Source organism: Rhizobium sp. NZLR8 (assembly GCF_019685025.1).
Lineage (GTDB): Bacteria > Pseudomonadota > Alphaproteobacteria > Rhizobiales > Rhizobiaceae > Rhizobium.
The window spans coordinates 55,563-113,233 of sequence record NZ_JABDVY010000018.1; the positions used below are offsets into that span (position 1 = coordinate 55,563).

A 57,671-nucleotide genomic window follows, 5' to 3' on the forward strand; every position below is an offset into this window, starting at 1 on the left:
ATATAGGTAATTGTCACCATGACAAATTGGCTTCCCGATCTCTCCCGCGGTTCCGGTCCGGTCTATCTCCGGCTTGCCGACAGCATCGAAACTGCCATCGCCAGCGGCGCCCTGCCCGCCGGCAGCAAATTGCCGCCGCAACGCAACCTCGCTTACGATATCGGGGTGACCATCGGCACGATCGGCCGCGCCTATGCATTGGTGCACGAGCGCGGCCTGGTCGCAGGCGAGGTCGGGCGCGGCACTTATGTGCTGAACCGTTCAGAAACCCAGCCTGGGGAACAGACCGACCCGCTGACTGTCTCGCTTGGCGGCACCCGCGTCCAGGACGCGCCTGCAGACAAGATCCGCTTTGATACCACTGCCGCCCCGGACCTTGGCCAGGGAAAGATCATATCCGGCATCCTCGCCGAAATCGGTGAGCAGCATCTCGCCGAGATTTCATCCTATTCCCGCACTTTTCCGCGCAACTGGTTTGAAGCCGGCCGCCTCTGGCTTGCCCGCGGCGGCTGGACGCCGGAGGCCGAAAACATCGTGCCGACACTCGGCGCTCATGCGGCGGCGATCGCCGTCATCGCCGCCGTCTCGGCGCCGGGCGACAAGATCGTCTTTGAGGATCTCACTTACACCCAGGTCAGCCGCAGCGCCCGCCTTCTCGGCCGCCGCACGCTGACTGTCGAGTCCGATGAACTCGGCGTGATCCCGGACGATTTCGAGCGGCTCTGCCAGCAGCAGCATCCGAAGATCGCCTTCCTGATGCCGACCGTCCACAATCCCACCGTGGCGATCATGCCCTACGAGCGGCGCGCGGCAATCGCCGCAATCGCCAGGAAACACGGCGTTTGGCTGATCGAAGACGATCTCTACGGCGGCATGGCCGACGATGAGACGCCACTGCTCGCCTCGCTTGCCCCCGATCGAACGTTCCTCGTCAACGGCTTGTCGAAATCGGTGGCCGCTGGTGTGCGCGGCGGCTGGGTCGCATGCCCGCCACATTTTGCCCAGCGCATCCGGGTGACGCACAAGATGATCACCGGTGGTCTGCCCTTCATCCTGGCGGAGACCTGCGCGCGCCTCGTTGAAAGCGGTATCGCCCACGAGATCCGCAAGCAGAGCGTCGAGGAACTCTCCCGGCGCGTCCGGCTTGCCCGGGAGCAATTGCAGGGCTTCGATTTCACGTCGCACCTGCACGCGCCCTTCCTCTGGCTGAAATTGCCGGAGCCCTGGATGTCGGGCACCTTCAAGAATGCCGCCTTCCGAGACGGCGTGCTCGTCGACGACGAGGACGAGTTCAAGGCAGCCCGCGGGGAGAAATCCTATCATCGCGTTCGCATCGGTTTTTCCTCGCCGAAGACGGGGCAGGAACTGATCTCCGGCCTGATGATCCTGCGCCGGCTGCTGGAAAATGGCGGTTCCGCCTATGACGGTGAAATATGACGTGTTGCAGATACACGTCATAATTTAGAAAAACGCCAGAGCCTGTTCACAGCGCTTCACTGACTCAACCTCCATGTTACCTCTTTGTTATTCGCGCCTAACGCGAATCAAAGGACAGGATATGAGGGTCGGCTTCGGAAGAATCGCGTTGGTTTTTTGAGTGCCGCGTCAGCAGCAGCGGTAACCCGAACCTTGATGGCAGGTTCGGCAAATGCCGGCGAGCAGATATTCGATGAACTGCGTTTTGGGGTTTCGACCTCGGTGCAATCGGGCCATTCCAGGGAAGACGGCGTCTTTCCTGAGATTACCGCTCTCTTCGATCCTTTCGGATCTGACACGGCCGTCGGCTGGCAGCAGCAGTTGTTACACCCCCGTGTCCATCTCGGCACCTCGATCGGCACGTCGGGCGAGGTCCCCCAATTCTTCATAGGTTTCGCCTGGACGGTCAATTTCAACGAGAAGCTCTTTGCCGAAGCCGGCTTCGGCGGCGTTATCCATACGGCGATCTCAAGGGCAATGGCGATGGCCCGGAACTCGGCTGTCGCGTTCTGTTCCGCGAATATGCCGGCGCCGGCTACCGTTTCAATCCTCACTGGAACCTGATGGCCCAGATCGCCCACTCCTCGCATGCCAATCTCTGCGACGGCCCGAACGACGGCGTGACACGCGCCGGCCTGCAGGTCGGCTACAAGTTCTGACTGGTTTGACCCCTTGTGGGAAAAGCCTGCCCGCCCTCTGTTGACGGCAAGCTTTTTTCTGTCGCGCGTCGCCGCTACATAAGCTAAAGACAGCGCAAAACGCGCCAGGGACTTTCCGCTCATGACCATTCCAAACACCATGCCGATCACGCCGGAACTCATTGCAAGCCATGGCCTGAAACCGGACGAGTACCAGCGCATTCTCGATCTGATCGGCCGCGAACCGACTTTTACCGAACTCGGTATCTTCTCGGCCATGTGGAATGAGCACTGCTCCTACAAATCCTCGAAGAAGTGGCTGCGCACGTTGCCGACCACGGGGCCGCGCGTCATCCAGGGCCCGGGCGAAAATGCCGGCGTGGTCGATATCGATGATGGCGATTGCGTCGTCTTCAAGATGGAGAGCCACAACCACCCCTCCTATATCGAACCCTATCAGGGGGCCGCGACCGGCGTTGGCGGCATCCTGCGCGACGTCTTCACCATGGGTGCGCGCCCGATCGCCGCCATGAACGCGTTGCGCTTCGGCGAGCCGGATCACCCGAAGACCCGCCATCTGGTCTCCGGCGTCGTCTCCGGCGTCGGCGGCTACGGCAATTCCTTCGGCGTGCCGACCGTCGGCGGCGAAGTCGAGTTCGATGCCCGCTATAACGGTAACATCCTCGTCAACGCCTTTGCCGCCGGCATCGCCAAATCCAACGCCATTTTCCTGTCCGAGGCCAAGGGCGTCGGCCTTCCGGTCGTCTATCTCGGCGCCAAGACCGGCCGCGACGGCGTCGGCGGCGCGACGATGGCATCGGCCGAATTCGACGAATCGATCGAGGAAAAGCGCCCGACCGTTCAGGTCGGCGACCCCTTCACCGAAAAGTGCCTGCTCGAAGCCTGCCTTGAGCTGATGCAGACCGGCGCGGTCATCGCCATCCAGGACATGGGTGCGGCCGGCCTCACCTGCTCAGCCGTCGAAATGGGCGCCAAGGGCGATCTCGGCATCCTGCTCGAGCTCGACAAGGTGCCGGTGCGCGAAGAGATGATGACCGCCTACGAGATGATGCTGTCGGAAAGCCAGGAGCGCATGCTCATGGTGCTACAGCCGGAGAAGGAAGCGGAAGCCAAGGCGATCTTTGTCAAATGGGGCCTCGACTTTGCCATCGTCGGTAAAACGACAGACGACCTGCGCTTCCGCGTCATGCATCAGGGCGAGGAAGTCGCCAATCTGCCGATCAAGGATCTCGGCGACCAGGCGCCGGAATATGACCGCCCCTGGCGCGAATCCGGCAAGCAGGCTCCCCTGCCCGCTAATCTCGTCGCAGCCCCTGAGGATTACGGCCAGGCGCTGCTCCAGCTTGTCGGCTCCGCCAATCAGTCGAGCCGCCGCTGGGTCTACGAGCAGTACGACACGCTGATCCAGGGCAATTCGCTGCAGCTTCCGGGCGGCGATGCCGGTGTCGTGCGCGTCGACGGCCACCCGAGCAAGGCGCTCGCCTTCTCCTCCGACGTCACCCCGCGTTATGTCGAGGCCGACCCCTTCGAAGGCGGCAAGCAGGCAGTCGCCGAGTGCTGGCGCAACATCACCGCGACGGGTGCCGAGCCGCTCGCCGCCACCGACAATCTCAATTTTGGCAACCCCGAAAAGCCCGAAATCATGGGCCAGTTCGTCGAAGCGGTGAAGGGCATTGGCGAAGCCTGCCGCGCGCTCGACTTCCCGATCGTCTCAGGTAACGTCTCGCTCTACAACGAGACCAACGGCGTCGCCATCCTGCCGACCCCGACAATTGCGGGCGTCGGCCTGCTGCCGGATTGGCGCCAGATGACCCGCATCGGCTCCGCCAATGACGGCGACAAGGTGATCATGATCGGCGTCGACGGCAGCCATCTCGGCCAGTCGGTCTACCTCCGCGATGTGCTCACCAGCCACGAAGGTCCGGCACCCGAAGTGGATCTGTTTGCCGAGCGGCGCAACGGCGATTTTGTCCGCTCCGTCATCCGCAACGGCCAGGCGACCGCCTGCCACGATATTTCGTCGGGCGGCCTTGCTGTGGCGCTCGCCGAAATGGCCATGGCATCGAACAAGGGCCTGATGATCGATCTCGACGAAGGCAAAGGCGCGCCGCATGCGCTGCTCTTCGGCGAAGACCAGGCTCGCTACATCTTGACGGTGCCTGCCGACGTGGCAAATTTCGTCTGCGCCAATGCAGAAGGCGCCGGCGTTCCTTTCCGCCGCCTCGGCACGGTCGGCGGGACGGCACTCGTCGTCGGCGATCTGATCGCGCTGCCGATTCAGCAATTGCGCGATGCCCATGAATCGTGGTTCCCTGATTTCATGGAAGGCCGCGGCGAACTCGCCGCGGAATGATGCGCAAGGAGTAACGATCATGGCCATGAAACCCGGCGATATCGAAGACATGATCAAGGCTGGGATTCCCGGTGCCAAGGTGACGATCCGCGATCTGGCGGGCGACGGCGATCATTACGCCGCCGAAGTCGTCGCCGAAGTCTTCCGCGGCAAGAGCCGCGTGCAGCAGCACCAGATGGTCTACGAGGCGCTGAAGGGCAATATGGGCGGCGTGTTGCACGCGCTGGCGCTGCAGACCTCCGCGCCGGAATAGGCTCGTCCTGTGGATAAACGACGCCTGGCGCTTGGGTCTAACCCCTAACTTAAATGTGGCATCCAAGTAGATATTAATGCCGAATCCCGTGCGGCATGAACGTTTCGCGTGGTTTATCTTGCTGGAAAAATCTTCATGAAGCACTCTGCGCACTCACCCGTCGCGGAATGCTTGTTTTCGCGACGTCGCAAAATCCAGTCGCAAAACTGCCGCCTTAATTGGAAATTTTGCTACGCCTGTCTTGAATATCACCGGCTAAATAGCTCTCCAGCCCATCCAGCAGCGCTCTCCAGCCGTGTTCTCGCCCTTCAGCGCCGTCGCTCGGCGGGATGACGCATAACTGTTCCACGTAAGTCAGCTTCGTCCCGCCGCCATGGTCGGAGAACAGCACGGTCGCCAGCGACACCGTATGGATACGACCATTGAGGGCCATCGAATAGGCAAACACAATCCTCTTGGATTCCTTGATCTCGAAATAGTGCGTCTGGTTGGTGTGGGTTCCCATGTCCGTGACAAAGCTGCTGCGCTCGGCTCCTCCCTCGCGAAAGTCGCATTCCGCCAGTCCTTCACCGAACCATGCTTTCTTCTTTTCGGGAATCGCCCACGCCGCCCAGACGTGATCCACGCAATTGGAAAAACCGCGTTCGATGGTAATCGATCTGTGCTCTTGTTCTGTTTTTGTCACTTTACTGCTCCTGATTTAGGAAGTTGCCAAGTCTGTCGAAACGTTCCTCAAGCCGGGCGCGGTGTTGACGGACCCAATGTTCCACCCGCATCAGCGAGTCTGGTACGAGGCTAACCGTTCTCACTCGCCCGGATTTGCTTGACGCGATGACGCCCGCGTTTTCGAGTACGCGGAGGTGCTTCAGGAACGAGGGGCCTGCCATATCGAACGGCCGCGACAGATCGGTCACCGAGGCAGGTCCATCCAAGAGCCTTTCGACGACTGCGAGCCGGGTCGGGTCGGACAAAGCCCCGAAAATCTTCGGGAAGCTCACTTCATAGGTATCCATATGGCTATCTTTACGGAGAGCTGATGGATCGGTCAAGATAGATATCCATACGGCTACCTTTTTTTGACTGGGCACGCGCTTTGAGCAAGGGGTATGAAGCTTGTTCGCACTTGTTTGTCGCAAGATTTCTAACTTCCGCGACAAACGGCCGGCACTGAACTTTCCTGTCAATGTCGCAAGAAACCGCTCGCAAAAGTGGGAGTTTCGCGACAGGGATTTGCGACGGGGTTGGGGCGCTCAGCCGGGCATTCGCTTTTCATCGGGGCTGGCGAAGACCGATGCCGGCATCGGCCCTGATGTCATCAGCGTGAAATCGAAGGGCGCCTTCAGGTCCGGCCCGAGCACATATTGCCGGTGGACGCGCAGCTGGTCCTTGCGGATCTTGCGATAGTGTTTGCGCGTCAGCATCTGCTTGACGCGGATCAGGATCATTTTTGCCTCAGGTGCATCCCCATGGCCACACACGGAAACGACGGGCACCTTGTAGAAATTGATCGAGTCCGTCAGACACTGCACGTCGAGCCAGGAAATGTCCTCGCACCGGGCAATCAGCCCGACGCGGGCACGCAGCTGCGTTGCCGATGACAGCAGCGCGCATTGCAGGATGGCGCTGCCGAGGGTCGCAAACACCACGCGCTTGCCCTTGAAGATCTCCGGCTCCCTTTCCAGCAATATGCCGATGACATGGGCGGCGACGTTCGACCCCATGCTGTGCGAGGAGATCACATATTCGTCCGCCTCTTGCGCCAGCGCCTTGCGCACGGCAGCCGCCCGGTCTTCCAGCCAGTCGTTGAAATCCGTCCGGTCCATGCGGCCGAGCGCCACCGCCATTTTCCAATCGGCAAACAGATGCAGCGTATGGAAGCGTTCGGAAAACGGCAGGAAGGCGAAGATGAAGAAGCAGAGCGCGAGCGGCCCGCTCCACAGCATGTGCCACGGCGAAAAGCCGAGACCATAGGGCAGCACAGCGATTTGCACCGTCAGCGCAATCGCCAGCGCCGTCAGCATGAACGGAAAGAGGAAGAATAGGCCGAAGCGCCAGGCATGGCGGAAATATCCCCGCATGCCGCCTTCCAATATGATCTGGGCGCAACTGCGGAAACCCGTAATGATCTGGCTCAGCGTATTGCCGCCGCGCAGCCGGCTTACCAGCGCGTCGTGATCGACCATGTGGATCCAGCTCTTCGTCTGCCAGCCAGGAGAACCAGTGCCTGCCTCGGGCGCCGTGCCGGCTGCCTCAGGCGCCGCGTCAGCGGCTGCCTCGGGCGCCGCGTCAGCGGCTGCCCCGCTGCCCGTCGTAACCTCGAAACTGAGGGGATCGCTTCCCGCTGCGGGCGCCCCCACCTCAACTGAATAGCCCCAGACGGCAGCACTCTGCTTGGCAGAACGTTCGTAACGCGCCCTGTGGGCGGCGCCGTCAAGCGGCTCAAATCCGGCGAAGTGTAGGACGACCCGCTTTTCAATCAGTTTCATTCCACCTTCCGGCCGGGCGAATGGCCGGCATGTTGCTTGTGATCCTCGCTGCTTTGCCGCTGATATCGGCAAAAAAGCAGCTCCGGCCTCGAAGCCGTCTTGCTAACGGAACTCTTCCGGAATTCAATAGCACCCATGTCGTTTCCACCACGAACGGAGGGGTTTTGTGGCCGATCTCGTCAAAGAATTGATATCAGGCGTCGTCGATAGCGTGCTGAAGGAAATCCTCAAGAAAACCACCGGCCGCGCCACGACGAAGCGCAAGAAGAGTAAAACGCGCGGCGCGTCGACGACGGCTGCAGCGCGCAAGCCAGCCTCGACCGCCCGCAAGACGGCGACGACACGCAAGCCCGCCCGCAAACAGGTGAGCAAGCGCCGCACTGCCGCCGGCCGCAGCCGCCAGCGCAGCAGCTAATGCATGTTGCCCGGAAGTGTGCAGCGGTTCCGGGATAACGACATGCATAAAAACAAAGGACTAAAGCGCGTCGCATGAATCAAGTTTGATGCGACGTGCTTTAGTGCCCGGTGCCTTCGCGGGCACCGATCTTGCAGATTTTTTTGGGGGGGCCTGAGCCAGTGAAACGTATTTTGAAAATTGTCCTCGCGGCCGTTGTCGCGATCTGTCTCATCGCCGTCGCCGGCGTCTACGCCCTGTCGGAGATGCGCCTTTCCAGAACCTACGATATCGCGGCCTCCGATTTTGCCGTCAAGACGACGCTGTCCCCGGAAGAGGCCGAACGCCGCGCCCGCACGCTGATGTGCGGCGGCTGCCATCACGATGCCGGCAACGTGCTGATCGACGAGCCCGGCGTCGGTCGCATCGTCGCGCCGAACCTGACCCGCCTAGTGCCCATGTACAGCGATGCCGAGCTCGTGCGTCTCATTCGCCACGGCGTCAAGAAGGACGGCACCGGCGTCTTGATCATGCCGGCTGGTAATTTCGCCAATATTACTGACGACGACATGGCAGCACTTATCGCCTGGCTTCGCACCCTGAAGCAACTTCCCGACGCCGTGGCGGGAGGAATACAATGGGGGCCGCTCGGCCGAGTGGGCCTGGCGCTCGATAAGATCCCCTTCGAGGCAGATCTGGTGCTTGCCGTCATCGCCCCCGCCGCCACGCGCCCGGCCGATATCGGTGAATATGCCTTTAGGACCGATTGCAGCCACTGCCACAATCTCGATACGGCGAAACAGTCCGAAGCCTTTCTTGCCCCGGCGCTGAAGCCCCTGGCACAATCCTATTCGGCTGCCGATTTCAAGAACCTGCTGCGCACCGGAAAGGGTGTCGGAGGCCGTGACCTCGGCGTGATGACCCAGGTTTCGCAGTGGGATTTCAAATATTTCACCGATACTGAAATCGAACAGATTCAGGCTTATCTCACCCACCAACCGTAACGTGCCAGCAACAGCCCCGGAGAGGCCTGCGATAATTGGTCTTTTTTTGGTTTGGGCGGCTGGAATTCCTGCTGCCGCATGCTATCTAAAGACAACGATTGAAACGGCGGGCCTTTAACCCGCCTGTTGAAAGGATTTGGTTCTATGAGCGGCATTAACGAATTCATCGCCAACGAAATCAAGAGCAACGACGTCGTCCTCTTCATGAAGGGCACGCCGCAGTTTCCGCAGTGCGGTTTCTCCGGGCAGGTCGTGCAGATGCTCGATTACATCGGCGTCGACTACAAAGGCGTCAACGTGCTCGCCGATTCGGAGATCCGCCAAGGTATCAAGGAATATTCCAACTGGCCGACGATCCCGCAGCTTTACATAAAGGGTGAGTTCGTCGGCGGCTGTGACATCGTCCGGGAAATGTTCCAGGCCGGTGAGTTGCAGCAGCATCTCCAGGAAAACGGCATCACCGTGCGCGGCGCCGCCTGATCGGTCACCGGGCGTCCGCCCGGTTTCCAAATCTGTAATCTTGAGTCCGAGGCGCTGCGGCTAGCAGCGCCTTAGCCTGTTTATGGGAATTTCATTGTGACAGATTCATCACAAGCCGTGTCCGCGGGCCGCCTGCCCATGGGCAAGCGAGAATTTATCGCGCTCGCCGCCTTCCTGATGGCCGTCAACTCTCTGGCGATCGATATCATGCTGCCGGCCTTGCAGCAGATCGGCGCGAGCCTCGGCGTCGAGAGCGAAAATCATCGCCAATTCGTCGTCTCCACCTATCTGCTCGGTTTCGGCTGTGCCCAGCTGTTCTACGGGCCGCTGTCTGACCGTTTCGGCCGCCGTACGCCGCTCTTGATCGGTCTCGTCATCTACATTCTCTCCGCCATCAGTATCGTCTTCGTCCCCACCTTCGCCGGCTTGCTCGCCCTGCGCTTTGTCCAGGGCGTCGGTTCGGCGGCAACCCGCGTCATCACAGTCTCCATTGTCCGCGATATCTATGGCGGCCGGCAGATGGCCGAAGTCATGTCGCTGATCATGATGGTCTTCATGATCGTGCCGGTGATTGCGCCCGGCACCGGCCAGATCGTCATGTTCTTCGGCAACTGGCATCTGATCTTCCTCTTCATCGCCGCCATGGCGACTGGTATCGCCGTCTGGGCCTATCTCCGTCTGCCGGAAACCCTGCACCCCACCAATGTCCGCCCCTTCACCGCCCGCTCGATCTTCGGCGCCTTCAAGCTGGTGCTGACCAATCGCACGGCGCTTTGCTACACCATCGCCAGCACCTTCATCTTCGGCGCGCTGTTCGGCTTCATCAATTCCGCCCAGCAAGTCTATGTCGGCATTTACGATCTCGGCGTCTATTTCCCCTTCGCCTTCGCCGGCGTGGCGATCTTCATGTCGCTGTCGTCCTTCTTCAATTCGCGCTTCGTCGGCAAACTCGGCATGCGCCGCCTGTCGCACGGCTCGCTCATCGGCTTCATCGCCATCAACACCATCTGGCTGATCGTCCAGATGGTGAGTTCCGAGCCGATGCCCTTTGCTCTGTTCATCTCCTTCTTCGGCCTTGCCATGTTCCAGTTCGGCTGGATCGGCTCGAACTTCAATTCGCTCGCCATGGAGCCGCTCGGCCACGTCGCCGGCACCGCCTCCTCCGTGCTCGGTTTCATGAGCACGGTCGGCGGCGCCCTGATCGGTGCCGGCATCGGTCAGGCCTTCGACGGCACCGCATTGCCGATGGTCGCGGGTTACTTTTTCGTGTCGATCATCGGCCTCGTCTTCGTGCTGATCGCCGAGAAGGGCCGCCTCTTCCAACAGCAGAACCCGGCCGTCTGAACGGCCGGCCTCCTCCGCATCCGGGATTTCACCACATGACGCTGCCGCATAAGCCGCACCAGGAAAACCAGGGCTCCCGCCGCATCGGGATGGGCTTTGGCGAATTCGTGGTCACCATCGCCCTCATGACCGCCAGCGTCGCCATGGCGATCGACAGCATGCTGCCGGCATTGCCCAATATCGGCCATTCCCTCGGCGTCACCAATCCCAACGACGCGCAGCTGATCATCGGCGTGTTCTTCCTGGGCTTCGGCGTCTCGCAGATATTCTTCGGCAGCCTTTCGGATACGTTCGGCCGCCGAAACATCCTGCTCGGCGGCCTGGTTTGCTACGTCTTCGGAATGCTGGCCGCCGCAGCGACAGGCAGCTTCGAAATGCTGCTCATCATGCGTTTCGTCCAGGGTATCGGCGGTGCGGCCGTGCGCATCACCACCATGGCCATGGTGCGCGACTGCTTCGGCGGCCGCGAGATGGCCCGTGTCATGTCCTATGTGATGATCGTCTTCATGATCGTGCCGATCGTTGCCCCATCCGTCGGCCAACTCATCATCCTCTACGCCAATTGGCACTGGATCTTCATCCTGCTCGGCATCATCGCCATGATCCTGTTCGTCTGGGCTTTTCTGCGGCTGAAAGAATCGCTGCCGCCGGAAGAGCGGTTGCCGCTGTCGGTTGGCTCTGTCGTCGACGGCTTCAAGACCGTGCTCACCAACCGCATCACCTGCGGCTACATGATCGGTCTCACCATGTTTACCGGCGTCATCAGCGCTTACGTGATCTCGGTGCAGCAGGTGTTCGGCGAGGTTTATGGCCTTGGCGACTGGCTGCCAATTGCTTTTGCCGCGACCGCCGGCGGCATCGCTGTGGCCAATTTCGCCAACGGATTCTTCGTCCGCAAATTCGGCATGCGCCGCATCTCGCACGCCGCCCTGCTGATCTTCACGGCGCTCTCGGCCGCAGGCTTCTTCTATTCGCTGGCCGGCAAGCCGGATTTCGCCATCGCCTACGGCATCTTTACTATCGTGCTGATGATGTTTGCCGTGATCGCCACCAATTTCACCGCCATCAGCCTCGAGCCGATGGGCAATCTCGCCGGCACCGCCACCGCGATCACTGGCTTCGTCTCGACGACAGCAGGCGCCATCCTCGGCGGCCTGGTCGGCCAGATGTTCAACGGCACGGTGCAACCGCTCTTCGGCGGCTTCGCGCTCTTTGGCGCAGTCACGATCGCGGCCACGCTCTGGGCGGAGAACGGCAAACTCTTCACGCATCCTGGAGATAGCCCGCAGCTGGATCCAGGTGCTGCCCACTTCTGACACCGAAAACGATTGGCGGCAGTGCGCGAAGGCATCCCAGTGAACGACCGAATTCTGATCAGGCCCTACACGCCAGGCGACGTGGACGCTACAATTGACATTTTCCTGCGCGCCATTCGAGAAGTCTCGTCGAAGGACTATTCACCGGCTGAGATCGAGGCCTGGGCAAAGGTGGAAGACTGCAGCCGATGGGCGGAGCGAAGGATCAGCAGGCCTGCCTGGATCGCGGAATTTGACGGAAAGCCGGCAGGATTTTCGGATCTGACTGGCGACGGCTGCCTGGACATGATGTTCGTGCACCCCGACTTTCAGGGGCTCGGCTTTGGCCGAATCTACACCGAAGCCAGCCGAACGGCCAGACCGTTCTTCGAGCGCAAAGGCTTCTGGGTGGTTACAAAGCAGATCGTCGCGAAACGCGGCCAAAGCCTGGAGAACTTCCTCATGGAGAAGCTCTATGGATAATTTTCGGCAAGTAGAACGAATGCCGCAGCGGACATTTCATGCCTTCAGACGGTGAACACCTCACGCCGCAGCACCTCCCACGAGGCCTTGTCAGGGCCAATCAGCAGCCCACCGTCAAGATGATGCGGCAGGTAGGGCGAGCCGTCGAGACGCGCCGCATGGGCACCTGCCTCCTGCGAGATCAGCGTGCCGGCCAGGTGATCCCAGGGCATCAGCTTGTTGTACATCAGGTAATGCACATGGCCGCCGGCAAAGGTGCGGTATTCGTGAGCGGCACAGCGGTAATTGGTGAGGAAGCGCACCTTGGCGAGATTGCCGAGCACCTCGGCCCGCTTCTCCTGCGGCAGGTAACCGGTCGAGGCCATGCCGACCATCTGCTCCAGCGCGACAGGCTCGGCCACGCGCAGCCGCTGCGCCTCGCCATCCGGTCGGCGCAGCCAGGCGCCGCCGCCCTTTTCCGCCATCACCCAGTCGTCGCCCATCGGATCGTAGATGATGCCGGCAATGGTCTCGCCGCCTGATATGACCGCGGCCATGACGCCGAAGGCCGGGATGCCGGAGGCGAAATTGAACGTGCCGTCGACCGGATCGACGACGATCGCCAGATCAGCATCGGCAAGCCTGCCGAGCAGCGCCGGGTCGGCCGCGACCGATTCCTCGCCGACGAACAGCGCGTCCGGCCAGAGCTGTGCGGCTTCCGACTTGATCATCCGCTCGGCCTGCTCGTCGGCCTCGGTGACGAGATCGGTCGCCTCGCTCTTGGCGCGCACCTCATCCTGACGGAGCCGGCGGAAGCGCGGCAGGATTTCTGCTTTCGCCGCACGGCGCAGCAGGTCGGCAAGAACGGTCACGTCGACAGTCACAGTCATGTCAAATCCTTTCGGTCCGGCTTTTTAGGAAGGGCCTTAGATCAGTTGCCGATGATCTCGCGCCGGATCAGCTGCCAGCTGTCCTTATCGGGTGCAGAAATGATGCCGCCTGTCGTCTCGCCGGGGCGATAGGGCGTGCCGTCGAATTTCGCCGTATGGCCGCCGGCCTCCTGATGCGCAAGCACGCCGGCCAGGTGATCCCAGGGCATCAGCTTTGCATGGCCGATGAAATGCAGCTTGCCGGAGGCGACCATCCAATATTCGTAGGCCGAGCAGTTGAAGGCGAAGGTCATCCTGATCTTTGCCATGTTGGCGGAGATGCGCGAGCGATCCGGGTCGTCCATATGGCCCCACGAGATGCCGCCGACCATCTGGTTCAAGGCGGCAGACTCAGCCACCCTCAGTCTGCTCGATTGGCCATCCTGCCGCGTCAGGAAGGTGCCGGCGCCCTTGATCGCCGTCACGGTGTCGCCGAGAACGGGATCATGAATGATGCCGGCGACCGTCTCACCCTTTACGGTGACCGCCAGCATCGTCCCGAACACCGGAAGCCCGGCGGCGAAATTAAAGGTGCCGTCGACAGGGTCGATAACGAAGGCAAGTTCGGCATCGGCAAGTGCCGGCACGACGGACCGGTCAGCGTCATAGGCTTCCTCACCGACGATGAGCGCTGCGGGAAAGCGCTCTTTCAGCGCCGCGGTAATCCTGTGTTCGGCAAGCAGGTCCGCCTGCGTCACCAGATCGGTTGCCGAGGTCTTTTCCGAAACATCGTCAGCACCGAGATTGCGGAAACGCGGCATGATTTCTGCACGCGCAGCCTCCCTGACACAATCGCCGAGAAAGAGAATATCCTGATCTGAAATGGTCATGCGAAATCCTGTACTTCATCCAATAGCCAGTCTGCATAGCCGGCCGTTCATAAAGGATCGGTGACACCACTTCATAATTCCTCAAATCGGAACCGATTTAAGGAATTATGCAGCAATTCAAAGTGTTACAGCGTCCCCTTGCGCGTCTGAAAAGACGCGCGACGCTGTAAGGGCGGAAAAGTCGAAGAGTTTTGGATCGAGCAGGTGCGACGGGTTCACATATGAAAGCGCCCGCAGCATCGTATCCTTACGCCCCGGCATGCGCCGCTCGATATCGGCGAGCATATCCTTCATCGCATTGCGCTGCAGCCCGTCCTGCGAACCGCAGAGATCGCAGGGAATGATCGGAAACTGCATGGCGGCGGCAAATTTCGCGAGGTCGTCCTCGGCGGCATAGGCGAGCGGCCGAAGCACCATCAGATCGCCTTCATCGTTCAGAAGCTTCGCCGGCATAGAGGCAAGCCGTCCACCGTGGAAGAAGTTCATGAAGAAGGTTTCGAGAATGTCCTCGCGATGGTGGCCGAGCACCAATGCGTCGCAGCCCTCTTCGCGCGCGACGCGATAAAGATTGCCGCGGCGCAGCCGCGAACAGAGCGAGCAATAGGTCGCCCCTTCCGGCACCTTCTCCTTCACGATCGAATAGGTATCCCGATACTCGATCCGATGCCGCACGCCGATTTTGGTCAGATAATCCGGCAATACATGTTTTGGAAAGTTCGGCTGCCCCTGGTCGAGATTGCAGGCAATGAGCTCGACCGGCAGCAGGCCGCGCCACTTGAGATCAAGCAGTAGCGCCAGCAGACCGTAGGAGTCCTTGCCGCCGGAAAGGCCGACCAGCCAGCGTCTCTGCCCATTCAGCATATCGAAATCGTCGAAGGCCTGGCGCACCTGCCTGAGCAGCCGCTTGCGCAGCTTGTTGAAGGAGACCGAGCGCGGCGCATCGGCAAAAAGCGCATGGCCGACGCCGCCGTCGGCTTCGCCGCTTTCCAGATCATCCGCAATATTGGCTGCGATATTCATTGCGTCGTCCTATCGAGATCTGTCTGCCTTAGCAGAAACGAGTTCGGTAACACAGCGTCAATCGCCGAAAACCGACCAGCCGGTGCGCGCCGCGAGCATTTCCAGCGCCACGGCGCCGAGCTGCGAATTGCCGACCTTGTTTAGCCCCGGCGACCAGACCGCGATCGAGGCAATGCCCGGCGCCACCGCGAAGATGCCGCCGCCGACGCCGCTCTTTCCGGGCAGGCCGACATGATAGGCAAAGTCGCCAGAGCCATCGTAATGGCCGCAGGTCAGCATCAGCGCATTGATACGCCGTGCCCGCTTCGGCGAGACCACCGAGTGGCCGGTCACCGGATTGCTGCCGCGCGCCGCCAGGAACAGGCCGGCGCGGGCCAGCTGCTCGCAGCTCATCGACAGGGCGCATTGATGGAAATAGACGCCGAGCACATGGTCGACGGGATGGTCGAGATTGCGGTAGGCGCGCATGAAGTTGGCAAGCGCGACATTGCGATACCCCGTCTGCGTTTCCGAGCGGGCCACCCTGTCGTCGATGCTGATCGACTCGTCATCGGCGAGATAACGCACGAAGCGCAGCAACTCGCCGATTGCCTCGCGCGGCGCATGGCCGGCCATGACGACGTCGCTGACGGCGATCGCGCCGGCATTGATGAAGGGATTGCGCGGGATGCCGCCCTCGTGCTCGAGCTGGACGATCGAGTTGAAAGCCGATCCGGAAGGTTCGCGCCCGACGCGCTTCCAGAGCCCCTCACCGACCTTGCCGAGCGCCAGCGTCAGCATGAAGACCTTCGATATGCTCTGGATCGAGAAGGCGGTATCGGCGTCGCCGACGCGATAGACCTTGCCGTCGACGGTGACGATCGCCATGCCGAACTGCCTCGGATCGACCTTGGCAAGCTCCGGAATATAGTCGGCGACCTTGCCCTCGCCGATGCGCGGCAGGATATCGCTATAGATACTATCGAGGGTCGCCTGCAAATCCGCCATCGCTTCTCTCCAGATAACAAAAAAGCCGCCCGAAGGAGCGGCTTTTCCATATGCGAAAACGCCTGGTTTTGATTAACGCGAATAAAATTCGACGACCAGTTGCGGTTCCATGATGACCGGGAACGGAACGTCGCTGAGCGTCGGGACACGGCCGAAGGTGGCGACCATCTTGTGGTGATCGGCCTCGATATAATCAGGAACGTCGCGCTCGGCGAGGCTGACGGCTTCCAGAACCGTCACCATCTGCTTTGACTTTTCGCGAACTTCGATGACGTCGCCGGCCTTGCAGCGGTAGGAACCGATGTTGACGCGCACACCGTTGACGGTGACGTGGCCATGGTTGACGAACTGACGGGCAGCAAACACCGTCGGAACGAACTTGGCGCGATAGACGATCGCGTCGAGACGCGATTCCAACAGGCCGATCAGGTTTTCCGAGGTATCGCCCTTGCGGCGGTCGGCTTCGGCGAAGATCGCGCGGAACTGCTTCTCGCGCAGGTCACCGTAGTAGCCCTTGAGCTTCTGCTTGGCGCGCAGCTGCACACCGAAGTCCGAAAGCTTGCCCTTGCGGCGCTGGCCGTGCTGGCCCGGGCCGTATTCGCGGCGGTTCACCGGGGACTTAGGACGGCCCCAGATGTTTTCGCCCATACGGCGGTCGATTTTGTACTTGGACGATTCGCGCTTGCTCATCGCATTTCCTTTCAAAGGTTTCTGTCGGTTTGTTGCCAAACCGCGCGAAGGAAACACGCCCTCCTCTGAACTCTTGCGAGATCTGACAGGATGTTCCGGTTAGCGAACAGGAACGATCCACGGGACATGTCAAATGAAACACCGGACATTGCTGCCCGGTGCTTGGGGCGGTCTTTAGAGGGCCGTCATGAAATTGTCAACAGCGGCAAAGCCCGAAAGCGCCACTATTCCGCCGCCAGCGGCTGATCGCCTGTATCGGGCGCGTTGGCGTCGCCCGGCGCCGTCTGGCAGTTCATATCCGGGAACGCGACAATACGCCTGCCGGAAAAATCCGTGTGCACGACAATGCTGCCCTGCTCCTCGAAATAGCCGAGCAGGCGGCGGGCGCGGCGGGCGGAATGGGTACCGTAGGCGCGGGCGATGCGCGCGTCCGACGGGCACGGCTCGCCGCGGACGGCCGCCTTGGCGAGCATCAGGAAAACGCCCTGCAGGTCGTCGGTGACATTAGTTGACAGCGACAGCGCCGTTGCCCAGGCATCGCTCGCTGCCGTTTCCGCATCGACGCCGGAGCGCGAGATTGCCACACGCCGACGGAAATCCGGCAGCGCGATCGGCGGTCCCGGCACGCGGCGCATCCGCAGCCGGACGAGAAAATCCTGGTAGAGCACCGAATCGGTGCGGAAGGCAGAGGTGGAATCGTCGAGTATTTCGGCAAGCACGCCGGCAAGGCGCTCCTCCCGCTCCTCGGCGGAGACCTCTATTTGGCTCGCCCTCGCCTCGGCCGGCGCTGCGGATGCCGCCGGCGTCGAGCGAGAGAGTTCAGCGAGAATGTCGGTCGTTGGCCGCGGCGCCGGCGGGGCGCGGCGCACCGGCGGACGGAGAAACTCCTCCGGATCGGGCGTGAAGATCAGATCCTCGACATCCTGGGGCGCATCCGGCAGCGGCATCAGCTTCGGGCTGGAAGAGCGCGCCGAGGTTTCCACCGCGCCGATCTGGATCGGCAGCGGCCGGCGGGAAAGCGCCGGTCCAAGCGCAACGAAATTGCCGCGCTTCAGGTCCCGGAACATCTCGGCCTGGCGCCGGTCCATGCCGAGCAGGTCGGCGGCGCGCGCCATATCAATATCGAGAAAGGTGCGGCCCATCAGAAAGTTCGAGGCTTCGGCTGCGACGTTCTTGGCGAGCTTGGCAAGCCGCTGTGTCGCGATGACGCCGGCAAGCCCGCGCTTGCGGCCGCGGCACATCAGGTTGGTCATTGCCCCGAGCGACATTTTGCGCGCATCTTCCGAGACGTCGCCGCCGACCGACGGTGCAAACATCTGCGCCTCGTCGACGACGACGAGAACCGGATACCAGTATTCGCGATCGGCATCGAACATGCCGTTGAGAAAGGCTGCGGCCGCCCGCATCTGCTGTTCGATGTCGAGACCTTCGAGCGTCAACACGCAGGAAACGCGATGCTGGCGGATGCGGTTAGCAATGCCGGCCAATTCCGCCTCGGTGCGCTCGCCATCGACGACGACATGGCCGAACCTGTCGCTGAGCGTGACGAAATCACCCTCAGGATCGATGATGACCTGCTGCACCCATTGCGCCGATTGTTCGAGCAGGCGGCGCAACAGATGCGACTTGCCCGATCCGGAATTGCCCTGCACCAACAGACGGGTCGCCAGCAGCTCCTCGATATCGAGCGTCGCCGGGCTGCCGGACGCCAATCCCATATCGATGCCAACCTGCAATGCTGATCCTCGCGACGAAGAGACTCACATGAACGAAACACCATTCTTCCGAAACGGCTGCGCCCCGTCTATCAAAGAATGCGCTTATTTTCAGGGCCAGATTTCGCCAACCCACAAGACAATTCCCCTCACGCCCTCAACCCAAAACCCTGCATTAGCCGCCGCGTCGCAAAATCCTGTTGGCCGGAGGTGAAGACGGCGAAGTCGAAATTGTCGGGATGTACGGCATCGGCGATCAGCGGCACCAGCGTGCGGGCGCGGCGCGCGATCGCCTCGGCCGGATCGAGCCAGTCGACCGGCCACGGCGCAAGCCGCCGGAACAGATTGGCCATGAATGGATAATGCGTGCAGGCAAGCACGACGATATCGGTCTTGTGACCGTCCTTCTCGACGAAGCATTGGTCGATTTCGGCAAGCACGGCCTCGTCGGAGACGGCGTCGCCGCGAATATAGGCTTCTGCCATCCGCGCCAGGTTCTCTGAGCCGACGAGGCGGACGTGGCATTGCTGCGCGAAGGACTGGATGAGATCGCGCGTATAGGCCCGCTTCACCGTGCCCGGCGTCGCAAGCACCGAGACCAGGCCCGAGCGCGTACGCTCCGCCGCCGGCTTGATCGCCGGCACGGTGCCGATGAAGGTCATCTGAGGATAGGCGGCGCGCAGATCGGCGCCGACCAGCGTGAAGGCCGTATTACACGCAATGATGCAGACCTCGGGATCGTGATCCGTCAACAGCTTGCCGAAAAGCCCGACAACCCGTTCCTTCAGCGCCTGTTCCTCCCAGCCGCCATAGGGAAAGCCGGCATCGTCGGCGACATAGATGAAGCCGCGTTCCGGCATCAGCACGCGTGCCTCCCGCAGGACGGTCAGTCCCCCGATGCCGGAATCGAAGACGAGGATCGGTTTCAGCTCATGCGTCGGTGCCGTCATCAGGCGGTGTTTCCTTGGCCGCTATCGGGAACCGGCCGCCGCGCGGGCTCTTGCGCGAAAAACGGTCGAGGGAGGAGATGACGCCGCGCAACACGCTGATTTCCTGCTCCGTGAAAGCCCGGCGAGATAGGACTGCACGCAGATTGTCGATCATTTTCGGCTTTTTCCCGGCAGGATGGAAATATCCCCGGGCATCAAGCGCCTCTTCCAGCTGGTCGAACAGGCCAAAGAGCTGCTCCTTGGTCGAAGGCGTCTGTCCCATCGCCTGGAAGGGCACGGCACCGATATCGCCCATACCGGATTTCATCCATTCATAGGACATCAGCAGCACCGCCTGGGCGATGTTCAACGAGGCAAAGGCCGGGTTGACGGGAAAGGTGACGATCTCGTCGGCAAGCGCCACTTCCTCGTTGGTCAGCCCCCAGCGCTCGCGCCCAAAGAGGATGCCGGTGCCCTCGCCCGCCCGGAACCTCGCCCGCAGTGTTTCGGCAGCGGTGACCGGCGAGCGGACCGGCTTGAAGCCGTCGCGCTCACGCGCCGTCGTCGCATAGACGAAGTTGAGGTCGGCGACCGCCTGCTCCAGCGTGTCGTAGACCTTGGTCGCCGCGATCACATGATCGGCCTTGGAAGCGGTCGCTTGCGCCTTCTCGTTCGGCCAGCCGTCGCGCGGATTGACGAGACGCAGTTCGGCAAGACCGAAATTCGCCATGGCGCGCGCCACCATGCCGATATTCTCACCCATCTGCGGCTCGACCAGAATGATGGCCGGCCCTTCGGCCAGAAGTTGACGCTCGCTGTTCGTGCCTGCCATGGTCCTATCCCTGTTTCGAGCGCGCAATAGCCTCGCCCGGCGCAAACGGCAAGACGTCGGCCTGCGGATAGAGCCTTTCCAACGCCGAACCGATCATTTCAAGCCCCAGCCTGGCACCCGCGCGCGACAGCGGCAGATGCCGGCCTGTCGTTCGCAATATCTTGCGCTTGATCAGAAAACAGTTCGAACCACGCGGGGCTACCGTATCGATCATCGCCAGCTCCGCCGCGATTACGCTCTTCAGAGTGTCGTCAGCTGCCGGCGCGTCGCAGCTCTTCGCCAGGATGCGCGCCCAGTAGGTGCAGGACAGGAAGATCGCCAGTGTCTGGCGGATCTGGCCCGGCCGGGTCACCACCGACCAGGACGAGCCGAGCGGCCGTGCTGTCACGGTCACATCCCGGTAGCAGGCATCGATCTTCTGCGACAGAGCGATCAGCTCGAAGCCGCTCTTACCCTCGCCGATCGCGCCAAGCAGCTCACGCAGCGCTTGGAACCAGCGGGCGAGTGCGGCATCGAGTGCGCCGCGTGTGCGCGTGGGGAAGACGAGGAAGGCGACCGCCGTTCCGGCCGCCGCGCCGATCATGGTCTCGCCGATGCGCAGCTTCAATAGATCGAGCGTCAGCACACCGGTCATGCCGTAGACCAGGCAGAGCACGATCGAGATGAAGAAGGTCATCGTCGCGTAGGAAACCTGCAGGAAATAGAAGGCGAGGAAGATACAGACGACAGCAACCGGAATGGCGATATCAGACTCGCCTGAAAGCAGCGTTGCCAGCACAAGGCCGATCGCGATCCCGAACACGGTACCGAGGGAGCGCGACAATGCCCTCATCGCCGTATCGCCGCGCGAATTGGTGTTGGTGAAAACGAGGAAGGAAGCAAGCACCGCCCAGAACCAGCGTTCGCGCGACAAGAGCAGGCCGAAGCTCATGGCGATTGCCGAGGCGACCGTAATCTGCAGCGCCAAGCGCAGCAGCGGGTTGGCGAATGAAAAATCGATCGGCTGGGATTGCGCCGTGTCGCTGACCGTATCGATGCCGGAAAAACCGCGGGCCTGTCCCTCGTCGATCGCCTGCGTCAGTTGCTGCCGCGCCTCGCCGAGCCAGAGAAGCGCCCTCACCGTTTCGCCTTGCGGCTGGTCCCTGATCGTTTCGGCCATTCCCTCAAATCTTAGAAGTTCCGATTTGTCGGCCTCGATCACGGCGTGAATGAGCGCGAATGGCGGTGGGCTCTGGAAGCTCAGCACGATCGCGCTCTCGGCGGCAAGATGCGCATCGAAGAGCCGGATCGCCAGTTCGGCGGCGGGGTCGGCGGCACCGTCGAAGACGCCTGCCGGCGGGCGCGGGATGAAGGTCTCCGCCATCAGCACCACCTCCTTCAGCCGGTCTTCCAGCTGGCGCAGTTCCTGCCGATCGGCTTCGCCAATCTCTGCACTCCCGGCAAGGGCGGCGAGTTTGAAGAGAATCTGGTTGATCCGGCCGCGCACGCTTTCGAGCGAGCGCAGCAGGTCGCGCCGCCAGTCGTCGGGCAGCAGCACCGCCCTCACCAGATGGCCGACCAGCACCGCAACGACGGGACCGATCGCCACCGCCGGCAGATCGACTAGCGAAGGCCGGAAATAGGCGCCCATGAAATAGGAGGTGAAGGCGAACATGCCGATCGCAAAACCGCGCGGCCCGAACACGCGACCCGCAGATGCAAGCGCGATCACCACCAGGAAGACGAGATCGGAGAGAAAACGGCGATCCTCGAGCCCGGCCGCAATACCGACAACGGCTAGGCTTACCACACAACCGAAGAGCCTCGTCACCAGCTGGCGCGCATTGCCCTTGTCGCGAACGGCGATCCCGCCTTCGATCGACAGTACGATCCCGAGGCCGAAAGCCGCGGTCGGCAGCGGCAGGATGAGAGCCCTGATGGCAAGCAGGATCAAAAACGAAAGGACGATCGTCAGCGTCACCCGCGATGCCATGCGCAGGCGCGAAAGCGCCGGATCGTTGGCAAGCACCCAGTCGCGGAACTGAAACCCGGAAAACAAATGCAAGAGCCCCCATGCCACGGAAGGATCGACAGATACCGCCGATAGAGCGCAAATCAAACCATCGGAGAACCGATCGGAACAATCGCCCGGGATCGAATTCCCATTATAGATCGCCCGACATCAATCGCCCGACATCAATCGAATGTCGCGCGCCTACTGGCCTTTGGCAATCAGCGCCATCGTCGCCTTCAGGGAATCACGGGCCTGCGTTTCGATATTCTCGGTGACGATATCGTCGATTACCGCTTGGCCAGCCTCCTCGACCACCTCGAAACGAACGGTCGTATAGTCCTTGGCATCGGGCGCGCCCGAGCAGGCAGACTTCTTGAAGCGCACCGTCACCTCGGTCGTGCCGTCAACCGGCGGTGCCGCCGCTGTGGTCATATCCTCCAGCGGGCATGCATCCTGGCCGTTGACGATGACGTCGTAGTTGAACGGCGATATGCCGTCGTCATCGACGGCCGGAAACTGCGCGGCCGCATTGTATCGCGCGACGAAGTCCTTGCTGTAGAGATGATCGAGCCGGCTCGCATCGAAGATGTCGGTCCAATCATTGTTGTTGTCGGCCCAGTTGCTCCCGGTCGCATCCATGATCTCCTTCACCGGAGCGGTGGCATCGGCCGCATGGGCGGCACCTGAAAGGGCGATAAGGTTTGCGATAACAATGGCGAGCGTCTTCATGGTCGAATGTTCCGGACGGGCAAATCAAGGCGGACACTAGTGCATGATGCCGAAAAGTGTGAACGGTTTTCGGACGACATCATGCTCTGACTTCTAATGTAGAACAGGATTCAGAGTTTAGGCCGACGGGCCAAAATCATCCTGTTCTAGCCGGATTCGAGCGCTTGGCAATGCCGGCAAAAACGCATTGTGAAACCCGTTGCAGCTTTGCGTTCCAGGTTCACAATGCTATAGCGCTCCTCATCACGTCACCCACCTGGGACCCCGTCCCCCTTCAAGCTCGAACGAGGCAGATACATGAACAAGATCAAGGTCGCCAATCCCGTCGCCGATCTCGACGGAGATGAAATGACGCGCATCATCTGGCAGCTTATCAAGGACAAGCTGATCCATCCGTATCTCGACCTCGACATCGATTATTTCGACCTCTCCGTTGAAAACCGCGACGCCACCAACGACCAGGTGACGGTCGATGCCGCCAACGCCATCAAGAAATACGGCGTCGGCATCAAGTGCGCCACGATCACGCCGGACGAAGCACGCGTCAAGGAATTCAACCTCAAGGAAATGTGGAAGAGCCCGAATGGCACGATCCGCAACATCCTCGGCGGGGTTATCTTCCGCGAGCCGATCATCTGCAAAAACGTGCCGCGTCTAGTTCCCGGCTGGACCAAGCCGATCGTCGTCGGCCGCCACGCCTTCGGCGACCAGTACCGCGCCACCGATTTCAAGTTTCCCGGCAAGGGCAAGCTGACGATCAAATTCGTCGGCGAGGACGGCACCGTCATCGAGAAGGAAGTCTTCAATGCGCCGGGCTCCGGCGTCGCCATGGCCATGTACAACCTCGACGAATCGATCCGCGAATTCGCCCGTGCCTCGATGATGTACGGCCTGATGCGCAAATGGCCGGTCTACCTGTCGACCAAGAACACCATCCTCAAGGCCTATGACGGCCGCTTCAAGGACATCTTCGAAGAAGTCTACGAAACCGAATTCAAGGATCAGTTCAAGGACGCCGGCATCACCTACGAACACCGCCTGATCGACGACATGGTCGCCTCGGCGCTCAAGTGGTCGGGCGGCTACGTCTGGGCCTGCAAGAACTATGACGGCGACGTCCAGTCCGACACCGTTGCCCAGGGCTTCGGTTCGCTCGGCCTGATGACCTCGGTCCTGCTGACGCCCGACGGCAAGACGGTCGAAGCCGAAGCCGCTCACGGCACGGTCACCCGCCACTATCGCCAGCACCAGAAGGGCCAGGAAACCTCGACGAACTCGATCGCCTCGATCTTCGCCTGGACCCGCGGCCTCGCCCATCGCGCCAAGCTCGACGACAATGCCGAGCTTGCCCGCTTTGCCGCAACGCTCGAAAAGGTCTGCGTCGACACCGTCGAATCCGGTTTCATGACCAAGGATCTGGCGCTGCTGATCGGCCCCGACCAGCCGTGGCTGTCGACCACCGCCTTCCTCGACAAGATCGACCAGAACCTGCAGAAGGCCATGGCGTAAGTCAGCCCTTTCGCGATAATATTGAAACGGCGGGGATTTTCTCCGCCGTTTTTCATTTGGGAGAACAGCTGATGACGGCGACCCTGCGCCCGCTCGAACCATCTGACCATGCCGCTTGGCAACCCTTATGGGAGGCCTATCAGCGCTTCTATGACGTAGCCATCCCGCCCGAAACCACGGATCTCACCTGGGCCCGCTTCCACGACCCTGACGAACCGATGCACGCGCTCGGCGCCTTCGATGAAGACGGTCACCTCGTCGGCATCGCCCATGCCATCTTTCACCGCTCCTGCTGGCTGCCGCAATGGACCTGCTACCTGCAAGATCTCTATGTCGAAAATAGCCAACGCGGGCTCGGCACCGGCGCCGCGCTGATCGATGCGGTCGCCGATCTTGCCCGCAAAAACGGCGCAGGCAGGCTCTATTGGATGACGCATGAAACGAACGCAACGGCGCGGCGGCTCTACGACAAGATCGCCGAACGCTCGGGTTTCATCCAGTACCGCAAGGCTCTCTGAAGATCGGGGGTTGCACAAAGACCTCGCAGCGCTATTGATTCCGAGCGACGCAACAGGAGGAGGATCTCATGACTGAGGAATTGGTATTCTATACGAACCCGATGTCGCGCGGCCGTATCGCGCGCTGGATGCTGGAGGAGATCGGTCAGCCTTATCGCACCGAACTGCTGACCTTCGGTGGGACCATGAAAGCCCCCGAATATCTCTCGGTCAATCCGATGGGCAAGGTGCCGGCGATCCGCCACGGCGAGACCGTCGTTACCGAATGTGCGGCGATCTGCGCCTATCTCGCTGAGACCTTCCCGGAAAAGGCGCTGGCGCCGAGGCCGGAGGAGCGCGCCCGCTATTACCGCTGGATGTTCTTTGCCGCCGGTCCGCTCGAATCGGCGGTGACGATGAAGGCTCTCGGCTTCGAAATTCCGACGGAGCGCCTGCGCATGGCCGGCTGCGGCGGTTTCGGCGACGTCATGAACACGCTCGAAATGGCCGTCTCCGGTTCGACCTATGTTGCCGGCGAGCGCTTCACCGCCGCCGACGTCTATGTCGGCTCGCATATCGGCTGGGGCCTTGGCTTCGGCTCCATCGAGAAGCGACAGGCCTTCGTCGATTATTTCGGCCGCATCAGTGAGCGTGAGGCCTATAAGCGTGCCAATGCCCTTGATGATGAGGCCGGCAAGACGATGCAGGCCGCCTGATCGTTACCGGCGCGGCTCTCCGATGGCCGCGCCGGGATGCCAGCCTTCAGGCAAGCGGCATGTGAATATCCGTCAGAAGCTCGGTCGGCGGCACGTCGCGCGGATTGTTGAGATATTCCTCGAACATCACCCTGTCCTTCAACTGTCGACCGGAATTCGGCAGCCATTCGGCAAAGAGCCACTGATAGGACTTGGGCATGTCGGCATAGGGACCCTTGTGGCGCAGCACGGCATAATCGCCGCCGTCGATCGTACGCCGCTCGAAAGGCGCATTGACCGGCACTTCGGCAGCGCCGGCGACGCAGGCGATCGAGCGCAGCTTTTCAAGCGGCACAACGTCGGGATCGTCGAGATAGACGCCGATCATCCGCATGTCGGGCTTGGCAAGCCCGCGGGCGTAAAGCGTGCCGAACAATGTCTCGAAGGCCTTGCCGATCTCCATATAAGAGCCGGTATGGGCGACGCCGATCAGTTCGGTTGGTGCGATCTCGCGTATGGTAATGTCGAACATGGCTTTGGTCTTTCCCTTAGGTGAGGGTTGGAAGGCTGTGTGGCTTCCCTCTTTCCGGTAACGGGCCGGCGGCATGCCGTAGACCGACTTGAAGATGCGGTTGAAAGATTGGAGATTGGGATAGCCTGATCGCTTCGCAATTTCGCTGACCGCAAGCTCCGTGCGGACGATCTCGCCCGCCGCGCGATGCAGCCTGAGCCGCTTGACGGTTGCCGCCAGCGTCTCACCGTAAATCGCCCGGTAGATCCTGTGCCAGTGATAGCTCGACATGCAGGCGATCTCGGCAAGGCGCTTCTTTATTGGGTGCGAGGTTAAGAAACCGCTTTCGGCAGATCCCATTATTCTTTCAGTGGCGTTCGGTGGCCGGGGGCAGGTTGAATTTATGGATATATCGAGGGGTGAGGAATGACGGGGCCAAGTTCGCAAAAAACTCTGACGAGTTTTGGACGACAGGAAGCGCAGGCGCATTGAGAAACCGGCAACAGAGCCACTGTCTATGTTGATATGCCGGCTACGCCGCGTCCCTCCTCACAATTCTGTGCCCGTCCCAGGAATCCAGCCACCGCGCGTCTGCGCGGTGAAAGAACCTATGCGACATCGAAGAGAATCTCCCGCGCCCAAGGACTTTGGCGCGCTGGATTCCTGCGACTAGCACAGGAATGGAGCGTCGGAGGAACGCCGAATGAAGAACAAGTCTACCAGCAAAAACTAAGGCGGAAGCCGAGCTTCCGCCTCTTCGAAACTCAGGAATGAACCGGCAGCTCACCCGGCGAGTGCCAAAGCCACTGCCTCGATCGCTTCGTCGGCCTTCGACCCGTCGGGGCCGCCGGCCTGCGCCATATCAGGACGGCCGCCGCCGCCCTTGCCGCCGAGGGCCGCCGAGGCGACGCGCACCAGATCGACAGCACTGAAACGATCGACGAGATCCGGCGTCACCGCGACGACGGCGCTCGCCTTGCCATCGTCGGACACGCCGATCAGGGTGACGACGCCGGAGCCGATGCTGGTCTTGCCGTCATCGGCAAGTCCCTTCAAATCCTTGGGATCGACGCCTGAAATCGCCTTTCCGAGGAACTTGACGCCGGCGACTTCGCGCACGGCATCGACCGAGCCGCCCTGCCCGCCGCCCATGGCGAGCTTGCGCTTGGCATCAGCCAGTTCTTTCTCCAGCTTGCGGCGCTCGTCCATCAACGCTTCGACGCGCGACAGAACTTCGGCCGGCTGTACCTTGAGCGAAGTGGCAAGCGCCTTCACGCGTTCGTCCTGTTCGGCCAGATATTCGCGCGCCGATTCGCCGGTGACGGCCTCGATGCGGCGAACGCCGGCGCCGACGGCACTTTCGCCGAGAACGCGGATCAGGCCGATCTGGCCGGTCGCCCCGACATGGGTGCCGCCGCAGAGTTCGATCGAATAGGATCTGCCGGCCTTGGCGCCACGCATACCCTCGCCCATCGCCACGACGCGCACCTCGTCGCCGTATTTTTCGCCGAACAGCGCCATCGCGCCTTCGGCGATTGCATCGTCGACGCTCATCAGCCGGGTTGTAACAGGCGAATTCTGCAGCACGATTTCGTTTGCCATATCCTCGACGATCTTCAGCTCTTCGGCCGACATCGGCTTCGGATGCGAAACGTCGAAACGCAGACGCTCAGGCGCGACCAGCGAACCCTTCTGCGCCACATGGGTACCGAGCACCTCGCGCAGCGCCTCATGCAGCAGATGCGTTGCCGAGTGGTTGGCACGCAGCCGCGAGCGTCGGGCGTGATCGACGGTCAGAACAACCGCGTCGCCGGTCTTGAATGCACCTTCGACGACGGCACCGAAATGCACGAAGAGGCCTTCGCCCCTCTTCTGCGTGTCTGATATCTCGATCTTGCCGTGGTCGGACGAGATGACGCCGGTATCGCCCATCTGACCACCGGATTCGCCATAGAACGGCGTCTGGCTGACGACGATCTGCACCTTATCGCCGGCCTTGGCTTCTTCAGCGACGGCGCCGTCCTTGACGATCGCCTGCACCACACCTTCAGCGGTTTCGGTATCGTAACCCAGGAATTCGCTTGCGCCGTGCTTTTCCCTGAGCTCGAACCAGATGGTTTCGGTTGCCTTCTCGCCGGAACCGGCCCAGTGCGAGCGGGCTTCGGCCTTCTGGCGTTGCATGGCATCGGTGAAGCCGGAGATATCGACGCCGATCTCGCGAGCGCGCAGCGCATCCTGCGTCAGGTCGAGCGGGAAGCCGTAGGTGTCGTAGAGCCTGAAGGCGGTCTCGCCATCCAGCATGTCGCCCTTGCCGAGATCGGTGGTCGCATCCGACAGCAACGACAGGCCACGCTCCAGCGTCTTGCGGAAACGGCCTTCTTCGAGTTTCAGCGTCTCCGAGATCAGCGCTTCGGCACGCACCAGTTCCGGATAAGCGCGGCCCATCTCCTGCACCAGCGTCGGCAGCAGCTTGTACATCAGAGGCTCGCGGGCACCGAGCAGTTCGGCATGGCGCATGGCGCGGCGCATGATGCGGCGAAGCACATAGCCGCGACCTTCATTCGACGGCAGCACGCCATCGGCGATCAGGAAAGCCGAGGAGCGCAAGTGGTCGGCGATGACGCGATGGCTGGCGCTCCCCTCCGCCTTGACGCCCATCGTCTCTTCGATAGTGCCGATCAGCGTGCGGAACAGGTCCGTGTCAAAGACGCTCTGGACGCCCTGCAGAATGCAGGCCATGCGCTCCAGACCCAAGCCGGTATCGATCGACGGACGCGGCAGCGGGTTGCGAACGCCAGGCTCCGTCTGCTCGAACTGCATGAAAACGAGGTTCCAGAATTCCAGGAACCGGTCGCCATCTTCTTCCGGCGAACCGGGAGGGCCTCCCCAGACGTTCTCGCCTTGGTCAATGAAGATTTCCGAGCAGGGGCCGCAGGGGCCGGTATCGCCCATCTGCCAGAAATTGTCAGAGGTGGGGATGCGGATGATCTTGTCGTCGGAGAATCCGGCAATCTTCTTCCACAGCGTCGCAGCTTCTTCGTCTTCGGAATAGACAGTCACCAGCAGGCGATGTTTCGGCAGATCGAAACCTTCGGTGACGAGCTTCCAGGCAAGCTCGATCGCATTCTCTTTGAAATAGTCGCCAAACGAGAAGTTGCCGAGCATTTCGAAAAAGGTCAGGTGCCGGGCCGTATAACCAACATTGTCGAGGTCGTTATGCTTGCCGCCGGCGCGCACGCATTTCTGCGACGTTGTCGCAGTCGAATAAGGGCGCTTCTCAAGGCCGGTGAAGACGTTCTTGAACTGCACCATACCGGCATTGGTGAACATCAGCGTCGGGTCGTTGCGCGGCACGAGCGGGCTCGACGAGACGATCTCATGACCGTTCTTCTTGAAATAGTCGAGGAATGTCGACCGGATATCGTTCACACCGCTCATGCTATGCCCTTCAATGCTGCCCGAGGCAGGTAAATCTAAATCCATCGGCTTTTAACGTTCGCCTCCGCCACTGTCCAGCAGACAAACAAAACCGGCCGCATTCTGATCAGGGAATGCAGCCGGTTTGGATTTTCTAAAGGACTGGCAGAAAAACTGATCGCGAGATCACATCTCCGCGGCAGCATCACTGTCATCGGGATCCGGTCCGCCGTTCTGCAGGAAGCGGTCGGCGATCAGGCCGGCATTCTGGCGCAGCGACAGCTCGATTTCGCGAGCGAGATCCGGATTGTCGCGCAGGAAGGTCTTGGCGTTTTCGCGGCCTTGGCCGAGACGCTGGCTGTTATAGGAGAACCAGGCACCCGACTTCTCGACGATGCCGGCCTTGACACCGAGATCGACCAATTCGCCGGTCTTGGAAACGCCCTCGCCATACATGATGTCGAACTCGACCTGCTTGAAGGGCGGCGCCATCTTGTTCTTGACGACCTTCACGCGGGTCTGGTTGCCGATCACCTCTTCGCGCTCCTTGACCGCGCCGATGCGGCGGATGTCGAGGCGCACGGAGGCATAGAACTTCAGCGCATTGCCGCCGGTCGTCGTTTCCGGCGAACCGAACATGACGCCGATCTTCATGCGGATCTGGTTGATGAAGATCACCATGGTGTTCGACTTGGAAATCGAAGCGGTGAGCTTGCGCAGCGCCTGGCTCATCAGGCGCGCCTGCAGGCCGGGTAGGCTGTCGCCCATCTCGCCTTCGATTTCGGCGCGCGGCGTCAGTGCAGCGACCGAGTCGATGACAAGAACGTCGACGGCGCCGGAGCGCACCAGCGTATCGGTGATTTCGAGCGCCTGCTCACCGGTATCGGGCTGCGAGATCAGAAGGTTCTGCAGATCGACGCCAAGCTTGCGGGCATAGACGGGATCGAGCGCATGTTCGGCATCGACGAAGGCGCAGATGCCGCCCTTCTTCTGCGCTTCGGCAATGGTCTGCAGTGCAAGCGTTGTCTTACCCGAGCTTTCCGGCCCGTAAATTTCGATGATGCGGCCCCTCGGCAGACCACCGACGCCAAGTGCAATATCGAGGCCAAGCGAGCCGGTCGAGATCGTCTCGATCTCGACAACATTCTCGTTGGAGCCGAGTTTCATGATCGAGCCCTTGCCGAACGACCGCTCTATCTGTGAGAGTGCCGCTTCAAGCGCCTTGCTTTTGTCCACCGATTTGTCCTCTACCAGCCGCAATGAATTCTGAGACATCCGATCCACCTTTAGGTTATTGAAGCCGCCCAAGCAATGTTGAGTTTGTACCCTGTTTGTTCCATTCTCGCAATAGGCGATCAAACAATTGAAAGAAAAAGGTAAAACGGCCCGTGTTCTATTTTTGTTTTATCGATGCAAAGCAACGGCTTAGACCTGAAATGCCAACACGCGCCCATCAGAATGCATCGCATCGATTCGCTTTTTCGGCATTGGGAGAGCGACTGAAATGAACAGAAAGATTCTCGTTCTCGGTGGTGCCCATATCGATAGACGCGGCCGCATCTTGGGCGAGACGGCGCCTGGCGCCAGCAATCCCGGGACCTGGTTCGAAGAGCCGGGCGGCGGCGGCTTCAATGCGGCGCGCAATCTCGCAAGGCTTGGTTTTCAGGTGACGATGATCTCGCCGCGCGGCGGCGATCCGATGGGCGAGATGGTCGGCGAAGCCGCCGATTTCGCCGGCATCGACGACCGGCCTTTCGTCTTCCTCGACCGCAAGACGCCGAGCTATACGGCGATCATTGAGAAGGACGGCAATCTGGTGATCGCCCTTGCCGACATGGATCTCTACCGCTTCTTCGTGCCGCGGCGTCTCTCCATCCGCTGGGTGCGCGAGGCCTTCGCCGTCCATGATCTCATTCTTTTCGACGCCAACCTGCCGGAGGAGACGATCGCGGCGATCGTTGCCAAGGCGCAGTCCCTGGCAAAGCCGGTCGCAGCGATCGCCATTTCGCCCGCAAAGGTCGTCAGGCTGAAACCCTGTATCGGGGATATCGACTACCTGTTCCTGAACGAGGCCGAGGCCGCCGCCCTTGCCGGGCAACAGCCGGAAGACGCTGCCGGCTGGCCGCCGCTTCTGAACGCGATCGGCATCAGGAACGCCGTCGTCACCCGCGGCCGCCGCGAGCTCGTCGCTCTTTGCGAGGGCCGCGCCGTGACGCTGCAGCCGCCGATCGCCGACACTGTCGCCGATGTCACCGGTGCCGGCGATTCTCTTGCAGCCGGCACGCTCGCCGCCTTGATGGACGGCCTGCCGCTCGAGGAGGCCGTCCGCCACGGCACCGCGGCCGCCACGCTGACCGTGCAGTCGCGGCACGCCGTCAACGAAAATCTGACGCCGGATCTCTTGAATGCGGCGCTTGCCCTTGTTCCCAAGGTCAGAATTCTGCATTGAAACGACGAAATTAAATAGTTGAGTGTGATCTCGTCCGAAACCGCTGAGACTTTCGGCATCATGCTCCATCGACGACAGGACAAATCATGACCAAGCCCATCTCGCCTCTTCTGCCGATCGCCTATTCGAAAGAGGTCGCCAGCGCCAAGCAGCGCGGCGCGCCGTTGGTGGCACTGGAATCGACGATCATCACCCACGGCATGCCCTATCCCGGCAATATCAAGATGGCCCGCAGCGTCGAGACGATCATTCGCGAACAGGGTGCCGTCCCGGCAACGATCGCCGTCATTCACGGCACGCTGCATGTCGGCCTTGAAGCCGGCGAACTGGAGCAGCTTGCCAAGGCGACCGAAGTGATGAAGGTGTCGCGCGCCGATCTCGCCTTCGCGATCGCTGAGCGCCGCACCGGCGCTACCACAGTCGCCGCGACGATGATTGCCGCCGCCCGCGCCGGCATCCGGGTTTTTGCCACAGGCGGCATCGGCGGCGTGCACCGCGGCGCCGAGGAAAGCTTTGACATCTCCGCCGATCTCGAGGAACTGGCGCGCACCGGCGTTATCGTCGTCTGCGCCGGCGCCAAGGCAATCCTCGACATTCCGAAGACGCTGGAGGTGCTGGAAACCCGCGGCGTTCCCGTCGTCACTTACGAGAGCGAAGAATTCCCCGCCTTCTGGTCACGCTCCTCGGGCATCCGCAGCCCGCTGTCACTGAACAGCCCGGCCGCCATTGCCAATTTCCAGACGGTGCGCGAACAGCTCGGCATCGACGGCGGCATGCTGATTGCCAACCCGGTGCCCGAGGCTGACGAGATTGCCCGCGAGGAGATGGAAATCTACATCGAGCGGGCGCTGGACAGCGCCGAGCGCGACGAAATCACCGGCAAGGCGGTCACGCCCTATCTGCTCTCCACCATCTTCGACCTGACAGATGGCCAGAGCCTGAAGACCAATATCGCGCTGGTCGAAAACAATGCGCGGCTGGCGGCAGAGATTGCCGTGGCGCTTGGGGAATAAGGTAGCGGGCCGGCAGGAATCGCCTCGGTAGATAGGCCATACCGGGTGAGCCCCCCTCTGCCCTGCCGGGCATCTCCCCCACAGGTGGGGAGATCGGCTGCGGCACCGGCTTCCACGACAATCAACATTGCAATCCGGCAAACGATAGAGAGGCGGGAGGAGCATGCCTCTTGTCGATCTCCCCACCTGTGGGGGAGATGGCCGGCAGGCCAGAGGGGGGTGTCTCACGGCACGCCCTCTCAAAACCTCTGAGCCACCGAACTCCTAACTATCCAGCGTTTCCTTCACCACCACCGCAAGCTGCTTCAACGAAAAAGGCTTCGGCAAGAACCCGAATTTTGCCTCGGGCGGCAGGTTGCGGGCGAAGGCATCTTCGGCGTAGCCCGAAACGAAGATGAATTTCATGTCGGGATAGGTCTTGCGCAGCTCGCGCAGCAGCGTCGGGCCGTCCATTTCGGGCATGACCACGTCGGAAACGACGATGTCGACCTTGCCGTCGAGCTCTTCCATGATGTTGAGCGCCTCGACGCCCGATCCCGCCTCGTGCACGGTATAACCGCGGGTTTCCAGCATGCGCTTGCCGCCGCGGCGCACCGCCTCCTCGTCTTCGACGAGAAGGATGACCGCCGATCCCGTCAAGTCCTCCGGCTGCTGCGGTGATGTGGGCTGGGGCAGCACCTCGATAGCGCCGTCGATCGAGCCTGCCTCGCCGGCAACCACCGGCTCCGGGATGTGGCGCGGCAGGAAGACCCGGAAGGTCGTGCCCTTGCCGACTTCGGATTCCGGCTGGATGTAACCGCCCGATTGCTTGACGATGCCGTAGACCATGGCAAGGCCAAGTCCCGTGCCCTTGCCGACATCCTTGGTGGTGAAGAAGGGCTCGAAGATCTTGTCCATGATTTCGGGCGCAATCCCGGTGCCGTTATCGGCAACTTCGATCAGCACCATGTCCTCGGCCGGCATGTAGGAATAGTTGAAGGCAGAGACCTCTGAGGCAGTCAGGTTTCGGGTGCGCAGCGTCAGCGTGCCGCCCTCGGGCATCGCATCGCGCGCATTGACGCAGAGATTGATCAGCACCTGCTCGAATTGCGAAAGGTCTGTTTTGACAGGCCAGAGGTCGCGGCCATATTGCACGTCGAGCTTGACATTGGTGCCGGAGAGCAGCCGGTCGACCAGCATGCGCAGGTCGCCGACGACATCGGTGAGGTTGAGCACCGAGGGCCGCATCGTCTGTTTGCGCGAGAAGGCGAGCAGCTGGCGCACCAGCACCGCGGCGCGGTTGGCGTTGCGCTTGATTTCCATCAGGTCGGCAAAGCTGGCATCGGCCGGCCGTGCCTGCAGCAGCAGATGGTCGGACGATAGCAGGATAGCCGTCAGCACATTGTTGAAATCATGCGCGATGCCGCCGGCGAGCGTGCCGACAGCATTCATCTTCTGCGTCTGCGCCATCTGCGCTTCCAGCGCCTTCTGCTCGGTCACCTCGACGGCATAGACGATCGCCGCCTCCTCGGGCGCCTCGTCGCTCTGGTCGATGACGGCATTGACATAGAAGCGGAAATAGCGCGCCTCGTCGGTCGGCGTGCGGGTATCGAGGGGCGCGATGTCGCCCTGCCGGTCCTTGGCCGCCGCCAGCGCCGCAGTCAGCTGCGGCCGATCGCTCTCCTGGACGATGGTTTCGAGATGCGGCGCCTTTTCGAGATCATCGCGCGAGACGACGCTGGAAAACAGCTTCAGGAACGGCGCATTGGTCCGCAGGATGCGCCCGTCGCCGTCGACCGAGGCGATTGCCATCGGCGTATTGTTGAAGAATCGGGTGAAACGCATCGCCGCAGCCGAGGCGGATTGGCCGCCAGCCTCGCTCTTTTCACGCCCCAGCACGATCGTCCGGCTTTCGCCGGGTGCGCCGTCGCGCATCGAGGTGACGCTGTGGATGATCTGCACCGGCAGGCTCTGGCCATTGGTCTTGCGCAGGTCGAGATCGAGCGTCACGGTCTTTTTCAGGCCCGGTTCGGCCTGCACCGACTGGATCAGCGCCAGCCCCTCGCCCGCCACCACGTCGCCGATCGTCATCGAGCCCGGCACGAATTTGGTGAGGTCGAGGCCCAGCCACTCGGCAAGTGTTGCATTGAGATAGAAGATCTCGCCCTTCCTGCCGGCTGAGAAGAAGCCGGCCGGCGCGTGGTCGAGATAGTCGATCGCGTTCTGCAATTCCTTGAAGAAACGTTCCTGGTCGTCTCGCTCCGTGGTGATGTCGGTGATCTGCCAGATCTGCAGCGGCTTGCCGCCGTTTTCCTCCGGCTGCAGCAGCCGCGCCTTCAGCCGGTACCAATGCGCGCCGGAGCTGTTGCTGCCAGGCCCGACGGCGCGCAGCAGGCGGAATTCCTCCCGGCCTTCCTTGCCCTCGCGCAGGCCGTTGACCAGCCTGTAGAGCGCCTCGTTCGATTCGCGGTGGCGCGACAGCAGGGTTTCCAGTGTCTGCACCTCGGTCGCCTTGCGCGCGCCGGTCAGCGCGCCATAGGCGGCGTTGGCATAGATGATCCGGCCCTTTTCGTCGGTGATCAGCGTGCCGTCCGGATGGCTGTTGAGGAAGGCGCGCGCCAGGCTGTCGGACTGGCGTTGCGGCATCACCTCGATAAAACCGATGACCGAGGAGACCAGGAAAAAGATGCCGACCATGGCGAGCACGCCGAGACCGCCAAGCACGACCTCGTTGTCGAGCGAGCTCTTGAAGACGACAAAGCCGCCGGCGGCTGCGATCAACACGAGAGCCAGCAGAAGAATGCGCAAAACCGTGCCAGAACGCCCCCCACGATCCACAAGCGGTGCGTTATACTCGTCGGCCTGACGCGGTTTCGTCATGTATTCCTCACATAAGCCCCTCCAGCTTCGTAGCACGAACACGAAGCGGGAATCAGGCACTGTTTCCTTCTTAGCAATTTGCTGCGTCGGCAAAAACACCGCTGGCCGGCAAGACTGCTTGAATTCACAGGCAACAGCGCCATCTGCCCCTGAAGCTCAACCCGGCCACCCGAGCGCATGGTCGCCGGGCGCCAAGCAGCGAAACACGAAATCGCGTTCTCCCGTGACTGGACAGCACCGGCGGCCCTTGCCTAAGGAACGGAAAAGTCGTCAATATGTGCCGAAATGTGAAATGGAGTGAGTGATTATGTTGGGTGATGTTGTCGGAGCTTATGGCAGCCGTTTCCTGCTTGCGGCCGGTGGCGTCGGTCTGGCGCTTCTCTTGCTCATCCTCGTGCTCTGGGTGATCCGCAGACGGGCACCCTCGCCCTTCTTGCGCGGCGGCCGCAACCGCCAGCCTCGCCTGCAGGTGCTGGATGCCGCAGCTGTCGATACCCGTCGCCGGCTGGTGCTGGTGCGCCGCGACGACGTCGAGCACCTGATCATGATCGGCGGCCCGAGCGATATCGTCATCGAAAGCCGTATCCTGCCGGGAGCGACCGAACAGCCGGAAAGCGCCAACCGCCCGCAACTCGTCGAGCAGCGGCCAATACCCCCAGCGCGGCCGGAAACGCCGGCGGTTTCTCCGCCCCACCCGCCGGTCGCGACCCCAGTCGCAGGCCCCGTTGCAGCCCGCATCGAGCCGGCGGCCGAGCCTTCCTTCTCCGCGCCGGTTTCGCCGGTGCCGCTCCCGCGCCCCGAACCGCCTGCCCCGCCGGCTGTCGCCCCGCCCGTGGCGACGAGCCCTCTTCCGGCAAACCCCATGACGCTGTCGGTCGAACGCGACTCTCCTGTGCCTGCCGCCCCGCCGCAGCCGCGCCCGCCGGAGCGTCCCGTCGCTCCTCCGGTCGCACAGCCTGCATCTTTCCACGATACAGCAAGTGCGGCCGAGATCCTCGATGCCGCCCGCCAGCGCGTGCTGCCGCAGCAGCGCATTGAACCCGAGATCTCCGCCCCGCCTGTCCACGTGCCGGCCGCCGCCCGCGCCGCACCTGGTACGGCAGAGGCCGATGCGGCTGCGCAGTCGGCAGCGGCAATCCGCGGCGATTTCCAGCGGGTGCTGGATGAGGAGATGTCGAACAATCTGACGGCCGAACGCATCGTCCCGGTGCCGGCGAACCAGGCCCCCCGCCAAGCCATACCGCAGCCGGGCAACCTGCCGCGCCGCGATCCCGATCTTGCTCCGATCACCGGCGCCGATACCGAGCTGCAGAAGGAAGTGGCCCGCATCTTCGGCGAGATGAGCGTCAACCGCGACAAATGAGGCAAACGCGTCCGCGTGAAACCGGGTTGCTGCGCCTTCGTTTTCATCATCAAGTTGCACAAAAGCCGCATGCCGCGGCTTTTTCCGTTTCCGAATGCCTCCGGCCTCCCCATCATGCCGATCATTTGGTATCGATCAGGGTGAAGAGCGTCGGCGCATTCGAGGTTACATATTGCCTAAATAAATTCCGGTCTCACTCCAGTTTCACCCGTACTGCCGCCTAGCGACACGCTGGCGGCATGCGAACATGTTCATCGGGTGGTGGCGAGAGACCGGTTTGGCATTGTTACAATGTGCCAAGTGCAGCTCCGCTGTCTCAGCTCTTCAGCCGCCCACAACATCGCCACACCGCGCCCGCAAGGGTCTTCTCACGCACCATCTCGATGGGCTTCCGAACGGAAGACCAAGACGATATGTGCAAGACGCTTCGGGTCCGATGGACCATTATTCCCAAGACAGCGCCCCGGCCTTGGATTGCATGCGGCGGATGCGGAGGCCTGAGAGCCTTTCAGTCCAGCGGCAAGATCCGGCTCAATGCCAACGGCCGCAAGCTGGACGCCTGGCTTATCTACAAATGCCTGACCTGCGAACGGACATGGAACCGGCCGATCCTCGAGCGCCGGAATGTCCGCGACATCGATCCTGCAGTTCTTGACGCTTTGCAATCCAACGATCCGGACTGGATCCGCGCGGAAAGCTTCAACCTCGATGCTCTCCGACACAAATCGCTGCGTGTGGATGAGTTTGCCGAATTTGAAATCGCGAAGGAAATGCAGCACGAAACTGCCAATTGGACGAGATTGGCAATCGAACTGATGGTGCCGTTTCCAACAAGCACCCGCCTCGACCGTCTGCTGGCCTCGGAACTGAAGCTTTCACGTTCGCGGCTGCGGGCTCTTCACGACAAAGGCATGGTCCGGACGGCTCCTGAGCGGGCAGACATCATGCGGCGGCGGATCAGAAATGGCGCCCTTGTGGTGATTGACCTCTCCATGGAGACCGAGCGGGAGCAATCGTGGAAACCTCTGGCGACAGGCAATTACGCCGTAGAACAGTGATCAACGAAAAAAGCGCCGCGATCGGATCGCGGCGCTTGTTCTGTTCTCATCTCTGCATGAAGACCATTATTCGTCGCGATAGACCTTTTCGCGGCGTTCGTGGCGCTCCTGCGCCTCGATCGACAGCGTCGCGATCGGGCGGGCGTCGAGACGCTTGAGGCCGATCGGTTCGCCGGTTTCCTCGCAAAAGCCGTAAGTGCCGTCTTCGATGCGCTGCAGTGCCGCGTCGATCTTGGAAATCAGCTTTCTCTGCCTGTCACGGGCGCGAAGTTCGATCGCCCGATCAGTTTCCGACGACGCCCGGTCGGCGAGGTCGGGATGGTTTGCGCTTTCCTCGGCCAGATGGTCGAGGGTTTCACGCGCTTCTCTAAGGATATCATTTCTCCATGCAACCAGCTTCGTCCTAAAGTAGGCACGCTGGTTTACGTTCATGAACTCTTCCTCTTCCGAGGGAACGTAATTGCTAAGATCGATCTTCTCACTCAACGCGATTCTCCTGAAGAACATCTCATCTGGCCGGGTGTATATCCCAAGCGCTAGCCGCGGTTCAAGCCAAATACGACAGGTAAACAGATTTTTAAATCTGTTACAATTTTAGGCTAACGATCTATTTTGTCATGGTTATTCCGGCTTCCGTTTTTTTCTTCGCCTTCAAAACGCCGTGTTGTCAGCCACGTTTTGCGCCGTTGCGGCATGGCTGGCGATTGACGGCGGCCGATTGCAACCGCTACTGAAAAGACCCACCCGATCCTGGATTTGCCCATGACCGTACCGCTGCCTCCGCCCAACCGCATCTATCTCCTGCGTCATGCCGAGGCCGCCTGGGCCGACCCCGGGCAGCGCGATTTCGACCGGCCGCTCAACGAAAAGGGCTTTGGCGATGCGGAGATCATCGCCGACAAGGCCGCCGACAAGGGCTACCGTCCCGATCTTGTGATCAGTTCGACGGCGCTGCGCTGCCGCGACACCGCCGGCGCCGTCCACCGGGCAATGGGCGTTGCACTCGACGTGCGTTATGTCGATGCGCTCTACAACGCCACGGTCGACACCTATCTCGAGATCGTCGATGCCCAGGATGAGGCGGCCGTCATGCTGGTCGGCCACAATCCGACCATGGAGCAGACGCTGGAGGCGCTGATTGGCCATGAGGCGATGGTCGGCGCCCTTCCCGGCGGCTTCCCGACGGCTGGCCTTGCCGTCGTCGATTACGACGCTTCCGCCGCCGTCTGGCGCCTCGCCGATTTTGTGATCGTCTGAAAGCTTTCGCGCCGCGTCTTTTTCGGGCGGCGTGCCCTTCCTATATTGCCGGCAGTCACCAACCGGAATCGCGCCTTGCCGCCACGCTTGACATCCTTTGCCGATGACGCCCGCATCGCCCTCGACAATCTCGCCGATCGGGCGAGCGGCCTCGTCAATCCGACCGTGCGGCTCGGCGTCACCGGCCTCTCCCGCTCCGGCAAGACGGTCTTCATTTCCTCGCTGGTTCACAATCTCCTGCATGGCGGCCGCCTGCCGCTGTTCGAGCCGGTGCAATCCGGCCGCGTCTCGGCGGTGCGGCTGGAGCCGCAGCCCGACGATGCCGTGCCGCGCTTCCAGTACGAGGACCATATCCGCGCGCTGGTGAAGGACCGTATCTGGCCGGATTCGACCCGCGCCATTTCCGAACTGCGCATCACGCTGGACTATCAGAGCGCCAGCGGATGGAACCGGCTGTTTTCGCCCGGTCGCCTGTCGATCGACATCGTCGATTATCCCGGCGAATGGCTGCTCGACCTGCCGCTGCTCGGCAAGGATTACCGCACCTTCAGCGAGGAAACGCTGGCGCTGGCGCAAACCGGCGTCCGCTCGGAACTGTCGCGTGGATGGCTGGCGCTGACGCATGCCGCCGATATCAACGCCGGCGCCGACGAAATGGTCGCTCGCGACCTCGCCACCGCCTTTGCCGATTATCTCAAGGCCTGCAAGGCCGACGAACGCTCGCTCTCCACCCTGCCGCCCGGCCGCCTGCTGCTGCCGGGCGATCTCGACGGGTCGCCTGCGCTGACTTTCGCGCCGCTCGCTCTGCCGCCGGACGGGCGTCCCGGCCGCGGCTCGCTCTGGACGATGATGGAACGGCGTTACGAGGCTTATAAATCGGTCGTCGTCAAACCCTTCTTCCGGGAGCATTTCGCCCGGCTCGACCGCCAGATCGTGCTGGTCGATGCACTGCAGGCGATGAACCGCGGCCCTGAAGCCGTGCAGGATCTGGAACGCGCCCTGACCGATGTGCTCGCCTGTTTCCGCCCAGGCACCAATTCGCTGCTCTCCTCGCTGCTCGGGCGCCGCATCGACCGCGTGCTGGTTGCCGCCACCAAGGCCGATCATCTCCACCATGAAAGCCACGACCGGCTCGATGCCCTGACCCGCCGCCTGGTCGATCGTGCCATCGACCGCATCGGCATGGCCGGTGCCGGCATCGACGTCATGGCGCTGGCCTCCGTGCGCGCCACCCGCGAAGCCTCGGTCAAGCGTGAGGGTCATGAACTGCCGGTCATCGTCGGCACGCCGATGGAGGGGGAAACCATTGCCGGCGAGCGCTTCGACGGGCAGAGAAAGACCGCAATCTTTCCCGGCGACCTGCCGGAGGATCCGGAAAGCCTGTTCGACCGCATCGCCTCGGGCGAGACCGGCCTGCAACTGCCCGATGTCAACGTCGTCAGGTTCCGCCCGCCGCAGCTTGAGGAAACCGGCGGCGGCATCAAGCTGTCGGTACCGCATATCCGCCTCGACCGGGCCATGCAGTTCCTGTTCGGAGACCGTCTCGCATGAGCAAGCCTCCGTCCGAGCCGCCACGCCGCCCACCGGCGGTCTTCACCTACGAGGACGAGGCCACCGAGCGTCATGATAACGGCCGCCAACGAGAGCAGCGGCGCAGGCCGGAAAGCTTCTCCGAAAACATCGTCGTGACGGCCGATGAAGACGATCCCTTCCTCAATCCCGACAAGGATCTGAGCGCAGTGCCCGTGGCAACGCCGCTGAGACGTCGGACCTCCTTCGGCAAGATCGCCGCCGGCGCCTTCGGCATCCTGTTGTCGCTAGGCCTCGGCCTCTGGACCGACAGCCTGATCCGCGATCTCTTCACCCGCGCCGACTGGTTGGGTTATGCAGCCCTTGCCGTGCTCGCGGTCGGCATTCTCGCCGTGTTTGCCCTCGTCATCCGCGAGACATTAGGCATGATGCGCCTTGCCGCTGTCCAGGCGATCAAGGCCGAAGCGGAAGCCGCAATGGTCGAAACCCGGCCGGCAAAGGCGCGCGCCGTCGTCGCCCGCCTGATCACGCTGCTTTCCGCCAATCCCGAAACATCGAACGGCCGCGCCACGCTGAAGGCGACCGAGGGCGAGGTCATCGATCCCCCGCACCTGATTGCGCTTGCCGAACGGGAATTGCTCGCTCCGCTCGACCGCAAGGCTCGCGCCTTGATCGTCAACGCCTCGAAGCGCGTCTCGATCGTCACCGCCGTCAGCCCGCGCGCCGTGGTCGATCTGCTCTATGTGCTCTATGAGGCCGTGCGGCTGATCCGCGCCATGGCCGAGCTCTACGGCGGCCGCCCCGGCACGCTCGGCATGTTCCGTCTGCTGCGTGACGTGTTGGCGCATCTGGCGGTCACCGGCTCGATCGCCGTCGGCGACAGCCTCGTCCAGCAGGTGCTCGGCCACGGGCTGGCCTCGAAGCTCTCGGCAAGACTCGGCGAAGGCGTCATCAACGGCCTGATGACCGCCCGTATCGGAATCGCGGCGATGGATCTCTGCCGCCCGCTCGCCTTCCACGCCCTGAAGCGACCGGGAATCGGTGATTTCATCGGCGATCTCGCCCCCTCCATGTCGCCGCGCGGCAACACTCCTTGAACGAAGCAGCGATTCCGCGGCTTTCTCCTCCCCTTGCGTAAAGCGGAAGAAATTACAGCGGATTCAAAGCGATAATGGCGGTATGCTGAAATTACAGCCGCGCGAAAGCCCTGTGCCGCATCGCATTTCGACATGATTGAAAGGAAGGATTAACCATTCTTCGGCAAAACTTGCAGCCAGTTCGTGAGTGGTGTTTGCCAAGGAAAATCCATGTATTCGCGCAAGCTTCTTATTATATGCGGTCTGGCCGCCGCGGCACTGTCTCCCGTCGCAGATGTCGCTCCGGCAGCCACCGCTGCAACCCGTGACAAGGCCTTCTTCGATTCCGTCACCGGCTCCTGGAAGGGCCCGGGCGAAATCGTTGCCGGCAAGTACAAGGGCACCAAATTCACCTGCAATCTGATCGGTGAGCCGACTGGCGACAGTGGCGCCGGCATCAAGCTCGACGGCACCTGCCGCGTCGGCGTCTTCAAGCAACCGATGACCGCCGTCATCTCGCAGTCGGGCTCGACCTACAAGGGCAAGTTCCTCGACGGCGCCGCCGGCAAGGGGCTTGACGTCGTCTCCGGCGCCGTTTCTGAGGATACCGTCGTCGTCGGCATCAACCGCGCCAAGCTGAACGGCGCGATGATCGCCCGGGTGCGGGACGACAAGACGATGAATGTCACCGTTTCCGTCAAGGTCGAAAGCCAGATGATCCCGGTCATCGGTCTGACACTGACCCGCCAGGTCGACGAGATGGCCGTCGGTTCTATCGAATAGATAAATCGTATAGTGGATTTTCCTGAAGCGGCGGGTTTCCCGCCGTTTTCCGTTTCAGGATCTCCGCTTCAGCTTTTGAGCCACCAGTCGCGGCTGTTATCGGCGACTTCGATGCCCGCCACATCAGCATCCGACAGCCAATCGCTGATCGCCCTGCCCTTGACGAAAATGTCCGCCGCGATATCGGCGAGCGGCATCAGCACGAAACCGCGATCGGTCATGCGCGGATGCGGCAGTTCCAGCCGCGGCGCCTCCTGAATGACGTCGCCATAGGTCAGCACGTCGATATCGAGCGTGCGCGGACCCCAGCGCTCGATGCGCTCGCGTTTCATCTCCCGTTCGATCGACAGGCAGACATCGAGCAAAGCCTCGGGTTCCAATCGGGTCTCGACGGCGGCGCAGGCGTTGAAGAAGAAGGATTGGTCGGTCTTGCCCCAGGGCGGCGTGCGATAGAGCCGGGAGACCGCCGTCACCCGGCAGTCATCTCGTTCGTCCAGCCTCTGCAGTGCGGCGGCCATCGCCTTGACGGGATCGCCGACATTGCCGCCGAGACCGAGTGTGGCCGATTGCCATGCGGCCTCAGGCAAAGTGCTCAACGCTCACCTGCACGAAATCGAGCACGCCGGGCACCGGCGCGTTCGGCTTGCGCACCGTGATCTTCGCCCGCCGGACCTGCGGGAATGTCTCGCACAGCCCCTTGGCGATATCGAGCGCCAGGGCCTCGATCAGGTAACGCCGCTTGCCCGTGACGATCTGCTCGATCACGGTGAAGGCGATGCCGTAATTGACGGTATCGTTGATCGAATCGCTTTCCAGCGCCTCGCCGGCAACGACATCGAGCTCGGCATCGACGAAGAAGCGCTGGCCGAGGAATTCCTCCTCGTCATGCACGCCGTGGCGCGCAAAGAAGGCGCAGTTCTGCAGCGTGATCGTGTAGGTGGTCATGTCGGCCGCTTCCTCTCGAATTCCTGGCGCGCATTCAGCATAGCATCGACGATGTCGAGCGCATCCCTGTTGATTGCGACATTGTGCACCCGAAAAACCGCAGCGCCTTGAAGTCTGAGCAGGGCGCTGGTGACAGCCGTCGCCGCGTCTCGGTCCGGCGCCTCACGTCCCGTCACCGCGCCGAGGAAGCGCTTGCGTGACGTGCCGGCGAGCAGCGGCAGGCCAAAGCGGGAAAGTTCGGAAAACCGCGCCATCAGTTCGAGATTCTCCTCCGCCGTCTCCTTGGCGAAGCCGAAGCCCGGATCGAGCACGATGCGATCGCTGCTGACGCCCGCGGCCTGGGCGATCGCAAGCGACCGTTTCAGAAAATGCACCTGGTCGGCGATCACATCGGGAAGCTTCGCCCTGTCGCGGCCGGTATGCATGATGCAGAGCCCGGCCCCGGTCGCCGCGGCGATGTCGGCGATATCGGGCTCCTTCTGCAGCCCGAAGACGTCGTTGACGATATGGGCGCCGGCACTGACCGCCAGCCGCGCCGTCTCGGCGCGATAGGTATCGATCGAGATCAGCGCCTGAGTGCGCCCGCGTAGCGCCTCGATGACGGGCAGCACGCGCGCCTGCTCCTCGGAAGGGCTGACGGATGCTGCGTTCGGCCGGGTCGATTCGCCGCCGATATCGACAATCCCGGCCCCCTCGCTCACTGCCCGCAGCGCGTGTTCGACCGCCGCCTCGACGGTTTCAAAACGTCCGCCGTCGGAAAAGGAGTCCGGCGTCACGTTGATGATCGCCATGATGAGAGAACGACGGCCGAGTTCGATCTGCCGGCCATGGCCCACACGCCATAAACTGCCTTCGAGCCCTGTCACCAGACTTATCCCATTGATCACGAAAAAAGCGCCATCCGATATTGCGCTTGTGGTGGCTATGCCCCAAGCTCCGGTCGATTTCAACACGGGTTGCGTTCAGAATGCCGCTTGCAGTGCGTTATATGGTCCTTCCTATCGCCTTTTCCATTGCTCTTTCCGTCTGCAGCCCAGCGGCGGCAGAAGTGATCGCATCGAAAAGCTACTCCTATTTCGACATCCGCGGCAAAACCGCGGATGAGCTCGACCGCGAACTCAGCCGGCGCGGCCCGACGTCGAGCGGCTCCTCGGCGCGCCATCCCGGCGCAACGAAGATCCGCTTTGGCGGTGAAGCCACCTATATCCAGGATAACGGCCGTTGCCGCGTTGGCAGCGTCAAGGTCACGGTCCACACGCAGATCATCCTGCCGCGCTGGAGCAGCCGCAAGGGCGCCAGCAAGGAGCTGTCGATGATCTGGGATGCCCTGTCGAGCGATATCAAGCGCCACGAGGAGCGCCATGCCGAAATCGCCCGCGATCAGGCCCGCGCCATGGAACGCGCCATTCGCGCGCTGCCGCAGCAGCGCAGCTGCGAGGCCATGCAGGAACTCGTCACTGGCGAATCAGCTCGCGGTATAGACGAGCACGATCGGCAGCAGGCGCGATTCGACCGGGTCGAAGCGGTCAATTTCCAGAAGCGTATGCTGAGGTTGCTGAACAATCGAATCAACGGCCGAGCCGGCGAAAAATAAGGCTTTTTTAGTCTGGTTGCGAGCGGAAAACCTTAGCTGCACAACAAAACTTGTGCGAAACTTGCACCCTCCCCAGTGATTTAATGGTCATTTTTCATCCTGGCAGACTCAACCGGAACGCGTTAATATGAACACATTCGAAAGTTCAGGTACGGCATCTGCACTTTCATCGCTGGGTTCTCCTGGCGCGTTCCGAAGCCGCGGATGTTCCTCCCTCATCCGTAGGTAATGCGCCCGCCTCGCCTCGCTCGCTCAAGCGCGCGAGGCGTCTTTTTTTCTGGACGAATTCTGGCGAAGTTTGAAGCGCAGCGCGCTTAAGCCTGGCGTTCCGGCACGTGCACCACGAGACCGTCATAGACAGACTTCATGCGGATCTGACAGGACAGCCGCGAGGTCGGGCGCACATCGAAGGCGAAGTCGAGCATATCCTCTTCCATCGCTTCCGGCTGACCGACCTGTTCGGTCCACGCCTCGTCGACATAGACATGACAGGTCGCGCAGGCACAGGCGCCGCCGCACTCGGCCTCGATGCCGGGCACCGAATTGCGCACGGCATTCTCCATCACGGTGGAGCCTTGGTCGACGTCGAGGTCGAAGCGCGTGCCGTCGAAGGCGACGATGGTAAGTTTGGGCATCAGGACTATTTCCGGTCTTCAAATGATGGGCGGATTTTCTTCCGACAATTCGACGCGTCAGTCAACATCGGGAAATTCACTATAGCCTCGCAGATTGGGGTTTCACCCGCCGTCTCCAAAGCGTCATGCCACAGGTCGCAAAAAGACCCGTGGTTCCGCAATGGAACAACGGGTCCTTGTTTGAACGGTCTAGAGAAAGAAATCAGCCGCGGCAGAGCTTCAGAATGAAATTCTCGGCGTCGATGACGGCTGCACCGAGCGCTGCCGTCGCACCGGCATCGCCGCCGTTTTCCTCGACGGCCTCAGCCGTCTGCGACACGCGGAACGCGCCGACCGAACTTGCCGCGCCCTTCAGGCGGTGCGCGGCCGCGCCGACGCGGATGGTTTCGCCGCTCGCAATATCCTGCAGACATGCACGAGCCTGGCGCGCAAACATCTGAAGGACTTCGATTTCCAACGTCTTGTCGCCCATCGTCTGCTTGGCGAGATGAACCAGATCGATTGGCCGGACCTTCGAGGGACAGGGTCCCTTTGCATTATCCGGCGCCTCGAATACGATGTTCAATGCTGCCATCTGAGCTGCCATTGCCAATTCTCCCGTCTCGTGTCGTGCGCAGTTCCAACAGTTCTGCGTCAGGAGGGTGGCCATCACGTTAAATTCCGGCACATTCAGGGCGGAAATCTCGCCACATGGTTAACGTCCGTTAAATATCGCTAAATTATTGGTTTTTAAGCGGTGCTACGGATTTAAAGATGTTAACAACGGGTTAACGAGCCTCAAATCTCAAGCCTTCATTAATTGTGTGAGGAGCCCAGATGTGTCACTACGATACTGGTGGAGCGGGTTTATGGTACGCGCCTTTGCCGAGTGAGTGGATAATGGTAGTGTTTTGATACCTTCCGTTTGAAAAAGCGGCTATCTACTCTGAAATGACATGCTTAATCCGTCCGTCGTTGGGATGGAAGGCTGGAACGGCAAAGTTGTTCCCCGGGTGAGGCGGAAGCCCGGGATTGCGCTGCCAGACCGGCCGACAGTAACGAGGCGTAACCAATGGCGAACAACAAATATAACGAGTCGGTTGAGGACAAGGCGTTCAAGGCATTGGACGAGGCGCTCCAGATCGACTTCGGCAAAGATAACGTGCCGTCTCGCCGCGGCGACGCGCCTGAAGCCCCGGAGGCTAATGTGTCTGATCCAGTGAACGCGCGTAACCAGCAGGCCCAGGAAGAAGCGCAGCGCCGTAGCCGCCGCGCCGCCGCCGGCGAGCAGACATCCCGGGGGCCGGCCTTCGCGCCCGCAAACGATGCCAGTCGCAATACGCCCGCCTCGATACTGAAATCCTTCGACGGCGCCTCCAGCCGCTCAGCGGTGCGCACCGCCACCCTCTTCTCGGTGCTTTGGGTCATGGGCGGGCTCGGCCTGATGTCGCTGCTTTATGCGCCTCAGATCTGGCAGATCCGTTCGCTCGCCGATCTCGTCGCCCTGCCGGGCGTCATCGCCGGCCTCGTCGGCATCATCATTCCCGTCATGATGTTCTATGCTTTCGCCATCATGATCGCCCGCGCCCAGGACATGCGCAACGCCGCCCGTTCCATGGCAGAGGTGGCATTGCGCCTGGCGGAGCCCGAAACCATCGCCTCCGAGCGCATCATGACCGTCGGCCAGGCCGTCCGCCGTGAGGTCTCGGCGATGAATGAAGGCATCGAGCGCACCATCGCGCGTGCGTCCGAGCTGGAAACGCTCGTCCATTCCGAAGTCAATGCACTTGAACGTTCCTATGCCGACAATGAGTTGCGCGTCCGTGGTCTCGTCCACGAACTCGGCTCCGAGCGCGAGGCAATCGTCAACCACGCCGACCGCATCCGTACCTCGATCGGCAGCGTCCACGACCAGTTGAAGGAAGAGCTGTCGCTTGCGACCGAAGAGATCGCGGTGCGGCTCTCCACATCGGGCGAAGCCTTCGCCTCGCTGATCGACACGCGCGCCGCGACGATTTTGGAACGATCGGACAACGCCCTGCAGTCGATGGGCAGCCTGCTCGCCGCCAAGACCGATAGCCTGTTGCAGACACTGAACGCATCGGGTTTCGCGCTCGCCACCGAATTCGACAGCCGCCTCGAAGCGCTCTCCGTCAATCTCAACGACCATGGCGAAAGGTTGCTCAGCCAATTCGAGACGCGCGCCTCGACCATGGACAGCAGCACCGAGAAGCTGAATGCGGCGCTGAACGAACGCACGCATCAGCTCAGCGAGATCCTGATCGCCCGCACCCGCGAGATCAATGAGAGCCTGAAATCAGGCGAACGCACCATCGGCGGCACGCTCGACGACGTGCTGTCGAAGCTGAACAGCGCCCTCGACGAAAAGGGCGCGAGCTTCCGCCAGAGCCTGCAGACCACCGCCGACGATGCCGTCATGGATCTCGACGTCCGCTCCGGCTTCTTCGAAGAACGGCTGCAGACGACCGTCGCCCAGCTGTCGACCGCCTTCGACGAACGAGTCGCCGAATTCACCAGCGCCTTCGACAAACGCACCGGCTCGCTCGACACCAAGCTGATGGAGAGCCTCGCCCGCATCAACGAGACGCTGACCGGCGGCTCGGATTCGATCGACGGCATCCTGAGTTCCGGCATCGACCGGCTCGGTTTGTCGATGACCGATCAGTCGCTGGCGCTCGCCACCACACTCGCCACCAGTCACGAAGTGCTGGAAAGCACGCTCGGCACCCGGGCGGATGAAATCACCACTGCACTCACCAGCCGGACCGGCGAACTGACCTCGGCGCTGCAGAGCGCCACCTCGGAAATCGCGCTGACGCTTGCATCCGGCACCTCCGAGCTGCAGAACAATCTGCAGACCCGGACAGCCGAATTCCGCGACACGCTGCGCACCACCACCACCGATCTGACGACCGCCGTTGCCGCCGGCACCGAGCAGGTGACCGCTGCCTTCGGCGGCCGCGCCGAGGAACTGACCGGCGCGCTTGCGGCGCGTGCGGCAGAAATCAGTGAGGCGCTCGGCACGGCCCACGGCCGCATCGACAGTGTCATGGCAGAACGCGGTGGCGCGTTGGTCGAGGCGCTCACCACACATCACGGCCGCTTCGAGGAAGCGCTGACGACCCGCTCCGACGCCATCATCAACGCCGTCTCCAGCACCCATGACCGGCTTGCCGAGACGCTCGACGAAAAGGCGATGGCGCTCGCCATCTCTCTAAACGAAAGCCAGGCCCGCATCGAGGATACGCTCGAAACCCGCTCCGAAACGCTGCTGAGCGCCGTATCCGGCACGCATGACCGCCTCTCCGAAACGCTCGATGAAAAGGCCATGGCGCTCGCCATCTCCCTGAACGAAAGCCAGGCCCGCATCGAGGATACGCTCGAGACCCGCTCCGCGGCCCTGTTGACCGCCGTCTCCGGCACACATGACCGCCTGTCCGAAACACTGGACAGCAAGGCAACCGCCCTGACAACCTCGCTTGACGAGCGCAGCGCCCGCATCGAGGGTGCGCTTGGAACGCGTGCGGAGGCGCTGCTGAACGCCGTCTCCGGCACTCACGAGCGCCTCTCCGAAACGCTGGACGGCAAGGCGGCAGCTTTTGCCACTGCGCTGAGCGAAGGCCAGACCCGTATTGCGGATACGCTCGAAACCCGCTCCGCAGCTCTGCTGAACGCCGTCTCCGGCACGCATGATCGTCTGTCCGAAACCCTGGACGAGAAGGCGATGACGCTCGCCATCTCGCTCAATGAGAGCCAGTCGCGGATTGAAGACACGCTTGAAGCGCGCTCCGAAGCCTTCCTCAAGGCCGTGTCGGGCACGCATGACCGTCTTTCCGAAACCCTCGACCAAAAGTCGGCAGCGCTCGCCGCCTCCCTGAACGAGGGTCAGAACCGCCTGCAGGACACGCTGGAGAGCCGTTCGGAATCCTTCCTCACTGCGGTCTCCGCCACCCACGACCGCCTGTCCGAGACACTCGACGACCGGGCAATGGCGCTTGCCATTTCGCTGAACGAGAGCCAGAGCCGTCTCGAAGAGACACTGACATCAGGCGCCGATGCAATTATCAATGCGGTCTCCGGCACGCATGAAGGCCTGAACGGTGTGCTCGACCAGAAGGCCGCCTCCCTTGCCACCTCGCTGAAAGAGGGCCAGGCCCGCATCGAGGAAGCCTTGGGGCACCGCACCGCTGCAATCATCGGTGCCGTAACGGCAACTCACGACCGGCTCACCGATACGCTCGACGAAAAGACCATGGCGCTCGCCATTTCGCTCGACGACAACCAGAGCCGCTTCGACAGTGTGCTCGAAGCGCGCAGCAACGCCATCATGGAGGCCGTCTCCGGCGCCGAGTCACGCGTCGCCGGCGCCTTCACCGACAAGACCGATGCCATCCGCGCCGCCTACACCGACAATCAGCAGAGGCTCGAAAATGCGCTCTCCGAGCATAGTGCCGCCCTTTCCGGCGTTCTCGATTCCGGCGGCGCCCGCTTCGAGGATCTCGTCGGCGGCTTGACCGGCCGCATCGAAGGTCGCCTGACCGACGCCCATGTTCGGCTCGGAGGCCTCGCCGACGAGGCCGCCGCACGCATCGAAGGCGGACTCACCTCTGCCCATGAGCGCATCCGCACGACGCTTGAGGATCGCGCCAACGCCATCGACCTGTCGCTGAACCAAGCCCATGCGCTGATCAACGATACGCTGACCGAACATGCGACCAGCATCGGCACCTCGGTGGCAACGAGCGTCAGCATGCTCGAAATGTCGCTGGAGGACCGTGAAGCCTCGATCCGTCAGGCCATCGATGCCAGCGCCCAGACATTGGAAGATCGCATGCATGCCGGCGCCGGCCAGATCGCCAGCCGCTTCCAGGAGGCGGCGAATGCGATTTCCAGCTCAACCCAGAACTTCTCCGCTCATCTCGACCAATCGGTCGAAAGCCTGACTGGCCGGGTCGAAGAAACCGGATCGCGTGTGGAAGCCGGTCTTGCGGCCATCGAGACCCGCATCCGTGACGGTGTCGGCGGCGTTGCCGAAAAGGTTGAAGCCGCCAGCGGCCACCTGTCCGGCGTGCTGGCCGACGGCATATCCCGTATCGGCACGCTCAGCGACGACGCCACTCAGCGCATCTCGGCAACGCTCCAAGGCAGCGCCGCAAACCTCACCCAGGCGATCGACAGCCGCACCGCCAACCTGGCCGAGACGCTCGACAGCCGCGCCACGACCCTGACGGGCGCCATCGACGGCCGCACCGCGAGCCTTGGCGAAACCCTTGACCGCGGCAATGAACGCATCGAGGAACGCCTCTCCACCATGGATCGCGCGTTGACCGTCGGCCTCGAGGCCGTCAACCGCACCATCGAAGGCAAGGCCGTCGGCCTCGCCTCGACGCTACGCAGCGCGGTTGCCGAAGCCGCCCAGGGAATGGAAGGCGAAGCAACGAGGACCACCGAACTGCTCGGCAAGACCGGCCAGCAATTCGCTGTGGATCTCAATGCGAAAAGCGACGAATTCACCCGCACCATGGATGAACGCTCGTCGCAGATCGTCACTCGCGTCGCTGAAGCCCAGAGCCGGCTGGCAAGCCAGGCCGCTGCCGTCGCCCAGACCTTCTCGGAAGCCGGCAACGCAATCGTCAACAAGGTCGCCGAGGCCGAAACCATCGTCGGCACGCAGGTCAATGCCATCTCCAAGGCGCTGTCGGATGCCGGCCAGTCTCTGGAAACGCGCGGCGACGCCATCCGCTTGACGCTGTCGGGGGCCGGAAGCGAGATTTCCGCCACCATGGCGGATGTCGACCGGGCGCTTGAAGCCCGCAGCAGCGCTATCCGCTCCAATCTCGAGGAGCGTGCTCGCGAGATCGATACGACCTTCTCCGAGATCGACCGGGCGCTCGAAGCGCGCGGCAATTCGATCCGCTCGACGCTCGACGAACGCACCCGCGACCTCAACTCGATGCTGTCGGGCCGTTCGGTCGAATTGACGCGCATCCTCGACGAAACCGCCCGTCCGATCATCGACCGGTATACCGACGCCGGCGAGCAGGCCGCCGCCCGCATCACCGCCGCAGCCAACCTCAGCGCCGACCGTCTGCGCGCCGAAAACGAAGCGCTCGCCAGCGCCGTTGCCGCCCGTACCGAAAATGTCGCCAATGCCGTCAGCGCCATCGAAAACAGCCTGGTCGGCAACGTCAATGGCCTTGTCGAGCGCATGGCGGAAAGCAGCGCGGCGATGGCGATGATGATGAACCGCGCCGCCGAGCAGCTGACCACCGTCGACGGCCGTCTCGGCGACACCACCACGCGTTTTGCCGAGTCCGCCAACAGGGCCGCCGAAATGGTCTCGGCCTCGACCAGGCTGCTCGAAGGCAAGGTCGACCGCCTCTCCGACATCTCGGGCCAGACGCTGTCGCAGGTCGGCGGCATCATCGGCCGCTTCGACGAACACTCCAAGGTCCTCACTCAGGCCTCGCAGCTCCTCGGCGCCGCCCAGTCCAATCTCGCCTCGACGCTCGAGGAGCGCGAAAGCGCCCTGCAGACGCTCTCCGTCGGCCTCGTCCAACGCTCCGCCGAGATCGAAAAGACGATGCTCGGCCTCGGCGGCATGATCGAGACTGTGTTCGAGCGGGCAGAGCAACGCTCAAGCCAGGTGACCGGCAATCTGCGCCAGGGCGTGCAATCCTCCTTCGCCGATATCGGCCGCATTCTCACCGAAACCGAGAAGCGCGCCCAGGAAGCGGCCGAGACGATGCGCGAGGCAATCACCCGCGCCGGCGACGAAGCCAATACGACGATCGACGGCACCTTCGCCAATGTCGAGCGCCGCTCCGGCGATCTCTCCAACCGTATTCGCGGCGGTCTGACGGCCTCGCTGTCGGAAGTCGAGCGCATGCTCGGCGAAGCCGGCCGCGCCTCCGACGGCGCCGCCCAGAACATGCGGGAGGCGTTGCGCGAGGCGATCGATGATGCCGTCGGCCGCTTCTCCGGCGCCACGGATGATATCCGCCGCTCCGCCGCCGACATCCGCAACGAGCTCGACGCCACACGCGCCGAACTGAAGCGCGGCGCCTTCGATCTTCCCGAGGAAGCCAAGGAAAGCGCCTCGGCCATGCGCCGGGCCGTCGCCGAGCAGATCAAGGCGCTGCAGGATATCTCCCAGCTTGTCGGCCGCTCGAGCCAGCAGCTTGAGATTTCCGAGCCCGTCGCCCGCACGCTCGCCCAGGCGCAGCCGGCCTCGCGTGCCGCCCAGCCGGTCGCAACCCGGCCGGTTGCAAGTCAGCCGGTCGTAAGTCAGCCGGTCGCAGCCCAGGCGCCGCAGCCGGCAGCGCCCCCGCCGATCGAAGCGACGGGTCTGCGCGGAACGATCGCGCCGACAGCACCCGCTGCCGCCCCGCAGCGCGCCGCCCCGCAGCCTCTTCGCCAGGACACAGGGCGCCAGGAGCCGGCTCCTCCGGAAAGCGGCGGCTGGATCAGCGATCTCCTGCGCGGCGCGTCGCGTGAGGAGGCCGCCGACGAGGCGTCTGCCCGCGCTCCGGCCCGGCCGGCGGAAACCGCCGCACCGGCCGCGCGCAGCAATGACAGCCGCAATCCGCGCCACGTCGTCGAATCGCTGAACTCGCTCTCGGTCGACATTGCCCGGGCCATCGACCACGACGCCTCGGTCGATCTCTGGCGCCGTTACCAGCGCGGCGAGCGCGACGTCTTCACCCGTCGCCTCTACACGCTGAAGGGCCAGCAGACCTTCGACGAGATCAAGCGCAAATATGACCGCGAACCGGAATTCCGCACCGCCGTCGATCGCTACATCGGTGACTTCGAAAAGCTGCTTGCCGATGTTGCCCGCACCGACCCGAACCGGACGGTGACGCAGTCCTACCTCACCTCGGATACCGGCAAGGTTTACACCATGCTCGCCCACGCCGCAGGCAGGCTCAGCTAAGTTCGCTGATCTGAACTGGAATTGGGAAAGCCGCTTGAACATATGTCAGGCGGCTTTTCTTTTGCGATGCCAGTGGAACTAATGCATGTCGCCCGGAAGTGTGCAGCGGTTCCGGGATAACGACATGCATAAAAACAAAGGACTAAAGCGCGTCGCATGAATCAAGTTTGATGCGACGCGCTTTAAGAGTGCGACTAAGATCTCTCCGGCTTCACTGTCCAGATAAGATCTCCAGCAGCCATTCGTAAGCAATACCGCCACCCAGACCCGACTTTGCCATCCAGTCACGGAAACCTCTCCCGAATGACCCAGGCCCTTCTGATCATCGACGTGCAGAATGCGATCCTCTCCCGAAAAGCTACGCTGGAGAGGCAGCCTCAGATCGATGCAGCACTCGACGGCACCGTCGCGCGGCTGGCCGCACTGCAAGAAAAGGCTCGGCAGGCAGGCGCGCCGATCGTGCTCGTCCAGCATGACGGCGACACCGGTCATCGATTGGCCGTCGGCACGGCGGGATGGGCACTGCGCGAGGAGATTGCGCCGAGACAGGGCGAGGTGGTCGTGCGCAAGAAGAGCGCCGACTCCTTCTTCGAAACCGATCTTGCCGAACGCCTGAACGAACGCTCGGTCACCCGCCTCGTCATCGGCGGCTGCATGTCGCAATTTTGCGTCGACACGACAGTCAGGCGCGCCGTTTCCCTCGGATATGATGTGACTTTGATTGCCGATGGCCACACCACCGGCGATACGGCGACCCTCACCTTCTCCGCGATCATCGCCCACCACAATGAAACGCTCGACGGTTTCGACGCGGGCAAGGCGACGGTGGATATCCGCCCGGCCGCCGACATTGCTTTTTCATAAAACGTCGGCAGAGACATATCGTCCGCCGGCAGAGAGGGACCGATAGTCCATGCCTCCTGTATTCTCCCGCCTTATGGGGGACATGCCCGGCAGGGCAGAAGGGCATTCACGGCACGCCCTACAAGACCCGGCATCAAATCGAAAGCGGACGATCAATCCCCAGCCTGACGATCAACGCGTCGACGATCTCTTGCACATCCTTCGCGGCCGTATCGACAACGATCGGCCTCCGCTCCCAATGGTCATACACCCGCTCGACGGTTTCCTGCCACGTCGGTTTGACAAGCCCTTCGACGTCGGTTTTACGCGTCTCGACCCGGCGGCGATGCTCGATCTTGTCGGAACATATCACCTCGACTTCGACCGCGGTCACCGCAGATCGCGCCGCGACTGCCAGCCAGGCGTCGCGCGTTATCTGAAGAGGATTGACCGAGTCGGCGATCACCATACGGCCGAGCGTGAGATTATCCTCGGCAACCCCATAGGCGACAACATAACCTGCCGGACCGACGTCTGTTGAAGGGACACCCGCTCTGATCGCCTGCTCGATGGTGTCAACCCTCACATACACGGCTCCCAGCCGTTTCGCGAGCGCGCGGGCGACAGTCGTTTTTCCACTACCCGGCAAGCCGCCGAAGATAATCAGCATGGTTTCCGATCCTGTCGTTGAGTGAATACATCTCGGGCGAAGGAGAACGACAATCGTGCCCCTTCGCTGATCATAGCTCTTACCAACGAGATGCCCGAAGGTCCAACGCGCCGGCGACGACAGAACCCCGCTACCCCGCGCATCGCCATCGCGGAGAGCCGGAACCGCCACCAGCGTCCCCGGCTCCATTCTTACCGATCCGCTGATATGTTCCAGTTGTAGATGCACCGATCGAGGCCGATGGCGATCTCGAGCACGAGGACATCATGGTCGACGGCAGCTCCCTTCTTCGGCTGCGACCGGTAGCGCTGCGGAAAATCGGTGCGCCGCGAGATCGAGCAGACCTCCATCCACTTGTTGCCATTGTCGACCTCGATATCCATCGTCACCTCGGAATAGGCCGGCAGCCGGTCGGAGGCCACGATCCGCGTCGGCAGAGGGATCAGCGAGGCGATCATGCGGCGCACCGGTTCGAGGCAGGCGGCGTGATTGTCGTTGCCGCTGTCGGCCGTGAAGGCGCATTGGAATTCGAGCTGCCAGAACTCCTTCAGCCGCATGTGTTTGGTCGGCTGCTCCTGCTCACGGCGATAGGATCTGCCGGCCTGCCAGACGCAGAGCGGTAGCCGCGTCTTCGAGTGATTGCCGAGAATATGCTGCATGTAGGCATAGGTCGATGGCGTGGTCTCCGGCCTCAGTACCAGCGCGGCATCACCGGCTGACAGCTGTTCCTGGACCCAGATATCGGCATTCGAATAAGCGCTCGAAACCAGTGATCGCGGCATCAAGGTGGGAGCCTCGACCCTTCGAACATCCCAGGCCGGATTGACCGATCTCAGAAAACTGCGGACCTCTTGCGAGAAGAAGCCGATCATATGATCGCGCAGATGGATCTCGCGCTCCTCCCAATGGACGAGCGAATTGACATGATAAAGATTGAGCACGGTGCCTGTCTCCCTGGCAACCTGGATTGACGTGGTGAGGGGCTTTACGTCCAGCCGGACGCAGAGAGCGCCCCGACGTCACAGCAGGACGCAGAGACCTCGTCCGTCAAAAGCGCACACAATCGCAGCCTGCAGGCAGGTGCTGATATGGCGGGAGAAAGGCGCGCGCTTCATGCTCATGTTGAATTTCTACGTGCCCTGCGCGCCATTGTCAAAACCCAAGACGGTAAGACAAAAGCAATCAGCTGTGGATGGGGCCTTTTTATTGCCGCCTGTCCTTCATTTCGTCACAAACTTTCTGGATCCGCTTGCGTTTAGCCGATGGCTCACCCGACCGTCCAACGACAGAGACAGTAACATCGATGACCAAGACGACCTCCCGGCTCCTTGCCACCGCGCTCTCGTCCGCCATGCTGATGGGCGCTTTCACTCTGGCCCAGGCCGGCCAGGCAAGCTTCGTCGTCGATGCGCACTCCGGTCAGGTCCTCGAAGGCTCCAATCAGGACGAATTGAATTATCCGGCGTCGTTGACCAAGATGATGACTCTCTATCTCGCCTTCGAGGCCCTGCATGAGCGGCGCCTCAACTGGGAGCAGAAGCTCACCATGTCGGAAAATGCCGAGAGCAAGGAACCCTTTAAACTCGCTGTCGGCGCAGGCCGCCAGGTGACGCTGCGCGAAGCGGTCGAAAGCATCGTCGTCTTGTCTGCCAACGACTCTGCCGTGGCGATCGCCGAACAGCTTGGTGGCTCCGAACAGGCTTTCGCCATGGCGATGACGGACAAGGCGCGCCAACTCGGCATGAAGGATACTGTCTTCAAGAATCCCTCGGGCCTTCCCGATCCCGAGCAGGTCACCACCGCACGCGATATGGCGACCCTCGGCGTCTCGCTGATGCGGGATTTCCCCGAGGAGTTCAAGCTATTTTCCATGCGCGGCTTCCAGTTCCGCGGCATGAAGCTGCGCGGCCACAACAACCTCATGTATCGCTATGACGGCGTCGACGGCATCAAGACCGGCTTTACCGATGCATCGGGCTACAATGTCGTGACATCGGCGCTGAAGGATGGCCGCCGCGTCGTCGGCGTTGTCATGGGCGAAAAGACCGCAGGCCTGCGCGACGACAAGATGGCAGGACTGCTGGACAGCACCCTGTCGTCGTCATCGAGTGCGACAGCTTCCACGACACCGGGCAACCAGCCGGGAGCGACGATGACGGATTCGCAACCGA

The 57,671-nt window shown here is 62.0% G+C and carries 49 protein-coding genes and 1 pseudogene (1 of these 50 only partly in view); 25 read left to right on the top strand and 25 right to left on the bottom strand.

What is annotated here, in order from left to right:
* Positions 1-18 precede the first annotated feature (18 nt).
* The 4 genes and pseudogenes from HJB89_RS28650 to HJB89_RS28665 all read left to right on the top strand — a co-directional run bounded on the left by HJB89_RS28650 (position 19) and on the right by HJB89_RS28665 (position 4,741).
* Positions 19-1,437, top strand: a complete 1,419-nt coding sequence (locus HJB89_RS28650) for a PLP-dependent aminotransferase family protein (protein WP_207580628.1) — start codon at positions 19-21, stop codon at positions 1,435-1,437.
* Between the two features lie 121 nt (positions 1,438-1,558).
* A pseudogene (locus HJB89_RS28655) lies at positions 1,559-2,135 on the top strand (acyloxyacyl hydrolase).
* 121 nt (positions 2,136-2,256) lie between these two features.
* Positions 2,257-4,488 (top strand): phosphoribosylformylglycinamidine synthase subunit PurL, encoded by a 2,232-nt coding sequence (gene purL, locus HJB89_RS28660; RefSeq protein ID WP_221150846.1) that lies wholly within the window; start codon positions 2,257-2,259, stop codon positions 4,486-4,488.
* 19 nt (positions 4,489-4,507) lie between these two features.
* Positions 4,508-4,741: a BolA/IbaG family iron-sulfur metabolism protein gene (locus HJB89_RS28665; RefSeq protein ID WP_003586236.1), complete on the top strand. Its 234-nt coding sequence runs from the start codon at positions 4,508-4,510 to the stop codon at positions 4,739-4,741.
* A 214-nt stretch (positions 4,742-4,955) separates the two neighbouring features.
* Here HJB89_RS28665 and HJB89_RS28670 read toward each other — a convergent pair whose 3' ends face one another.
* The 3 genes from HJB89_RS28670 to HJB89_RS28680 form a co-directional block, all read right to left on the bottom strand.
* On the bottom strand, positions 4,956-5,426 hold the full coding sequence (locus HJB89_RS28670; RefSeq protein WP_221150847.1) for an SRPBCC domain-containing protein: 471 nt from the start codon (positions 5,424-5,426) through the stop codon (positions 4,956-4,958).
* A gap of 1 nt (position 5,427) precedes the next feature.
* Positions 5,428-5,754: a helix-turn-helix transcriptional regulator gene (locus HJB89_RS28675; RefSeq protein WP_246762665.1), complete on the bottom strand. Its 327-nt coding sequence runs from the start codon at positions 5,752-5,754 to the stop codon at positions 5,428-5,430.
* Positions 5,755-5,991: 237 nt separating this feature from the next.
* Positions 5,992-7,227 carry a hypothetical protein gene (locus HJB89_RS28680; protein WP_221150848.1) on the bottom strand — a complete coding sequence of 412 codons (1,236 nt, stop codon included), beginning with the start codon at positions 7,225-7,227 and terminating at the stop codon, positions 5,992-5,994.
* 166 nt (positions 7,228-7,393) lie between these two features.
* Between HJB89_RS28680 and HJB89_RS28685 the strand changes: the two genes are divergently transcribed.
* From HJB89_RS28685 to HJB89_RS28710, 6 genes are all read left to right on the top strand, one after another.
* Positions 7,394-7,642: a hypothetical protein gene (locus HJB89_RS28685; RefSeq protein WP_207580632.1), complete on the top strand. Its 249-nt coding sequence runs from the start codon at positions 7,394-7,396 to the stop codon at positions 7,640-7,642.
* A 161-nt stretch (positions 7,643-7,803) separates the two neighbouring features.
* On the top strand, positions 7,804-8,625 hold the full coding sequence (locus tag HJB89_RS28690) for a c-type cytochrome (RefSeq protein ID WP_221150849.1): 822 nt from the start codon (positions 7,804-7,806) through the stop codon (positions 8,623-8,625).
* A gap of 144 nt (positions 8,626-8,769) precedes the next feature.
* Positions 8,770-9,105 carry a Grx4 family monothiol glutaredoxin gene (gene grxD, locus HJB89_RS28695; RefSeq protein WP_207580634.1) on the top strand — a complete coding sequence of 112 codons (336 nt, stop codon included), beginning with the start codon at positions 8,770-8,772 and terminating at the stop codon, positions 9,103-9,105.
* A gap of 138 nt (positions 9,106-9,243) precedes the next feature.
* On the top strand, positions 9,244-10,449 hold the full coding sequence (locus tag HJB89_RS28700) for a multidrug effflux MFS transporter (RefSeq protein ID WP_207584316.1): 1,206 nt from the start codon (positions 9,244-9,246) through the stop codon (positions 10,447-10,449).
* A gap of 35 nt (positions 10,450-10,484) precedes the next feature.
* Positions 10,485-11,765, top strand: a complete 1,281-nt coding sequence (locus tag HJB89_RS28705; protein WP_207580635.1) for a multidrug effflux MFS transporter — start codon at positions 10,485-10,487, stop codon at positions 11,763-11,765.
* Positions 11,766-11,804: 39 nt separating this feature from the next.
* Positions 11,805-12,227, top strand: coding sequence for a GNAT family N-acetyltransferase (locus HJB89_RS28710; protein ID WP_221133130.1), 423 nt, complete (start codon positions 11,805-11,807; stop codon positions 12,225-12,227).
* 44 nt (positions 12,228-12,271) lie between these two features.
* On the opposite strand, the gene HJB89_RS28715 is transcribed toward HJB89_RS28710, so the two are convergent.
* The 10 genes from HJB89_RS28715 to HJB89_RS28760 all read right to left on the bottom strand — a co-directional run bounded on the left by HJB89_RS28715 (position 12,272) and on the right by HJB89_RS28760 (position 22,860).
* Positions 12,272-13,096 (bottom strand): inositol monophosphatase family protein, encoded by an 825-nt coding sequence (locus tag HJB89_RS28715; RefSeq protein WP_221150850.1) that lies wholly within the window; start codon positions 13,094-13,096, stop codon positions 12,272-12,274.
* A gap of 41 nt (positions 13,097-13,137) precedes the next feature.
* On the bottom strand, positions 13,138-13,965 hold the full coding sequence (locus HJB89_RS28720; RefSeq protein WP_221133112.1) for an inositol monophosphatase family protein: 828 nt from the start codon (positions 13,963-13,965) through the stop codon (positions 13,138-13,140).
* Between the two features lie 117 nt (positions 13,966-14,082).
* Complete coding sequence (gene ttcA / locus HJB89_RS28725; protein ID WP_221150851.1) at positions 14,083-14,985, bottom strand: tRNA 2-thiocytidine(32) synthetase TtcA; 903 nt, start codon at positions 14,983-14,985, stop codon at positions 14,083-14,085.
* Between the two features lie 57 nt (positions 14,986-15,042).
* Positions 15,043-15,972, bottom strand: a complete 930-nt coding sequence (locus HJB89_RS28730; protein WP_207580640.1) for a glutaminase — start codon at positions 15,970-15,972, stop codon at positions 15,043-15,045.
* 72 nt (positions 15,973-16,044) lie between these two features.
* Positions 16,045-16,662: a 30S ribosomal protein S4 gene (rpsD, locus tag HJB89_RS28735; protein WP_007629312.1), complete on the bottom strand. Its 618-nt coding sequence runs from the start codon at positions 16,660-16,662 to the stop codon at positions 16,045-16,047.
* Positions 16,663-16,886: 224 nt separating this feature from the next.
* A complete protein-coding gene (locus tag HJB89_RS28740) occupies positions 16,887-18,398 on the bottom strand; it encodes an ATP-binding protein (RefSeq protein WP_221150852.1) in 1,512 nt (503 codons plus the stop codon).
* Between the two features lie 128 nt (positions 18,399-18,526).
* Positions 18,527-19,327, bottom strand: a complete 801-nt coding sequence (gene murI / locus HJB89_RS28745; RefSeq protein WP_207580642.1) for a glutamate racemase — start codon at positions 19,325-19,327, stop codon at positions 18,527-18,529.
* Complete coding sequence (locus HJB89_RS28750) at positions 19,308-20,138, bottom strand: RNA methyltransferase (protein ID WP_221150853.1); 831 nt, start codon at positions 20,136-20,138, stop codon at positions 19,308-19,310. The genes murI and HJB89_RS28750 overlap by 20 nt, the downstream gene beginning before the upstream one ends.
* Before the next feature lie 4 nt (positions 20,139-20,142).
* Entirely contained in the window at positions 20,143-22,182 is a 2,040-nt protein-coding gene (locus HJB89_RS28755; RefSeq protein WP_221150854.1) for an FUSC family protein, read from the bottom strand.
* 150 nt (positions 22,183-22,332) lie between these two features.
* Positions 22,333-22,860, bottom strand: a complete 528-nt coding sequence (locus tag HJB89_RS28760) for a hypothetical protein (protein WP_207580645.1) — start codon at positions 22,858-22,860, stop codon at positions 22,333-22,335.
* 297 nt (positions 22,861-23,157) lie between these two features.
* Between HJB89_RS28760 and HJB89_RS28765 the strand changes: the two genes are divergently transcribed.
* The 3 genes from HJB89_RS28765 (at position 23,158) to HJB89_RS28775 (ending at position 25,582) form a co-directional block, all read left to right on the top strand.
* Positions 23,158-24,369, top strand: a complete 1,212-nt coding sequence (locus tag HJB89_RS28765) for an NADP-dependent isocitrate dehydrogenase (protein WP_207580646.1) — start codon at positions 23,158-23,160, stop codon at positions 24,367-24,369.
* 71 nt (positions 24,370-24,440) lie between these two features.
* A complete protein-coding gene (locus tag HJB89_RS28770) occupies positions 24,441-24,887 on the top strand; it encodes a GNAT family N-acetyltransferase (RefSeq protein WP_207580647.1) in 447 nt (148 codons plus the stop codon).
* A gap of 68 nt (positions 24,888-24,955) precedes the next feature.
* Complete coding sequence (locus HJB89_RS28775) at positions 24,956-25,582, top strand: glutathione S-transferase family protein (protein WP_221133108.1); 627 nt, start codon at positions 24,956-24,958, stop codon at positions 25,580-25,582.
* A gap of 46 nt (positions 25,583-25,628) precedes the next feature.
* On the opposite strand, the gene HJB89_RS28780 is transcribed toward HJB89_RS28775, so the two are convergent.
* The 3 genes from HJB89_RS28780 to recA form a co-directional block, all read right to left on the bottom strand.
* The gene (locus HJB89_RS28780) at positions 25,629-26,432 is read right to left on the bottom strand and encodes a GyrI-like domain-containing protein (RefSeq protein WP_221150855.1); all 804 of its coding nucleotides are present in this window, start codon (positions 26,430-26,432) and stop codon (positions 25,629-25,631) included.
* A gap of 423 nt (positions 26,433-26,855) precedes the next feature.
* On the bottom strand, positions 26,856-29,510 hold the full coding sequence (gene alaS / locus HJB89_RS28785; protein WP_221150856.1) for an alanine--tRNA ligase: 2,655 nt from the start codon (positions 29,508-29,510) through the stop codon (positions 26,856-26,858).
* Between the two features lie 165 nt (positions 29,511-29,675).
* Complete coding sequence (recA, locus tag HJB89_RS28790; RefSeq protein WP_207580652.1) at positions 29,676-30,764, bottom strand: recombinase RecA; 1,089 nt, start codon at positions 30,762-30,764, stop codon at positions 29,676-29,678.
* A gap of 229 nt (positions 30,765-30,993) precedes the next feature.
* On the opposite strand from recA, the gene HJB89_RS28795 reads away from it, so the two are divergent.
* Both HJB89_RS28795 and HJB89_RS28800 read left to right on the top strand, forming a co-directional pair.
* Complete coding sequence (locus tag HJB89_RS28795; protein WP_221117082.1) at positions 30,994-31,938, top strand: carbohydrate kinase family protein; 945 nt, start codon at positions 30,994-30,996, stop codon at positions 31,936-31,938.
* A gap of 86 nt (positions 31,939-32,024) precedes the next feature.
* Positions 32,025-32,951, top strand: a complete 927-nt coding sequence (locus HJB89_RS28800; RefSeq protein WP_221150857.1) for a pseudouridine-5'-phosphate glycosidase — start codon at positions 32,025-32,027, stop codon at positions 32,949-32,951.
* A 264-nt stretch (positions 32,952-33,215) separates the two neighbouring features.
* Here HJB89_RS28800 and cckA read toward each other — a convergent pair whose 3' ends face one another.
* Complete coding sequence (cckA, locus tag HJB89_RS28805; RefSeq protein WP_221150858.1) at positions 33,216-35,810, bottom strand: cell cycle histidine kinase CckA; 2,595 nt, start codon at positions 35,808-35,810, stop codon at positions 33,216-33,218.
* 307 nt (positions 35,811-36,117) lie between these two features.
* Here cckA and HJB89_RS28810 point away from each other — a divergent pair, with 307 nt between their 5' ends.
* Positions 36,118-37,173: a flagellar biosynthetic protein FliO gene (locus HJB89_RS28810; RefSeq protein WP_207580656.1), complete on the top strand. Its 1,056-nt coding sequence runs from the start codon at positions 36,118-36,120 to the stop codon at positions 37,171-37,173.
* A gap of 413 nt (positions 37,174-37,586) precedes the next feature.
* Positions 37,587-38,231, top strand: coding sequence for a DUF1062 domain-containing protein (locus HJB89_RS28815; protein ID WP_207580657.1), 645 nt, complete (start codon positions 37,587-37,589; stop codon positions 38,229-38,231).
* A gap of 66 nt (positions 38,232-38,297) precedes the next feature.
* On the opposite strand, the gene dksA is transcribed toward HJB89_RS28815, so the two are convergent.
* Positions 38,298-38,717 (bottom strand): RNA polymerase-binding protein DksA, encoded by a 420-nt coding sequence (gene dksA / locus HJB89_RS28820; RefSeq protein WP_164014196.1) that lies wholly within the window; start codon positions 38,715-38,717, stop codon positions 38,298-38,300.
* 276 nt (positions 38,718-38,993) lie between these two features.
* On the opposite strand from dksA, the gene HJB89_RS28825 reads away from it, so the two are divergent.
* The 4 genes from HJB89_RS28825 (at position 38,994) to HJB89_RS28840 (ending at position 42,877) form a co-directional block, all read left to right on the top strand.
* Positions 38,994-39,488 carry a histidine phosphatase family protein gene (locus tag HJB89_RS28825; protein ID WP_207580658.1) on the top strand — a complete coding sequence of 165 codons (495 nt, stop codon included), beginning with the start codon at positions 38,994-38,996 and terminating at the stop codon, positions 39,486-39,488.
* Between the two features lie 75 nt (positions 39,489-39,563).
* On the top strand, positions 39,564-41,039 hold the full coding sequence (locus tag HJB89_RS28830) for a YcjX family protein (RefSeq protein ID WP_221117080.1): 1,476 nt from the start codon (positions 39,564-39,566) through the stop codon (positions 41,037-41,039).
* Positions 41,036-42,115, top strand: a complete 1,080-nt coding sequence (locus tag HJB89_RS28835; protein WP_207580660.1) for a YcjF family protein — start codon at positions 41,036-41,038, stop codon at positions 42,113-42,115. Before HJB89_RS28830 ends, HJB89_RS28835 begins: the two co-directional genes overlap by 4 nt.
* A gap of 210 nt (positions 42,116-42,325) precedes the next feature.
* Positions 42,326-42,877 carry a hypothetical protein gene (locus HJB89_RS28840; protein WP_207580661.1) on the top strand — a complete coding sequence of 184 codons (552 nt, stop codon included), beginning with the start codon at positions 42,326-42,328 and terminating at the stop codon, positions 42,875-42,877.
* A gap of 68 nt (positions 42,878-42,945) precedes the next feature.
* Here HJB89_RS28840 and folK read toward each other — a convergent pair whose 3' ends face one another.
* The 3 genes from folK to folP are packed head-to-tail and all read right to left on the bottom strand — an operon-like array spanning position 42,946 to position 44,688.
* A complete protein-coding gene (folK, locus tag HJB89_RS28845) occupies positions 42,946-43,464 on the bottom strand; it encodes a 2-amino-4-hydroxy-6-hydroxymethyldihydropteridine diphosphokinase (protein WP_207584317.1) in 519 nt (172 codons plus the stop codon).
* Positions 43,457-43,822 (bottom strand): dihydroneopterin aldolase, encoded by a 366-nt coding sequence (gene folB / locus HJB89_RS28850; RefSeq protein ID WP_003579602.1) that lies wholly within the window; start codon positions 43,820-43,822, stop codon positions 43,457-43,459. The genes folK and folB overlap by 8 nt, the downstream gene beginning before the upstream one ends.
* Positions 43,819-44,688, bottom strand: coding sequence for a dihydropteroate synthase (folP, locus tag HJB89_RS28855; RefSeq protein ID WP_207580662.1), 870 nt, complete (start codon positions 44,686-44,688; stop codon positions 43,819-43,821). Before folP ends, folB begins: the two co-directional genes overlap by 4 nt.
* A gap of 101 nt (positions 44,689-44,789) precedes the next feature.
* Here folP and HJB89_RS28860 point away from each other — a divergent pair, with 101 nt between their 5' ends.
* Positions 44,790-45,416 carry a DUF922 domain-containing Zn-dependent protease gene (locus HJB89_RS28860; RefSeq protein WP_207580663.1) on the top strand — a complete coding sequence of 209 codons (627 nt, stop codon included), beginning with the start codon at positions 44,790-44,792 and terminating at the stop codon, positions 45,414-45,416.
* 314 nt (positions 45,417-45,730) lie between these two features.
* On the opposite strand, the gene HJB89_RS28865 is transcribed toward HJB89_RS28860, so the two are convergent.
* Both HJB89_RS28865 and HJB89_RS28870 read right to left on the bottom strand, forming a co-directional pair.
* Positions 45,731-46,051, bottom strand: coding sequence for a 2Fe-2S iron-sulfur cluster-binding protein (locus tag HJB89_RS28865; protein WP_207580664.1), 321 nt, complete (start codon positions 46,049-46,051; stop codon positions 45,731-45,733).
* A gap of 202 nt (positions 46,052-46,253) precedes the next feature.
* Positions 46,254-46,637 (bottom strand): Hpt domain-containing protein, encoded by a 384-nt coding sequence (locus tag HJB89_RS28870; RefSeq protein WP_007629359.1) that lies wholly within the window; start codon positions 46,635-46,637, stop codon positions 46,254-46,256.
* 465 nt (positions 46,638-47,102) lie between these two features.
* On the opposite strand from HJB89_RS28870, the gene HJB89_RS28875 reads away from it, so the two are divergent.
* Together HJB89_RS28875 and HJB89_RS28880 are read left to right on the top strand one after the other, a co-directional pair.
* Positions 47,103-53,987 carry a hypothetical protein gene (locus tag HJB89_RS28875; protein ID WP_221133174.1) on the top strand — a complete coding sequence of 2,295 codons (6,885 nt, stop codon included), beginning with the start codon at positions 47,103-47,105 and terminating at the stop codon, positions 53,985-53,987.
* Between the two features lie 303 nt (positions 53,988-54,290).
* Entirely contained in the window at positions 54,291-54,851 is a 561-nt protein-coding gene (locus HJB89_RS28880) for a cysteine hydrolase family protein (protein ID WP_207580666.1), read from the top strand.
* Between the two features lie 133 nt (positions 54,852-54,984).
* Here the strand turns inward: HJB89_RS28880 and HJB89_RS28885 are convergent, their stop codons facing one another.
* Together HJB89_RS28885 and HJB89_RS28890 are read right to left on the bottom strand one after the other, a co-directional pair.
* The gene (locus HJB89_RS28885; RefSeq protein WP_221117077.1) at positions 54,985-55,500 is read right to left on the bottom strand and encodes an AAA family ATPase; all 516 of its coding nucleotides are present in this window, start codon (positions 55,498-55,500) and stop codon (positions 54,985-54,987) included.
* 191 nt (positions 55,501-55,691) lie between these two features.
* Positions 55,692-56,441, bottom strand: coding sequence for an aminoacyl--tRNA ligase-related protein (locus tag HJB89_RS28890; RefSeq protein ID WP_221117076.1), 750 nt, complete (start codon positions 56,439-56,441; stop codon positions 55,692-55,694).
* Positions 56,442-56,803: 362 nt separating this feature from the next.
* Here HJB89_RS28890 and HJB89_RS28895 point away from each other — a divergent pair, with 362 nt between their 5' ends.
* Positions 56,804-57,671, top strand: the 5' portion of a protein-coding gene (locus HJB89_RS28895) for a D-alanyl-D-alanine carboxypeptidase family protein (protein WP_221133172.1). It continues 8 nt past the right edge of the window; the window shows 868 of its 876 coding nt (coding positions 1-868); its start codon is at positions 56,804-56,806; its stop codon lies off the right edge, out of view.

Excerpts from the sequence above, each read along its gene's own strand:
- HJB89_RS28885 (WP_221117077.1), bottom strand. The coding sequence starts at position 55,500 with ATGCTGATTATCTTCGGCGGCTTGCCGGGTAGTGGAAAAACGACTGTC.
- HJB89_RS28775 (WP_221133108.1), top strand. The coding sequence starts at position 24,956 with ATGACTGAGGAATTGGTATTCTATACGAACCCGATGTCGCGCGGCCGT.
- alaS (WP_221150856.1), bottom strand. The coding sequence starts at position 29,510 with ATGAGCGGTGTGAACGATATCCGGTCGACATTCCTCGACTATTTCAAG.
- ttcA (WP_221150851.1), bottom strand. The coding sequence starts at position 14,985 with ATGAATATCGCAGCCAATATTGCGGATGATCTGGAAAGCGGCGAAGCC.
- HJB89_RS28750 (WP_221150853.1), bottom strand. The coding sequence starts at position 20,138 with ATGGCAGGCACGAACAGCGAGCGTCAACTTCTGGCCGAAGGGCCGGCC.
- HJB89_RS28840 (WP_207580661.1), top strand. The coding sequence starts at position 42,326 with ATGTATTCGCGCAAGCTTCTTATTATATGCGGTCTGGCCGCCGCGGCA.
- HJB89_RS28770 (WP_207580647.1), top strand. The coding sequence starts at position 24,441 with ATGACGGCGACCCTGCGCCCGCTCGAACCATCTGACCATGCCGCTTGG.
- HJB89_RS28665 (WP_003586236.1), top strand. The coding sequence starts at position 4,508 with ATGGCCATGAAACCCGGCGATATCGAAGACATGATCAAGGCTGGGATT.
- HJB89_RS28650 (WP_207580628.1), top strand. The coding sequence starts at position 19 with ATGACAAATTGGCTTCCCGATCTCTCCCGCGGTTCCGGTCCGGTCTAT.
- HJB89_RS28875 (WP_221133174.1), top strand. The coding sequence starts at position 47,103 with ATGGCGAACAACAAATATAACGAGTCGGTTGAGGACAAGGCGTTCAAG.
- HJB89_RS28765 (WP_207580646.1), top strand. The coding sequence starts at position 23,158 with ATGAACAAGATCAAGGTCGCCAATCCCGTCGCCGATCTCGACGGAGAT.
- HJB89_RS28800 (WP_221150857.1), top strand. The coding sequence starts at position 32,025 with ATGACCAAGCCCATCTCGCCTCTTCTGCCGATCGCCTATTCGAAAGAG.
- HJB89_RS28760 (WP_207580645.1), bottom strand. The coding sequence starts at position 22,860 with ATGAAGACGCTCGCCATTGTTATCGCAAACCTTATCGCCCTTTCAGGT.
- HJB89_RS28880 (WP_207580666.1), top strand. The coding sequence starts at position 54,291 with ATGACCCAGGCCCTTCTGATCATCGACGTGCAGAATGCGATCCTCTCC.
- HJB89_RS28865 (WP_207580664.1), bottom strand. The coding sequence starts at position 46,051 with ATGCCCAAACTTACCATCGTCGCCTTCGACGGCACGCGCTTCGACCTC.
- cckA (WP_221150858.1), bottom strand. The coding sequence starts at position 35,810 with ATGACGAAACCGCGTCAGGCCGACGAGTATAACGCACCGCTTGTGGAT.
- HJB89_RS28825 (WP_207580658.1), top strand. The coding sequence starts at position 38,994 with ATGACCGTACCGCTGCCTCCGCCCAACCGCATCTATCTCCTGCGTCAT.
- murI (WP_207580642.1), bottom strand. The coding sequence starts at position 19,327 with ATGACGGCACCGACGCATGAGCTGAAACCGATCCTCGTCTTCGATTCC.
- purL (WP_221150846.1), top strand. The coding sequence starts at position 2,257 with ATGACCATTCCAAACACCATGCCGATCACGCCGGAACTCATTGCAAGC.
- HJB89_RS28860 (WP_207580663.1), top strand. The coding sequence starts at position 44,790 with ATGCCGCTTGCAGTGCGTTATATGGTCCTTCCTATCGCCTTTTCCATT.
- rpsD (WP_007629312.1), bottom strand. The coding sequence starts at position 16,662 with ATGAGCAAGCGCGAATCGTCCAAGTACAAAATCGACCGCCGTATGGGC.
- HJB89_RS28700 (WP_207584316.1), top strand. The coding sequence starts at position 9,244 with ATGGGCAAGCGAGAATTTATCGCGCTCGCCGCCTTCCTGATGGCCGTC.
- HJB89_RS28705 (WP_207580635.1), top strand. The coding sequence starts at position 10,485 with ATGACGCTGCCGCATAAGCCGCACCAGGAAAACCAGGGCTCCCGCCGC.
- HJB89_RS28815 (WP_207580657.1), top strand. The coding sequence starts at position 37,587 with ATGTGCAAGACGCTTCGGGTCCGATGGACCATTATTCCCAAGACAGCG.
- HJB89_RS28810 (WP_207580656.1), top strand. The coding sequence starts at position 36,118 with ATGTTGGGTGATGTTGTCGGAGCTTATGGCAGCCGTTTCCTGCTTGCG.
- HJB89_RS28715 (WP_221150850.1), bottom strand. The coding sequence starts at position 13,096 with ATGACTGTGACTGTCGACGTGACCGTTCTTGCCGACCTGCTGCGCCGT.
- HJB89_RS28680 (WP_221150848.1), bottom strand. The coding sequence starts at position 7,227 with ATGAAACTGATTGAAAAGCGGGTCGTCCTACACTTCGCCGGATTTGAG.
- HJB89_RS28780 (WP_221150855.1), bottom strand. The coding sequence starts at position 26,432 with ATGGGATCTGCCGAAAGCGGTTTCTTAACCTCGCACCCAATAAAGAAG.
- folB (WP_003579602.1), bottom strand. The coding sequence starts at position 43,822 with ATGACCACCTACACGATCACGCTGCAGAACTGCGCCTTCTTTGCGCGC.
- HJB89_RS28720 (WP_221133112.1), bottom strand. The coding sequence starts at position 13,965 with ATGACCATTTCAGATCAGGATATTCTCTTTCTCGGCGATTGTGTCAGG.
- grxD (WP_207580634.1), top strand. The coding sequence starts at position 8,770 with ATGAGCGGCATTAACGAATTCATCGCCAACGAAATCAAGAGCAACGAC.
- recA (WP_207580652.1), bottom strand. The coding sequence starts at position 30,764 with ATGTCTCAGAATTCATTGCGGCTGGTAGAGGACAAATCGGTGGACAAA.
- HJB89_RS28870 (WP_007629359.1), bottom strand. The coding sequence starts at position 46,637 with ATGGCAGCTCAGATGGCAGCATTGAACATCGTATTCGAGGCGCCGGAT.
- HJB89_RS28795 (WP_221117082.1), top strand. The coding sequence starts at position 30,994 with ATGAACAGAAAGATTCTCGTTCTCGGTGGTGCCCATATCGATAGACGC.
- HJB89_RS28730 (WP_207580640.1), bottom strand. The coding sequence starts at position 15,972 with ATGGCGGATTTGCAGGCGACCCTCGATAGTATCTATAGCGATATCCTG.
- HJB89_RS28835 (WP_207580660.1), top strand. The coding sequence starts at position 41,036 with ATGAGCAAGCCTCCGTCCGAGCCGCCACGCCGCCCACCGGCGGTCTTC.
- HJB89_RS28675 (WP_246762665.1), bottom strand. The coding sequence starts at position 5,754 with ATGGATACCTATGAAGTGAGCTTCCCGAAGATTTTCGGGGCTTTGTCC.